Genomic DNA, 57,671 nt, shown 5'->3' with positions numbered 1-57,671 from the left:
TTTAGGAATGTATCCACCAGGTTCAACTTTTAAAGTAGTCACTGCTGTTAGCGCTTTAGAGAATTTACCAGGGATCACAGAAAGAAGATTCGATGATGATGGAGTACTTGTTTTTAATGCAAAAGAATCTCTTAAAAACTATGCTGGACACAGTTATGGAAATATAAACTTAAAACAGGCTTTTTATAAATCAAGTAACGTAGTATTTGGAACCTTAGGTATGGAGCTTGGAAATGAAGCTTTAAAAACTACAGCAGAAAAGTTTTATTTCAATAACACCATACCTAGCAATGATTTTGTTGCCAAAAATAGTAGATTTCCAAGTTTGGAAAGCTATGAAAAGGGGAATATGGCCCAAAGTGCTATAGGACAGGGAGAAGTTCTTGCAACTCCTATGGAAATGGCATTAGTAGCTGCATCTATAGCTAATGATGGTGTCATAATGAAGCCTCTTATTGTTAAAGAGATATTAAAACCTACTGGTCAGAGCATAAAAAAGATAAAAGCTGAAGAACTTCAGCGAGTTACATCGATTGAGAATGCTAAAATCATAAAAGAATATATGAGAGCCACTGTAACTGAAGGAACAGGAGGTGCTGCGGCCTTAGAATCTGTAGAAGTTTGTGGTAAAACAGGAACTGCTGATACAGGAAGAGAAGGTGAAAAACCTCATTCTTGGTTTATAGGCTTTGCACCTTATGATAATCCTAAGATAGCTATTGCGGTAATTGTTGAAAACGGAGGAACAGGTGGAGGAATAGCTGCAGAAATTGCAGGGCAAGTTATAAAAACAGCGCTTCAATAAATACTTTCCTTTATCATCTTATAGGTATGTTTTAAGAAATTATACGAAATTCATAATTTCTTGAAACATAGTGAAGAACGTATGTTTCTTTTCCTATTATAATGATATATAATAAAGTCAAGAGTTTTGTAGAATCTTGACTTTTTTTATGTCATTATAAAATATAAAGGAGAAATTATGAAAGGAAAGACTCATGCGGGAATAGGTGCTGTTACTTTTATATCGATATGTCATAAGGTACCTGGAGGGTTTAATTGTATTGGACTTTTAGTTGTCATACTAGCATCTTTAATGCCAGATATAGATCATCCTAAGAGTATAATAAATAGATATATACTTCCGTTTAAAAATAAGAAAACAAAAGTTATAGTTTATATATGTTTAGCTGTAATTGTATTATATTTTGATTATTTATATGTTGATGCCCCCGCCTTAAAGGCTTTAGGAATTTCCTTAGTTTTTATAGCCTTATCTTCTCATAGAAATGGGTTTACGCATAGTTTGGTAGGTCTAGTAGTATTCACCATGATATTAGGTTATTTGGGAAAAACATATAATATACCTAATGTGCCATATTATTTTATGATGGGATACGGCATGCATTTAGCTTGTGATATGCTGACGAAAATGGGAATTCCTCTGTTCTATCCATTTATAAAAAAGAAATATAGTTTCCCGCTGACTTATAATCCAAGTTCAAAAGGTGGAAGCGGTTTTGAAGATTTGTTGATGATAGCAGGAATTGCATATACCATATACAGACTTCCAGCAATTTTTTAATTGAAAAGAGGTGTATAGAGGAATGTTTGACTTTGAATATCAATTAAAAATGCTTCCTGACAAACCAGGAGTTTATTTGATGAAAAATTCTTTAGGTGAAATTATATATGTAGGGAAAGCAAAGGTGCTTAAAAATAGAGTAAGGCAGTACTTTCAGAACTCTAAAAATCACGGAAGTAAGGTTAAAGCCATGGTTAAGAACATTGCAGAATTTGAGTATATAATTACGGATTCTGAAATGGAAGCCCTTATTCTAGAATGCAATTTAATTAAGAAGCATAGACCAAGGTATAATATTCTCCTTAAAGATGATAAGCATTATCCTTTTATAAAGATAACTATAAATGAAGACTTTCCAAGGGTGTTTGTAACAAGAAACAGGGCAAAGGATGGTGCTAAGTATTTTGGACCTTATCCAGACGCATCGGCTGTATATGAAACTATTGAGCTTATAAAAAAGATATTTCCAATAAGAACTTGCAGATTTGCAATAAAGGAAAATGGAGAGAAGATAAAACCTTGTCTAAATTATCATATAAATTTATGTACAGCACCTTGTGCAGGATATGTAAGCAAAGAGGAGTACGGAAAAACTATAAAAAAGATAATTGATTTGCTGAACGGAAAAGAAAATGAATTTATAGAAGATTTAAAATGTAAAATGAATGAGGCTTCGGAAGCTTTAGAATTTGAAAAAGCAGCTTCTCTAAGAGATAAAGTTTTGGCAGTTGAAAAGATTAGGGAAAGACAGAAGATAATTACAAGTAATTTTGAAAATGAGGATTTCATAAATATATATAATGATGAAGAAGATTGGTGTTCTCAGGTATTTTTTGTAAGAGAGGGTAAAATAATAGGAAGGGAACATTTTATTTTAGACAATGACGTATTTAATGAAAAATCCGAAATGATTTCTACATTTATTAAAGATTTTTATGGAGGAACAGCATTTATTCCTAAGACCATATATGTTCCAGAGGTTTCAGATAGAGAACTTTTAGAAGAATGGCTTTCCTCAAAAAAGGGATCTAGGGTATCTATTAAAATTCCACAAAAGGGAGAAAAGAAAAAGTTGCTGGAGCTTGTGGAAAGCAATGCAAAGAATACCTTAGAGCAGTTTAAGCTAAAGATAAAAATGGATAAAGAATTAAATAACAATATTTTAGAAGAATTAGCAGAAGTGCTGGATATGGAAGAATTACCTCATAGAATTGAGGCTTATGATATTTCTAACATACAAGGAGTAGATTCTGTAGGAACTATGGTGGTTTTTGAAGATGGCAAACCTAAAAATAGTGATTATAGAAGGTTTAAAATAAAGACTGTTAAGGGTGCAGATGATTATGAAAGTATGAGAGAAATTTTAACAAGAAGATTTCAGCACGGTATTAAAGAGATAAAAGATATACAGGAAAGAGAGCTCCTTTTAAGTGGTGCTAAGTTTAGCATATTCCCGGATTTGATTTTAATGGATGGGGGAAAGGGGCAAGTGAATATTGCATTAGAAGTATTAGATAATCTTAATATTAATATACCTGTTTGTGGAATGGTCAAGGATGATAGACACAGAACTCGAGGTTTGATATATAATGGTAAAGAGATAAGTGTTAGTCCTAAGATTATGAATCTAATAACAAGAATACAGGATGAAGTTCACAGATTTGCTATAACTTATCACAGAAGTTTAAGAAATAAGAGAGTTCTTCACTCTATATTAGAAGATATACCTAATATTGGAGATAAGAGAAGAAAAGCACTGTTGCAAAAGTTTGGAAGTATAGATAATATTAAAAAGGCGACTTATGAAGAACTGCTGGAAACAGAATCTATAAATGAAAAGGCAGCTCAGAGCATAATAGATTATTTTAGCAAAAGTAAATAAGGAGGAATGGTACTGATGAAATATGTTTTAGATGTGCATACTCATACAGTAGCAAGTGGGCATGCTTATAGCACTTTACTAGAAAATGCAAAGTATGCATCAGAAATAGGGTTAAAGGTTTTAGGAACTACAGAACACGGCCCTAAAATGCCTGGTGCACCTCACATATGGTATTTTCACAATCTTAAGGTATTGCCAAGAGAAATATATGGTGTTATTATGCTATATGGATGTGAAGCCAATATTATGGATTATGATGGAAATTTAGACTTAACTGAGAAAGATACTAAGTTTTTGGATATAATAATAGCTAGCTTGCATGATCCTTGTATAATTCCAGGAACAAGAGAAGAAAATACAAGAGCTCTTTTAAAAGCTATGGATAACCCTAAAGTTGATATTATAGGGCACTCTGGAAATCCTCAGTTTCCTATATATGAAGAAGAAGTTGTAAAAAAGGCTAAAGAGAAGAATATACTTATTGAAATTAATAATAGTTCTTTTAAGACATCTAGAAAAGGCAGCGAGCCAATTTGTAGAAAAATAGCAGAACTTTGTAAGAAACATGGCACTAAAGTAATATTAGGTACTGATTCTCATGTATGTTTTACAATTGGAAATTTTGATGTAGCTGGAAAATTAGTGGATGAGATAGGTATTCCAGAGGATTTAATAATGAACACAGATTACAAAAAGTTAATAGGTTATTTAAAGTCTAAGGGAAAATTACAAGATATTAATCTTGATTAAATAGTGCTATATATTCTATACTAGTTACATAACAATAATGATCAAGGAGAGACAAATGGTTCAGTGTATAGAATTCAATAATAAATTAAAGAGTATATTAGATGAAGAAGAAATAAAGCTCAATGTTTTAATGAAGGACTGTACTTCATTTAAAGTTGGAGGCCCTGCAGATATATTTGTTACACCAGATAGCTATGAAAAAATAAGACAAATTATAAAGATATGTAAAGAGAATGAAGTTCCATATTTTATTTTAGGAAGAGGTTCAAATCTGCTGGTCAAAGACGGAGGCATTAGAGGTGTTGTTATAAACCTAAGCAAGCTTGATAAAATCAGGGTAGAGGGAGATAGAGTTATTACTCAAAGTGGTGCTCTCTTATCAAAGGTTACTCATGCTGCTCTTGAGGCATCTTTAACTGGTCTAGAGTTTGCAAATGGAATTCCAGGCAGTGTAGGTGGAGCGGTTACTATGAATGCTGGTGCATATAATGGTGAGATTTCTCAGGTAATAGAAAGCGCATTAGTTATAGATGACAAATGTGAAATAAGAACACTGTCAAAAGAAGAATTAGAATTGAGTTACAGAATGAGTGTGATTTTAAAGTATAATTATGTGGTTTTAGAGGCTGCCTTTAAACTTCAAAAGGGAGATTATAATGCTATAAAAGCTAGAATGGATGAATTGATGGGAAGAAGAAGAGAAAAACAACCTTTAGAGTATCCATCAGCAGGAAGTACATTTAAAAGACCAGAAGGGTATTTTGCAGGAAAGCTAATAGAAGACAGCGGACTAAAAGGTACACGAGTTGGCGGTGCTGAAGTTTCTATGAAGCATTCAGGATTTATAATAAACAGAGAAAATGCAACTGCAAAGGATGTTTTGGATTTAATAAGACTAGTTCAAGATAAGGTAAAAGAAAAATTTAACGTGGAATTAAATACAGAGGTTAGAATAATCGGAGAAGACGAAAAAAATTAGTTTAGAGGAGAAAGAACGTCTAACAAACCTAAAGATTTGTTAGATGTTCTTTTTGTATCCTTATCAGCTTAAAGCTGAACTTTTTATAAGTATAATATATAATATTATATATCAGCAATCAATATAAATTAAATAGGCTAATGAACTTAAAAATGTGTTATAATAAAAAAATGATACTGTACCACTATTGGGAGGGGATTAAGATGAGGTTTGTTATTGTAACAGGGTTATCAGGGGCTGGTAAAAGCCAAGCAATTAGAAGCCTAGAAGACTTAGGATATTTTTGCGTAGACAATTTACCTCCAACCTTAATGTCAAAATTTGCGGAAGCTTGTTATCAAACAGATGGTAAGATAGATAAAATAGCATTAGTTATAGATATAAGAGGAGGAGAGTTCTTCGACGATTTATTTGAGAGCTTAAATTATTTAACAGAACAAAATTATAAATATGAGATATTGTTTTTAGATGCAAATGATAGAGTATTAGTAAAAAGATATAAAGAATCTAGAAGAAAACATCCACTAGCTCCGCAAGGAAGAATACTTCAGGGAATAGAGCTAGAAAGAGAAAGATTAAATGAAGTTAAGTACAGAGCTAATAATATAATTGATACTTCTAATATGACTCCTATGCAGCTTAGAGAAAAAATATCAAGGATCTATGGTGGTGACGACCAAAAAGAAAATAATCTTATAATAAATGTACTATCCTTTGGATTTAAGTATGGTATACCAGTAGATGCAGATTTAGTATTTGACGTAAGATTCCTGCCTAATCCTTTTTATATACCAGAGTTAAAGGAATTCTCAGGAGATGACAAAGAAATAAAAGATTATGTTTTAAGTTTTAAAGAGACCAAGGAATTTATTTCTAAGTTAGAAGATATGCTTGAATTCTTAATACCGAACTATATAAAAGAAGGCAAGAGACAGCTTATAATAGCCATAGGATGTACAGGAGGAAGACATCGCTCTGTAGCTATTACAAATACAATATATGAAAGACTAAAAGCAAATGGGCATAATGTCAGCAAAGAGCACAGAGATATAAATGAAGATATAAAAAAGGCTGGGTATAAGTCATGAAAATGGTACAGTGGCTAAAGCCTGGTGTAAAAATAAAAAGATGGATTGCGCTTGGTACCATGGGGATTTTGTTTATAGTATTTGCAGCAGTAGAATTTTTCAATAGAAGCAATGTCTCCAGAGAATATAAACTTTTTTATGTTTTTTTAATCGTATCTGGAATTTTTGTACTGTACATTTCTATAAATCAGGGTATAAGATCAATCATAGTTTTAATAAATAAGGGGTATTTAAATGTATCTATAGATTCTGATAAATTACAGAATCTTATATATGAAAAGAGACTTCTAGTACGAGGACCTAAAATTGTAGCCATAGGGGGAGGCACAGGCCTTTCCACTATGCTTAGGGGAATAAAGTACTATACCTCAAATATAACGGCTATAGTTACTGTAGGAGACGATGGAGGCGGTTCAGGAACTTTAAGAGAGGAGCTTGGAATACTTCCTCCAGGCGATATAAGAAACTGTATATTAGCCTTGGCTGATACAGAACCTTTAATGGAGGAACTGCTTCAGTATAGGTTTAAAGAAGGAAATTTAAAAAATCAAAGTTTTGGGAATCTATTTTTAGCAGCTATGGATGGTATATCGAATAACTTCGAAGAAGCTGTTAAAAAGATGAGTTCTGTACTAGCTGTAACAGGAAGGGTACTTCCTGTTACTTTAGATGATATGATATTAAAGGCAAGATTAGAAAATGGCAATATAGTAGAAGGGGAATCTAATATTCCACAAGAGGCTGCAAGGCAAAAAAGTAAAATAGAAAAAGTATTTATAGAGCCTAAAACAGCAAGAGCCTTAAATGAGGCACTAGAGGCTATAATGGATGCAGATGCTATTATTTTAGGACCTGGAAGCCTTTATACTAGTGTAATTCCTAATCTTTTAGTTAAAGATATACGTAAGGCATTGAAAGATACAAAAGCATTAAAAATATATGTATCAAATATAATGACTCAAGAAGGGGAAACAGACGGATATTCTGTAGCGGATCATATAAAAGCCATTTTTAAGCATGGAGGTAATGGAATTATAGATTATGTTGCAACTAATACTCGAGAGATTAATAATGCAATAAGAGAAAGATATTTAGAAAAGAATGCAGAACCTGTAAAAATAAATGAAAAAGAGATTATGGACTTAAATGTAAAAATTGTGCAGGGAGACTTTGTTACAATTAAAAATGGATTTGTAAGACATGATCCTGATAAACTAGCTAAGTTCTTAATGGAAATAATAATGGATAAAAAGTTGTTATTTGATAGAAAAAAAATAATAGAATATTTTTATTTATCACAAAGGTTAAAGGAAAATAAAAAATGTAAGGAGTAGAAGGGTATGTCATTTTCCTCTAAAGTTAAAAATGAGATATGCAGATACACAGGTTTGACCAGAGAAGAAGCAGTTGCAGAGTTATCTGGACTTATGAAGGTGAGTGGAACCTTAGGGTTTAGTGGAGACATGAAGATGAACTTTAGAATAACAACAGAAAACCCTGCAATTGCAAGATTAGCATTTAAGCTCTTAAAGGAGCATTTTAATATTCATACAAAAATATTCGTAAAAAAAAGCAACTCACTAAAGAAGAATAATATATATTTAGTTATTATAGATCATGATATGGGGGTAAAAGAGCTTTTAAAAGAAGTAGGGGTTTTAAAGGAAGAAGAAGATCTACTATCTTTAGATTACAGTATTCCTGATAGAATCATTAAAACAGATACATGCAAAAGGGTATTTATAAGAGGAGTATTTTTAGGAGGAGGAAGCATTAGCAATCCAGAGAAAACTTATCATTTAGAGTTTGTTACCCATCATGAGGACTATGCAAATGAGCTTAGCAAGCTCATAAATACATATGGATTAAGCTCAAAGGTTATTCAAAGAAAAAGCAGTTTTGTAATCTACTTGAAAGAAGGAGAGCAGATAGTAGACTTGCTGAATGTAATAGGAGCTCATGAATCCCTTTTAGAACTTGAAAATGTAAGAATAATGAAGGAAATGAGAAACAATGTAAATAGGTTAGTTAATTGTGAAACTGCAAATTTAAGTAAAACTGTTAATGCAGCAGTAAGACAGATTGAAAGCATAAGACTCATAGAAAAGGAAATAGGATTAAAAAGACTTCCTAAAAATTTAAGGGAGGTTGCAGAGCTTAGATTGAATTATCCTAATGAATCTTTAAAGGAACTTGGGCAAATGCTGGATCCTCCTGTAGGGAAATCTGGAATAAATCACAGACTTAGAAGAATTGAAAAAATAGCAGATGAGTTAAAAAAAGAAGGAAGGTAGGTTTAGGTAAATGTCTAAACACGAAGACATAATAAATCATATATCATCACTTCAGGTTGGTACAAAAATTTCCGTTAGAAGTATAGCTACAGAGTTGGGAGTTAGTGATGGTACTGCTTATAGAGCTATAAAAGATGCGGAGAACATTGGAATTGTTTCCACTATACCCAGAGTTGGAACTATTAGAATTGAAAAGGTTGAGAAAAAAAGTATAGAATCATTAAGTTATGCAGAAGTAGTAAATATAATTGAAGGAACTCTTTTAGGCGGCAGAGATGGGATACATAAAAAACTAAATAAGTTTATTATAGGGGCTATGAAGGTTAACGATGCAAAAAGGTATATGGTTCCTGGATGTTTGGTTATAGTTGGCAATAGGGAAGATATACAGAAGGTGGCTTTAGAAAATGAATGCTCTGTTTTAATAACAGGTGGATTTGAATGCAGTGATAGAATTAAAAAACTTGGGGATGAAAAATGTCTCCCTATAATATCTACAAGTTATGATACTTTTACAGTGGCTACTATGATTGATAGAGCCTTATCGGAAAGTTTGATAAAGAAAGATATCATACTTGTTGAGGACATAATGGAAACAAGACCAGAATATCTTAAGGAAACTGACAGCATTGATGAGCTAAAGAGATTAATAGAGGAAACTACCCATGAAAGATATCCGGTTGTAGATGATAATATGAATGTAGTTGGAATTGTTACTATAAAGGACTTGCCAAGGGAAGAAAATGATGATACTCATATAAGTAAGATAATGATAAAAAATCCAATAACAGTAACAGAGAAGACTACTGTAGCATATACAGCTCATGTAATGGGATGGGAAGGTATAGAATTATGCCCTGTAGTAGATGGGAAAAAGTTAATAGGAGTTGTAGGAAGACAAGACGTTATAAAAGCTCTTCAATATGTTTCAAGGCAGCCTCAGGTAGGAGAAACTATAGAGGATTTAATACTTAGAAATTTTCAGTATAAGATAGAAGATGATAATGTACATTTTTCGGGAAAGATAATACCAGAAATGTTAGATCAACTAGGTACCGCTTCATGGAGTTCTTTGAACATGTTATTGTCTACTGCGGGAACATTGACTTTAAGGCGTAAAAATGGCATAAACATATCTGTAGATAGTGTATGTACATATTTTATGAAGCCAGTACAAATGGATAGCATAATTGAAATTGTAACTAGAATCATTGATATTGGGAGAAGCTTTTGTAAGGTAGATATAGAGATGTATAAGAAAAAGGACCTTATTGCTAAATCTATGATTTCGGCAAAAATATTAAGATAGAAAATAGAAAAGTTGATAAAATATAGAAGCCTATGTTTAACTATTAGTTTAGTTAAACATAGGCTGATTCTTTTTAATTTTAAAAGCAATTATAAATTTGTTAAACTAGAGATTTTGCAAAATTGATTATTTAAAGCTAAAAGATTAATGATATTTTGACAATATGTTATTAAAAACGCTTATATTATGATAAATTAATAATATATTATAAATTTTATTGAAATTTTATTATGAAAATGCTATAATTTTTATTAAATAAATACAAATGTTGAAATAAGGGGGTCTTAAATATGGAATCATCGAAGTATTTTGTAATACCAGAAGGATATCATTCAAGTTTAGATTTAAGAAGAACAGAAATAGCTATAAAGAAGCTTAAAGATTATTTTGAAAGAGAGCTTGCATATAAACTTAATTTAACGAGAGTATCGGCACCATTATTTGTAAAAGTAAAAACAGGATTAAATGATGATTTAAGTGGGGTTGAAAGACCTGTTTCCTTTGATGCTTTAGATATAAAAGATGATGAGATTCAGGTAGTACATTCTCTTGCTAAGTGGAAGAGAATGGCGCTTGCTAGATATGGATTTATGCCAGGAGAAGGATTATATACAGATATGAATGCTATAAGAAGAGATGAAACTTTAGATAATCTGCATTCTTTATATGTAGACCAATGGGACTGGGAAAAGGTCATTACTAAGGAAGAGAGAAACTTAGATAAGCTAAAGTCTGTAGTAGAGGATATATATGAAGTATTCAAGGCTACAGAAGAATTTGTTAATTCTAAATATCCAGAGATAGATAAAATTTTACCAGACAAAATAACTTTTATAACAACACAGGAGTTAGAAGATATGTATCCAAGTTTAACTCCAAAGGAAAGAGAAAATGCTATAACAAAGGATAAGGGAGCAGTTTTCTTGATGAAGATAGGAGATACTCTAGCTTCAGGAGAAAAGCATGATGGAAGAGCTCCAGACTATGACGATTGGAGTTTAAATGGAGATATCTTATTCTGGTATCCAGTATTGGACTGTGCTCTTGAATTATCTTCTATGGGAATAAGAGTAGACAAAGATGCTTTAATATACCAGTTAGGAAAAGAAAATTGTATGCATAGGTTGAACTATGAGTTCCACAAAATGCTAGTAGAAGAAAAGTTACCATTTACAATAGGTGGTGGAATAGGTCAATCAAGAATATGCATGTTCTTCTTAAGAAAGGCTCACATAGGAGAGGTTCAAGCTTCTGCATGGTCAGATGAATTTATTGAGGAATGCGAAAAATTAGGAGTAAATATCCTATAAAGTCTATTGACAAAGTAATAATAATATATTATTATATAAATAATCAAATACGGAACTTCTTATCAAGAGTGACTGAGGGACTGGCCCTATGACGTCCGGCAACCTGAACAGTAATGTTTAAAGGTGCTAATTCCAGCAGATATTTTTATCTGGAAGATAAGAAACTAGAGAGACAAAGGTCTTTCTGTAGCTTATCTACAGGAAGACCTTTTAGTTTATCTCTTTATTGCAAAAGAGAAGGAAGTTCCACTAAAAATACTAATTTTAAGGGGGCTATAAAATGTCAAAAAAATTATCATTTGAAACAATTCAATTACATGGGGGACAAGAAGTAGATGCTGTAACAAAATCAAGAGCAGTTCCACTATATCAAACTACTTCTTATGTATTTGAGGATGCACAGGAAGCTGCAGACTTATTTGGACTAAAAAAAGGTGGGAATATTTATACTCGTATTACAAATCCAACAACAGCTGTTTTTGAGAATAGAGTTGCTTTATTAGAAGGTGGAGTTGGAGCGGTTGCAACTGCATCAGGTATGGCTGCAGTGACTTATGCTATCTTAAACATAGCTGGAGCTGGAGATGAAATTGTAACAGCAGCTACTATTTATGGGGGAACTCACTCTTTATTTGAAAATACTTTACCTACTTTTGGAATCAAAGTTAATTTTGTAAATCCAGATGATATAGCAAACTTTGAAGAAGCCATAAATGAAAAAACAAAGGCGCTATATATTGAAACTATAGGAAATCCAGGAATCAACATATGTGATATTGAAGCTATTGCAGAATTAGCACATAAAAATGGAATTCCTCTAATTGTAGATAATACTTTTGCTACTCCATACCTTTGCAGACCTTTTGAATTTGGAGCTGATATTGTAGTTCATTCTGCTACAAAATATATTGGAGGACATGGTACTTCAATAGGAGGAATAGTTGTAGATTCAGGAAAGTTTGATTGGAATAATGGTAAGTTTCCAAAACTTGTGGAACCAGATGCAAGCTACAATGGACTTTCTTATTATGAAACTTTTAAGGAAGCCGCGTATATTACAAGATTAAGAACAGCATTATTGAGAGATATAGGTGCTTGTATTTCTCCATTCAATGCATGGCAATTAATAATAGGGCTTGAAACACTATCACTTAGAGTAGAAAGACATGTAGAGAATGCGAAGAAGCTTGCAGAATACTTAAACAATCATCCTAAAGTAGAGTGGGTAAACTATCCAGGACTTGAAGGTAATAAGTATAATGAACTTGCTAAAAAGTATCTTCCTAAGGGTGTAGGATCAATATTTACCTTTGGTGTAAAGGGTGGCTATGAAGCTGGTAAAAGGTTCATAAGCTCCTTAGAACTATTCTCTCATCTTGCTAATGTAGGAGATGCTAAGTCTCTTGTTATTCACCCAGCATCTACAACACACCAGCAATTAGATGAAGAAAGTCAAAGGCAAGCAGGAGTTACACCAGAGCTTATAAGAATTTCGGTTGGAATTGAAGGAATTGAAGATTTAATTAATGATGTTGATAATGCATTAGCACAAATATAATAAAAAGCCCTGTATTCTTTGGAATACAGGGCTTTTTTAGTTATAATGTGCCTGTAGTTTTATGTGATATATTATGCTATATTAATTATAATAAAGTCTTTAAATTATGGGGGGAATTATGAATAAATCAACAGCACAAACGGAACCTGGGGCTCTAAATAAAAGGAGTATAGGCATTACTATAACAATAGTAACAGTTATATTTCTAGCGCTTTTACTATTTATTATCATGCCAGTACTGTCTTTAAGCTTTATTAGTACTTTAATATTAATTGAAGTGGCTGCATTTTTAATTATGATTATTTTAGTTATTTTTGATTTTAAGATTAAGAGAGTAATATGGATACCAATAATTGCTTTATTAATTTTATTATTTCAAGTTTTTTCAAGCTTGAGTGTATTTAATGCTAACAAATATAGGGACATGATAGGTGAGGTAAAGGAGAAGAATTTTTCCTATGAAATGTCTCCTATAGATTTAACTAAGCTTCCTGTTGTAGATAAAGAGCTTGCTCAGAACCTTGGTGAAAAAAAGCTTGGAGAGCAGGTGGCGTTGGGTAGCCAGGTTAGCCTATCAGAATTTACTGAAATAGATGTTAACGGACAACTATACTGGGTAGCACCTCTAGTTCATTCTGGAGTATTTAAGTGGCTATCCAACAGAGAGGGTACTCCGGGGTATATTCAAATAAGTGCGACAAATCCACAGGATATAAAACTAGTTCAAGAAGTTAATGGTAAGAAAATAAAAATTAAATATCAACCTCAAGCCTTCTTAGGAGATGACCTTCACAGGAAGATATATACTTCAGGCTTCACAAAGTTTGGATTAACGGATTTTTCCTTTGAACTAGATGACGAAGGGAAGCCTTATTGGGTAGTTACAGAGTATAATAATTCTATTGGAATAAGCGGTTCTAAAGTTAATGGAGTTATTATTGTTGATGCGCAGACTGGTGAGACAAAAGAATATGACACGAATAGCATTCCAAAATGGGTGGATATAGTTATTCCAGCAGACTTTGCAATCAAAGAGCTAAACGATTGGGGAAAGTTTGTTCACGGCTGGTGGAATCCGTCAGATAAGGATAAACTTCAAGCTACAGAAGGATATAATATGATCTATAACAACGGTAACTGTTATTATTACACAGGGCTAACTTCTTCGGGTGAAGATGAATCCACAGTAGGTTTTATTTTGATTGATTCAAGGACTAAGGAGACAACTTTATATAAAATTTCAGGAAGCCAAGAGACAGCAGCAATGGCTTCGGCAGAAGGAAAGATTCAGAACTTAGGATATACTTCTAACTTCCCTATATTAATTAATGTTGAAAATGAAGCCACTTATTTTATGCCCTTAAAGGATAAGAAAGGGTTAATCAAGCTATATGCTATGGTTAATGTTAAGGATTATAGTATAGTTGGAACTGGAGAGTCTTTAAGTAAAACTAAGTCTAACTACTTAAAGTACCTTAAAGATCGTGGCGATTGGCAGGGGTTAGAAAAAAGTGGTGAAAAGATAATTGAGAAAGGGACAGTTTTAAGAATTGCTTCATCTTTTATTGAAGATACAACTTACTATTATATAATTTTAAAAGAAAAGCAAGATAAGATATTTCTAACTTCTTTAAGTATGTCCAACGAGCTTCCCTTAACTAAAGAAGGGGATTCAGTTGAGATTACTTACAATAAGAATTCAAATTCTAGCATAGACCTTATAAACTTTGATAATCTTCAATTCACTCAAACCAAAGGAATAAGTGAAGAAAAGATTATTGAAGAAAAGGAAGTTCTAGAAGAAATAAATGAATAAAATCAATAGCGGGTACTAAACCTATCCTAGTTTGGTTATTATAGGTAGTAGCGATAATTGAGGAAGGGAGAAAAATGATTGGAAATTAAAGAATTTGTCCACCTTCATACCCATACTGAATATAGCCTTTTGGATGGTTCCGGGAAAATAGGAAATATGATTGCTAGAGCAAAGGAACTTGGAATGAAAAGCCTAGCCATAACGGATCATGGGGCTATGTTTGGATGTGTTGAATTTTATAAAAGAGCAAAGGAAGAAGGAATAAAACCTATAATTGGTTGTGAAATTTATGTAGCTGCAAAATCAATGTATATTAAGAGAAATGATAGTGAAAATAGAACTCACCATTTAGTTCTTTTGGTGAAGAATGAAACCGGATATAAAAATCTTATGAAAATAGTTTCTAAGGCTGCCATAGACGGATTTTATTACAAACCTAGGGTTGATCATGAATATTTAAAAGAGCATAGCGAAGGACTTATAGCTCTTAGTGCTTGTCTTGCTGGAGAAGTTTCTAGTAATTTACTTAATGGTAATATGCAAAAGGCAAGAGAAGCAGCTTTATTTTATAAGGACACATTTAAGGATGGATTTTATTTGGAGCTTCAGTATCATGGTATGGACGAACAGCTAAGAGTTAATGAGATGATAATAAGCTTATCAAAAGAGCTGGATATTCCTTTAGTTGCTACAAATGATGTTCACTATATAAGAAAGGAAGATACCAGATCTCATGATATTTTATTATGCATTCAAACAGGTAAGACTTTAGATGATGAGAATAGAATGAGGTATGAGCCAGAGCAGTTTTACCTAAGGTCTCCAGAAGAAATGTATGAAATATTTTCTTATGTTCCAGAGGCCCTAGAGAATACAGTTAAGATTGCAGAAGAATGCAACTTTGATTATGTATTTCACGAATCAAAATTACCTAACTTTCCATTAGAAGAAGGTGTAGATCATTTTGAATACATGAGAGAGTTGTGTTACAAAGGCCTTGAAGAGAGATACACAGAAATAACAGATGAATTGAAAGAAAGACTTGAGTACGAACTTAAGATCATAAAACAAATGGGATATGTGGATTACTTTCTAATTGTTTGGGATTTCTTTAGATTTTGTTTAGAAAAAGGAATAATGACAGGGCCAGGTAGAGGATCTGCAGCAGGGTCGCTGGTAGCTTATACATTGGGGATTACAAAAATTGACCCAATTAAGTATAGCTTGATATTTGAGAGATTTTTAAATCCGGAGAGGGTGTCTATGCCGGATATAGATTCTGACTTTTGCTACGAAAGAAGACAGGAAGTTATTGATTATGTAGTTGAAAAATACGGTAAAGATAATGTATCTCAAATAATTACCTTCGGAACAATGGCTCCAAGAGCTTGTATTAGAGATGTAGGAAGAGCTATGAACTATTCATATGCTGAAGTTGATAGAATTGCAAAAATGATTCCAACAGTTCTTGGAATAACCATAGATAAAGCACTAGAAATGAATCCTGAGCTAAAAGAAATTTATGAGACTGATGAAAGGGTCAAGGATTTAATAGATGTGGCTCGGGATTTAGAAGGATTGCCAAGGCATACTTCAACCCATGCAGCAGGTGTGGTTATAGCATCTCAGCCTTTGGTAAATTATGTACCGTTAGCTAAAAACGAAGATGCTATAGTAACTCAATTTACCATGGGAACTTTAGAGGAACTAGGATTGTTAAAAATGGATTTCCTCGGATTAAGAACTCTTACAGTAATTAGGGATGCCATAGAGCTTATACGAGAAAATACAGGTACTGTAATTGATTTAGATAAACTAAACTTTAATGATAAAAACGTATATGACATGATTGGAAAGGGTAAGACTGTAGGAGTATTTCAGCTAGAATCTGCTGGGATGACTAGTTTTATGAAGGAGCTTAAACCAGAGAGCTTAGAGGATATCATAGCTGGAATAAGCCTTTATAGACCTGGTCCTATGGCTGAAATTCCAAGATATATCAGAAATAAGAACAATCCAGATGAGATTCAATATGAAACTCCAGAGCTGGAAGAGATATTAAATGTTACTTATGGAGTAATGGTTTATCAGGAACAGGTTATGGAAATAGTTAGAAAGCTAGCAGGATACTCCATGGGTAGAAGTGACCTTGTGCGTCGTGCTATGTCTAAGAAAAAGCACAAGGTTATGGAAGAGGAAAGAAAGAACTTCATTTATGGAATTGTAGATGAAAATGAGAATATAGAAGTACCAGGATGTTTAAGAAACGGAATAAGCGAAGAAACTGCAAATAAGATATTTGATCAGATGATGGATTTTGCAAGCTATGCATTTAACAAATCCCATGCTGCGGCTTATGCAGTAGTAGCTTACTATACAGCTTATTTGGTACATTATTATCCCATAGAATATATGGCAGCCATGTTAAACAGCGTAAGAGGTAATAGTGATAAGGTTGCAGTGTATGTTAGAGCTGCAAAAGATATGCAGATGGAAGTAATGCCGCCAGATATAAATAAAAGTTTTGGAAAATTTACTGTTCAAGGTGGGAAAATACGCTTTGGTCTTGCAGCTATAAAAAATGTTGGGGAAAACCCTATAGAGAGTATAATAAAAGCAAGAGAAGAAAAAGGAGAATTTACTTCTTTTGTAGACTTCTGCAATAAAGTTGATTTTGGTGGAGTAAACAAGAGAATGGTAGAAAGTTTGATTAAGTCTGGGGCTTTTGATTGTTTTGGTGTTTATCGTTCCCAGCTTTTAGCGGTTTACGAAAAAGTTATAGATTCTGTATTAAATCAAAGAAAAAAGAATATAGACGGTCAAATGAGCTTATTTAGCAGTCTTAGCGATGAATTTAAAGAAATAGAAATAAAATATCCTAATATAAATGAGTTTGATAAAAAATATAAGCTTTCTATGGAAAAAGAAATGACAGGGGTTTATCTAACAGGGCATCCACTAGAAGATTATGAAGAACTCATAAAAAATCGAACCAGTACAAGAACTATAGATATTTTAGGTGGAGAAGCCTTAGAAGAAGATATTTTAGATGAAGCCTCAAAGCAGATAGAAAATGAAAATTCCGTAGTTAAAGATGGAGAGAGAGTAATTATAGGTGGCCTTATAACAGAGGTGTCCAGAAAGATAACGAAAAATAATACTATGATGGCTTTTATCCAACTAGAAGATCTATATAGTTCCATAGAAGTTATTGTTTTTCCTAAGATATTATCTAGCTTTAATGCTTTAATACAAGAAGATGAAATAGTGCTTATAAAAGGCAGAGTAAGCAAAAGAGAAGATGAGGAACCAAAGGTACTTTGTGATGCGGTTGAAAAGCTCGTTAAGGTTTCAACTGAAAAATTATATATACAGATTAACAACAATGGAGAAGTTAAAGATGCTATGAATGATTTTAAATCCATATCCAAATCAAATCCTGGAAATATTCCTATATATATATGCACGAGAGAGGAAAAGAAAAAATACTTAGTATCAAGAGAATATTGGATAAAAGAAAATGAAGAAGTAATGGAATTTTTAAAGTCGAAATATGGTAGAGAGAATGTGAAACTCATTTAAGCTATGCCCAAAACATAGCTTTTTCTTTTTTATATTTTTTTATAAATAGTATATTTATTTCGGAGGTAAACAAAAATATTATAGAGGAATAAATTAAATGAGATTTATAACTTTTTTTTAAATTTTAAATGCAAAATTGCGAATAAAATGATATACTATGTTTAGTTGAAAATGATATTAAAATGGTTAGTTCACATGTAGTATGGGATGAAATAAGTCCCGGTGATTTTGGGAGGTATTGAATATGAGAACAATTGCTGTTTTAACAAGTGGTGGAGACGCACCAGGAATGAATGCTGCTATAAGATCAGTTGTAAGAACTGGCCTAGATAAAGGCCTTAAAGTCATGGGGATTCAAAGGGGATACAGTGGTTTAATTAATGGGGAAATTTTTGAAATGGGACGACACAGTGTGTCAGATATAATACATAGAGGCGGGACAATTTTAAGAACTGCTCGTAGTGAAGAGTTTAAAACAGAACAGGGAAGAGCTAAAGCTGCTAATATACTAAAAGCCTTTGGAATAGATGGACTTGTAGTCATAGGTGGGGATGGTTCTTTTCAAGGTGCTAGATTATTATCAAAATTAGGAATATCAACTATAGGAATACCAGGAACTATAGATAATGACTTAGCTTACACAGATTATACAATAGGTTTTGATACAGCAATGAATACAGTTTTAGATGCAATAAATAAATTAAGAGATACATCTTCTTCTCATGAGAGAGTTAGTATAGTTGAAGTAATGGGAAGAAATTGTGGAGACTTAGCTCTTTATTCAGGAGTTGCAGGAGGAGCTGAAAGTGTTATAGTACCAGAAAAGGGATTTGATGAAGATGAGTTATGCAAAATAATATTAGAAGGAAAGTTAAGAGGTAAAATGCATAACCTAGTTATTTTAGCTGAAGGAGTAGGCGGTGCTGAAAAGTTAGCTAAAAAGGTTGAAGAAGTTACTGGTATTGAAACAAGAGCAACTATTTTAGGACATATTCAAAGAGGTGGAAGTCCTTCAGCCTTTGATAGAATCTTAGCATCAAGACTAGGGGCTAAGGCTGTAGAATTATTATTAGAAGGAAAATCATCAAGAGTTGTTGGAATACGCGGAAATAAAATAGTAGATGATGACATAGAAGAAGCTTTGGCTATGGAAAGCAAGTTTGATGATGAATTGTATAATATATCTAAAATATTATCTTACTAAAAATAAACTTATAAAAATTAAAGGGGAGTAAACACATTATGCAAAAAACTAAAATGGTATTTACAATTGGGCCTACAAGCGAAAAGGAAGAAATTTTAACAGAGCTAATAAAAGCTGGAATGAATGCTGCAAGACTTAATTTCTCACATGGAGATCATGAAGAGCATGGTAAAAGAATAGAATTAATAAAAAAATTAAGGACAAAGCTTAATAAACCAATAGCAATAATGTTAGATACTAAAGGACCTGAAATAAGAACTAAGGATTTTGATGGAAAAGTTGAATTAAAAGAAGGTAGCAAGTTTACAATACACTGCGGTGAAGATATAATTGGAGACGAAACAAGATGTGCTGTAACATATGATACATTATATAAAGATGTTAAGCCAGGAGATTCAATCCTAATAGATGATGGATTAGTAGGACTTTTAGTAGAAAAAGTAGATGGAAATAGAATAGAATGTAAGGTTGTAAACAGTGGAGTAGTTTCTAGCAAAAAAGGTGTCAATGTTCCAGGAGTTAAAATAAATTTACCAGCTCTTACTGAAAAGGATAAAGCAGATTTAATATTCGGATGTGAGCAAGGTGTTGATTTGGTTGCTGCTTCATTTATAAGAAAAGCAGCAGACGTTTTAGCTATAAGAAAGGTTTTAGAGCAAAACGGAGGAAATGATATTCAAATATTCTCTAAGATAGAAAACCAAGAGGGTGTTGATAACATAGATGAAATAATTCAATTCTCTGATGGAATAATGGTTGCAAGAGGAGATATGGGAGTTGAAATTCCTATAGAGATGGTGCCAGTAGTTCAAAAGATGATTATAGAGAAGTGTAATAAGGCTGGAAAACCTGTTATAACTGCAACACAAATGCTTGATTCTATGATGAGAAATCCAAGACCCACAAGAGCAGAAGCATCAGATGTAGCTAATGCTATATTTGATGGCACAGACGCAGTAATGTTAAGTGGAGAATCTGCAAATGGTAAATATCCAATAGAGGCTGCTAATACGATGGCAAAAATAGCTAGAGCTGCAGAAGCACAAATTGATTATGAAGCTGCATTAAATAAAAGAAAAGAAAATGCTTTATCAAATATTGCAAATGCTATAAGCCTTGCAACTTGCACAACAGCTATGGAATTAAATGTTTCAGCTATAATTACAGCTACTCAAAGTGGAAGCACAGCAAGAATGGTTTCAAAATATAGACCAGAAGTTCCTATAATAGCAGTTACTCCAAATGAAAAAGTTGCTAGAAGATTAGCTCTTAATTGGGGTGTATTCCCAATCAGTGCTACTGAGTTCCAATCAACTGATGAAATGATAACTGAATCTGTAAACAAAGCAAAAGAAGAAGGATACATTAAAAACGGAGACTTAGTTGTAGTAGCTGCAGGAATACCTGTACATTATTCAGGAACTACTAATATGTTAAAAGTTCATGTAGTAGGGGATGTATTAGTACAAGGAAAAGGAGCAGGATCTGCACCAGGGTTTGGTAATGCTAAGGTAATAAAGAATCCAAAAGATGCTGTAAAGCAAGTTGAAAAAGATGATATTCTAATAGTTAAAACTTTAAGTAAAGAGTATATGGAAGTTTTAGATAGAGTTGCAGGTATCATAGCAGAAGAAGGAGGACTTACTTCTCATATGGCTATTGAATGCCTATCAAGAGGAGTTCCTCTAATTGTTAATGCTGGTGGAGCTACAGAATCAATAAAGACAGGAACATTCATCACAATGGATGTTGCAAGAGGAGTAGTATACAACGGAAGAGCAAATATAGTTTAATGAAATAGATATCAAAATTTTTAGTAAAGTGTATATTTTATAGAAAATATACGTATAATATAAATTAGGTGCTTTAAATATTGAAATTGCTGTAGTATAATTTGAATACTAATGGTTAAAATATTTCAATATATTAAAGGCAACTGATTCCATTCTTAGCATCCTTTTACTAGGATGCTCTTTTTTTATTAACATTAGGTTCCGTATATTCCGTATATTATAAATAATGATTGATTTTACTTAAGAAAAAGCGCTATAATAGCATATTAGGATTAAAGACAAATTTAGAATTATATGGGGTGTGGGGCATGTTAGGAACTATAGTTAATTCTTTAGCAGTTGTTGGAGGAAGTATAATTGGAATGTTAGTAAAAGGCGGGTTAAGTGAAAAGGTAAGTAAAACTGTAATGGATGGGCTCGCCCTTTGCGTGCTGTTTATTGGTGTTTCAAATATCATAGGTGTATCAGGAAAGTTAGATTCAAATGGATTTTTAGTAGTTATAATATCTATTGTAGTCGGCGGTGGACTTGGAGAGAAGATAGATATTGATAAGGCAGTTGAAAATTTGGGAAAAAATATTGAAGTGAAACTGAAAGGAAAAGGGGGACAAGTAGCGCAGGGGTTTGTAACTTCAAGTCTTTTATTTTGCATAGGAGCAATGGCGATTATAGGTTCTCTTGAAAGTGGGCTTTCGGGAAATCATAAAACCCTTTTTGCTAAATCTGTTCTTGATGGTATTTCCTCAATAGTTTTTTCATCATCTCTTGGAATTGGAGTTATGATATCTGCTGTATCAGTATTTTTATATCAGGGATTAATTACTCTTGGGGCTTCATTTTTAAAAGGCATATTAATTGAAGGGGTTATAACAAACATGACAGCAATAGGTGGAATTTTAATAATTGCATTATCCCTTAATATGTTAGGAACTGCAAAAATTAAAGTTGCAAATTTGCTTCCTGCAATATTTTTACCTATTGTATACCAAGTTGTATTATCCTTGATAAGATAGAGAATAATACATATAAATGTAATTTGAAACTATAAAAGTTGAGATATCATGGCGTAAATAAGTTAAGAAAGTTTAGACGCTGTGCTGCTGAGGTTAGGAAAAGCAAAAATGCGGGATATTACCGCTTTTTTGTTTATAGAAATAGAATAAAGAAAGGGTAGAAGAAGGTGGAGAGAATAGTACCAGTTGAAAAAAACAAGGATTATGAAGTAGAAATTTTAGGCTTAGGATCTGAGGGGGAAGGAATAGCTAAAATAGATAACTTTACTGTATTTGTTCCAGGAGCTATCTTAGGAGAAAAGGTAAAAATTAAGATTATTAAGGTAAAAAAGAATTTTGCTTATGGTAAGCTTCTTGATGTATTAGAACAATCAGAGCATAGAACTGAACCAGTCTGTAGTATATATAAACAATGCGGTGGTTGCGGGCTTCAGCATTTAAGTTATGAAGGACAATTAGAATTTAAGAAGAACAGAGTTAAAGATGCTTTGGAGAGAATAGGTAAACTAAAGATCAGCAGCAAAACTGAAATGGGAAGTGCAATAGGAAAAGCTGAGAATGATGATTTAAAAGAAACAAGTGATTATGATGGGGCAATCCTTCACAATACTATTGGAATGAAAGAGCCTTATAGATATAGAAATAAGGTACAGCTTCCTGTTGGAGAGGAAAATGGTGAGATTAAAATAGGCTTTTATGCTCCAAGAAGTCATAATATAATAGATATGAGTACTTGTTATATACAGGATGAAGTAGGGGAAAAAGTAGTAGCCTTAACAAAGAAGTGGATGAATAAGTATAATATTAAAGCTTATGATGAACAACAAGATCACGGAACAGTAAGGCACATAATGATAAGACGGGGCTTTATTACAAAGGAAGTTATGGTTGTAGTGGTAACAAGAACTAGAGAACTTCCATATAAAGAAGAATTTGTAGAGATGATAAAAGAAAATATAGAAGGAATAACTAGCATTATTCAAAACATAAACAACAAAAAGACAAATGTTATTTTAGGAGAAGAAAACATAACTTTGTTTGGCAGTGATCATATAAGCGATTATATAGGAAAATTCAAGTTTAATATATCTCCTCTATCATTTTTCCAGGTTAATCCGGTACAAACAGAAATTCTATATAGCAAGGCTTTAGAGTATGCAGGATTAACAGGAGAAGAGGTGGTTTTTGACGCTTACTGTGGCACTGGAACTATATCCTTATTTTTATCCCAAAAGGCTAAAAAAGTTTATGGTGTCGAAATAGTAGAAGCGGCTATTAAAAACGCTAAAGAAAATGCTAGGATAAATAATGTAGATAATGCAGAGTTTATAGTGGGAAAATCTGAAGAGGTTATTCCAGAATTAATTAACAAGGGAATAAAGGCAGATGTAGTTGTAGTAGATCCACCAAGAAAAGGCTGCGAAAAATCTCTTCTAGAAGCTATAGGAGAAATGAAGCCTGAAAGAATAGTATATGTATCCTGCGATCCAGGAACTCTTGCACGAGATTTAGGAATTTTAGATGAGTTAGGCTACAGAACTCTTGAAGTTCAACCTGTGGATATGTTTCCGCAGACGACACATGTGGAGACGGTGGTATTGATTAAAAGAAAACACAGTTAGGAAATGTTGGGGTTTCAATAATAATAGAGATTTTATAAAAAATGAATATGTTCCCTTGAACGAGGATAGAAAACATTAAGCCCGCAATAAAAATGTGGGTTTTTTATTGTCTAGGAGTTCAAACATTTTTGCAAGAAATTGCATATGTAAAACCTACTAAATTCAATTGATACAAAGAATTACAAACTATTACCAGCTAATTTATGGGAGTCATTTTAAACGCGTCGAAGACGCATTTGTTCTAAAAGTATTAACTTGAAATAACTATATTTTAATGATAAAGTATGAATCAAGGTTCTTGTTTATATAATTTAGATCAAGTGATGGTATAAGTATATAGTAAATTAAATCTATTTAAAAAATATATTATATTACTATATTAGTTAAAAAGAGAGAAAGAGAGGGCGAAGTTTATTTATTCAGCTTAGTATGATATAATGCTTGTTTAGATTATTGCAGTTTAAATAGTTAACTCAGACAATAGGAGGGAATAAAAGTGATAAAAATAAATTATAAAGATTTGGATGAGTTTCTAAATCAGGATAGAAAAATAACAAATCGCTTTAATTTTGAAAATTTTACTTTAAGTGATAAGGAAAGATTAAGTGATCCTATATTTAAGTCAATAGGATATCCAAGTAAAATATTTTATAAAAATATACAACCGTTCATTAATGCTTATACAGAAGAGGGTGGAATAGTAATAGATTCATGTTGTGGTAGTGGCTCAACTGGTATAGCGGCTTTATTAGAAAATAGAAAATGTATATTAATTGATAATAGCCCACATGCTGTAAACATAGCTTATAATATTATCAATTACGTAGATATGAATAAATTAGAAAAGACATATAAAAAAATGCTTTCTGAATTAGAAGATGAGATTAATGGTATATATTATACTAGAACACGAGAGGGTTTTTCAGGATATGCTGATATAATTATTGCAAGCAATGTTTACTCATGTCCTTCTTGTGACAATGAAATTATATTATATAAAAATGAAACTGGAAAAAGGTCAGAATATAAGTGCCCTCATTGTGGCTATGTCATTAATATAAGTAAGAAAGAAATAAAGGATAGACAACTCGACAAAAGAAGACCGGTTGAAGTAACTATAAAGGTAACAGATAAGAACGCTCCGATAAAAAAAGAAGTGAGAGAAGTTACAGAAAAAGATGTTGAATTATGGGAAGTTAAACTGAATGAGTATAATAAAAAATATGAACATTATTGGTCACCAGAAGAAAAAATTATTTATAATCGTTGTTATCCAAGAGTAGGTGGATGGCCAGGATTTGCAATTGATGCTTCAGTAAGTGACTTGTTTCCTGCTAAAAATCTTATGGCATTAAAAATAATAAATAACTATATAGAAAATAGAATAGATGATGAAAGTATTAAATCATTTATGAAATTTATTTTTCTGGAATCACTTTTTAGAACAAGTAGCAGATTATTTGTATCATCTGGAATAAAAAACGTTTATCACATACCGCCGGTTGGAAAAGAGCAAAATGTATTAACTGTTTTTAAAAGAAAGTATAGAGATATTACTAAAGCTAAGAAATATCTACAAAATATAGTAGATGAAGAAAGAATAAATAATAATATTAGGATAATAAAAGGAGATGCACAAAACATAGACATACCTTCAAATTCAGTTGATTATGCGTTTGTTGATCCGCCATATGGCGGTATGGTACCTTATGCAGAGTTGAATTTGTTTTATAGTGCATGGTTAAATGAGAAAGAAGATTTAGAAAATGAAATTATAATTCCGATGGATTTTGAGAAAAAAGATGGTTATGTAGAAATTTGGGGAAAATATATTGAAAATGCTTTTGGTGAAATATATAGAGTTTTAAGACCAGGAGCCTATTTTACAGTGGTTTTCCATAGTAAATTTAATAATATATGGAATGAGCTTAAAGATATAATGATTAATAGATTAGGATTTGAATTTGTAAATATAATAGAAAATGAAAGGGGAACAACTTTTCACACTAATCATATTAATGATACAAATCCAGTAAGTGCATTTATAACCTATAGAAAACCTGAAAATGAATGTATAGTTACAAAAGAAAATATATTAGTGGAATCACAAGAAGTATTTAAATTCTTTGATAAGAATATATTAAAGGAAGGCAGAACTTATAGAGAAATACAATCAAAAATTATCTTTTTATGTCATGAGCATTCAATATCTATTCCTAGCGATAAAGAAATAAAACAATGGTTAGAGAGAATATGCGATAGAAAAGATGGGTACTACTTTCTTAAAAGCAGTTTTTAATTTAGTATAAAATAACCCCACATAGTTTTTTTGTGTGTGGGGTTATTTTAATTAATTAATACATTGGATTGTTTTTAATAAAATATTTGTCCGTCAAAAAGTCTGAACCAAAAAGTGTTCTTAACTGAACTATAGTTTTTGAATCAGGCAATGGTCTTGATGAGTCTTTATAGTAAGTATATACACTCTTTAAATTAGCTGAAGCATTTTTAGGGTTATCCCCAAATAAAAAGTCATAGTAAGGAAGCCTTATAATTTCTATATTTGAACGACTAGTGAATTTAACAACTCCAAATGCTTCAAGAATATTTAATATAAAAGGTAGTCTTCTTTTAGCACCTTCTTCTGAATCTTGTTCAATTCCATTCATATCAAAATATTGTCTTATAAAAGGAGTGTTAAAGTAATTCGAATAAATTTCGCTTCTGACAAATTGTTTTCGATTTTTATTTTCATGGAATAAGTATTTTAGCATATGTTTTACTGCATCCATTTTAAAGAATATTTGCTCTAATTGCTTTTTAACTTCTGATGGTAATCCTTTGATAAAATCATTAAAATATTGAGCATTATGCGCCATTTCCCATGTAATATCTTTAGTATTCTTAAATGCATAGAAATTAGCATCTGTAACATATTTATTTAATACAGAATATAAAAATTTTCCTTCGGGTGTCAAATGCGTAAAAGTGGTAGCATCAACTTTAGATGATGGGTTTCTATCATCAAATACAAATCCAAGTTCCATACAAGCCCAAATTTTGTATCTTGTTTGTCTTCCTAGTTTAGTAACAGGGGTATTTGTTGGTGCATAGATCTCTGGGCTTATTAGATTTGTATTAACACCGTCTCCTAAAGTTTTAACAACGTAAAAAATATGGCCAAGATGAGTACCTTGAGGGTAGTGGTAACTAGCAAGAGTAGCTTCACCTATCTCGGTAATAAATTTACTCCATGAACCGAAATGGCTTCTATAAACAGATACTTTATATTTACTTATATCTTCTAAGTTTATATCATCCTGTGTTGGTTTTCTCTTAATTTTTTCTTTTACTTCATAATAATTATCGATTAGATCTTGTTTTGTAATTTCTCGATTTTCTTCTTCAATTCGTTTGAATAGTTCTTCAACTGACTCATCGAAATGGACTTCACAACCAAGAGGCCATTCAAGGAAATCTTTTGTTGCGAACGATTTCTTTGATGATGAATTGTCATTTGATGAATTTGAATTACATTTATTACCCTTAATATAATCTTTAATTCTTTCAACGTTTTTGAAGTTACCTATAAAATCTAATACAATGACATGTGTTTTATAAGGATTTAATCTTAAGCCTCGGCCTAGTTGTTGGATAAATATAGTCTTAGATTCTGTAGGTCTTAAAAATAAAAGAGCTTCTACGTCTGGAAAGTCTACACCTTCATTAAAAACATCAACAGTGAAAAGTATTTGAATATTACCGTCTCTGAAATCTTTTATATATGCTTGTCTTAATTCAGGTGATAACCTACTAACATCACTGTGAATTGCTTCAGCAGCAATTCCTTTTTTCTTAAAGAAATTAGCCATTGAGATAGCGTGGTTTATGTTCACACAGAAACCAATAGCTTTCTTATTTTGGGCTAGTTCAATATATTTATCGTATATAGCTTGGTTTCGCTCGGGGATGTCAAGTTTACGGCCGAGATCTGCCACATCATATCTAATTCCATTATGCTTTATTTTAGTATAGTCTATATCATCTTTTAAACCGTAATAAATAAAACCAGACAAATAGCCAGATTCAATGGCTTCTCTTTGAGATAGTTCATAATAAATGTTATAGTCAAATAATTCTAATATATCAGCTCGGTCTTGTCTTTCAGGAGTAGCAGTTAAGCCAATCATATATTTTGGAGTAAAATAATCAATTATTTTTCTATAAGTAGTACAAGCAGAGTGATGAACTTCATCAATTATTATTAGTCCAAAATGATCGGGTAAAAACATTTCTATATTTCCGTCTCTATATAATGTATCTTTAGATGCAAAAATTACTTGTGCTGTTGTATTTTTTTTCTTCAGCATTAAAGAATCCTTTTGTAGCTTCAGGCCAAACTTCGTTAAATTTATTGTATGATTCTTGCAGTATATCGTTTCTATGAACGACAAAAAGAGTCTTCACATTTAATCTGTTTGCATCTAATGCTGCTAATATTGTTTTTCCCATACCTGTAGGCATTATAATAACACCTTTATTTATACCTGAATTTCTGTAATATTCTATGTTATCGAGTGCTGTTTGTTGTGGAAATGTTGGTTCGAAATTATCCTTGTTTAAAAAGTAAGGATTTATCTGTGGGTCACCTCTAAAAGCTCTTCTTAATGTATCTATACAAAAAGATGGATTAGTTCTAATTTGATTATAAGAAAATCTAATGAGAATCCAACCATTTAGTATTAGATCATTTTGTTTTACTAGTAAATCGTCAAAATATTCAGGAGATACTCTCATTGCACCTTCAGCATGATAAGTGTATCCATCAATTTCAATAACGTATTTATATCTATTAGTTTTAATTGTAAAGTCGAGTTTACGCTTTTTGAATTGAGAATCTTCTATTGGTGTCTGTACATCTAGATAATCTAGACCATTTTTACCAGCATAAATGTAAAAGATATCTTCAACAAATGTTCTTTCAATTTCATTCATTTTATTACCATATTTTTCTAGGAAATCTTGTAACTCCATAAGATGGAACTCCCCCTTTTTTTTTATTTCAATATTATACCAAATGTGATACAATATAATAATATCATAGTTTAAATAAAAAATGTACTTATTAAAATGTTTTGGGCAGGTGAAAATAAAGTGAATAAACTATTAGATAAAGAAACTACATTTCATGTACCTATGGTAAAAGATGCTCTAGAACTACTACGAGAACTGCCAAATGAATCCATACAATTAGTTATTGCTGATCCACCATACAATATTGATATAGAAAAATGGGACAAATATGAAAATTATTTGGAATGGGCGGAGAAATGGATAAATGAAGTATACAGGATTTTAAAAAAAACAGGGAATTTTATCTTGTTCGGAGGGTTTCAGTTTAAAAGTTCTGAAAGAGGTGATTTGTTAGATCTGTTATATTATATAAGAAAGAATACTAAATTTAAATTAATAAATGTTATAATATGGTATTATAAAAATGGAATTGCAGCTAGGAGATTCTTCTCTAATAGGCATGAAGAAATAATATGGTTTGCAAAAACAAACAAATATATATTTAATTTAGATGATGTGAGAATTAAGTATGATGAAGAAACATTAGAACTATATAAAAAAGATAAAAGATTAAATATTGAGAATCTATATAAAGGCAAAAACCCTACTAATGTCTGGGAAATACCAAGATTAAACAGTAATTCAAAGGAAAGAGTTGGACATCCAACACAAAAGCCCGAAAAAATAATTGAGAGAATAGTGAGAGCCATGAGCAATAAAAGTGATATAGTTTTGGATATTTTTGCAGGTTCAGCTGTTACTACCAAGGTTTGTATAGAAAACAATCGTAATTCAATTTCCTGTGATAACGATGAAAAGTTTAGAAAATATTTAAATTTGCAATTAGAAAAGATTAACTTACAGAATAACTATATTTTACTTAATGATATTAAAGAATACATTGAAAAAAATAAGAATTAAATATAATTAGTTTGATTATATTTAATTGATTTTAGTAGTTATGGAATGCAATAATGGAAATAATAAATGTTTGGACTTAAGTCAATATTCTAGACACAAAAAGTGAGATATTCGAGTAACTAAATTTTCATATTCAATAGGCGTCATAAAATTAATACTTCCATAAATACGATTTCTATTATACCAACCTTTTATGTATTCAAACAAAGCAAGTTTAGCTTGCTGAAAAGTCAAGTAATTTTTTTGATAAACTTAGGATTGCAAGAAATGTTTCCATATGAGGATTATATGGATTGGCTTTTGCACTATAAGAACACTTAACTTTATAATTACTAGATGATTTTAAGAAATCTTTCCCCAACACTTTCAGCCAAAAAAAAAAAAAAACAAATTCATTTTCCTCTTCTAAAATGCTTAAAAATTTTTCTAGGAATAATAAGTAGGTCTTCTGCATATTTCACAAAACCTTGCACTATCAGGGGTTGCATATAAATAAACATCTAAACCACTACTGTAATTTAAAAAATATGTACTCATTGAACAAAAGTTATATTGAGAATTATGACATAAGAGATATTTTTAAATTCCATCTATAAAATGTTATAATCATAAAAAGTCAAAGAAGATTCTATGTTTGCATAAATTAAACCGTCATGGTTAATTATTAAACCATAACGGTTTTCTGATTAAAATGGGATTTCTTCATCAGCAGCTACTGTTTCATCAAAGATATTTCCATCAAATTCATTAAAATCAGGGGAAACACCATCTTCGGAGTTTACTTTTGCATCTTTCTAATCTAAAAGAAGTTTTTCTAAACCCAAATAAGTAGGCCTACTACACATTTCACAGAATCTAGCATTACCAGGGTTAGCATATGTACAATTATCTAAATCGCAACAGTAATTAAAAATATATGTACCGCAAATGCTGCACTTATCAGAATTAAATTTATCCCCAGTACTGTGACAAAAGGGACATTCTAAACCCCTTTTATATCTATCAAGCTTAATAACTTTAGGATAACTAACTTTTAAAATTCCATCTAAGTTATTATAAACTATCTTTTCGATATATTTAAATTCAAAAGAATAAATTAGGTTACAAATTTTTTTCAGCGGTGGACTAATCTACGAAATTAATCTACAGTTTTTGATTTAACAAATCGACAAGACATGGTATAATTTACCTAAAGCCAAATAAAGAATATTTAAAAAATTATTATATATTTATATTTGTCTTTTGGAGGTTTTTTACGAGAACAATTACATCGTTTAAAGATTATATTAAAAAGAGGCAATCTAAAATGAGATATTGTAATACTGCCTATTGAGAAGGAGGATACTATATTGGCAGGTAATTGTTCATTTAAAGATTATGTGGCAAACAGATTTGAAAATGAATTATTTAATGCTTTGAAAAATTATATTGAAGATAACTATGATAATTTGGATTTGAGGTTATATAAAGTTCGAAATATTGGTGACATAGAATTATCCGATATAGAAGTAAAGTTTGTATCTGTAAATGATTTGCCGAGTATGAAAATAGAATTTGATGTTGTTGTAGAAGCTAATCTTGTAGTTCATGAGTCAGATTATCACTATGATGAATCGGAATATTGTAATCTGTGGTTTATGTTAAAGTGTACCGGAGATTTGGATAGCAATTTGGATGATTTTACAATTTCTAGTGTAACTGAGTATATCGGTAAAAATAAGCAGCCAAAACCTATGTCAGATTCTCTTGTTCCAATTATTAGAAAGGACTATTTAGAATCTGTTGCTACAGACTTCCTTAGAAGACATTACCCTGAAGCATTAAAAAACCCAATGGCAATTGAACCACAAGTATTGGCAGAAAAAATGGGTCTTAGAGTTGAAATGAGAGAAATTACAAAAGATTTCTCTGTTTTTGGGCAGATATTCTTTCAAGATTGTGAAGCAGAATTTTACGATAAAGACAGCGGTGAAATGGTAAAAACCAATGTGGATGCCCGAACTATATTCGTTGATCCAAAGGCATATTTTCTTCGTAATTTAGGATTAGTTAACAATACCATTGTGCATGAGTGTGTTCATTGGGATTTACATAGAAAAGCATTTGAATTGGAACGGTTATATAACAGCAGTGCCACACGAATTAAGTGCCAAGTAGTAGGAGGTATAAAAGATAATAATAAAGATGCTACTGACTGGATGGAATGGCAGGCAAATGCACTTGCTCCAAGGATTCAAATGCCAATTTCAACATTTAAGAAAATAGCTTTTGAATTTATTAAACAATATAAAAAAGAAATAGGTACCGATGAACTTATAGATGTAATGGAGCCAGTTATTGATGCCCTTGCTACTTTCTTTGGTGTTTCTCGTTTAGCAGCTAAAATAAGAATGATAGATGTTGGATATGAAGAAGCCATAGGAACTTTTACATACATTGATGGTCGTTATGTTAAGCCGCATAGATTTAAGAAAGGTTCGCTTGAGAGGAATCAAACATTTTCCATAGGTGCGGAAGATGCAGTAATTCAGAGTATAACCAACCCCACTTTAATTTCTCTTACAAAGGACGGCAGTTACCTGTATGTTGATTCCCATTTTGTATTAAACCATCCTAAGTATGTAGAAAGAAATTTATTCGGTGAAACTGTACTAACTGATTATGCTAGAACCCACATGGATGAGTGTTGCTTGATATTCGACCTATCAGTTAGGTCTTGCATCAAGGAAAGATACCATAGCGAGTGCTTCCTAAATAGAGATGAAACTTCCACTATAAGTTTTGACATAGTATATGGGAAAGGCTACGAATACGCTACTCCAGAAAATAAAGCAAAATTATTAGCAGACGTGTTAGCAGAAAATGCCCGTATATATAATGAATTGCCAAATAGCTATACTGCCTGTCTTAAAATGGTACGTGAGTGGAGAAAGGTAACGTATAAAGAATTAGAAGATAGAACAATGCTTAATGAGCGTACTATAAGAAGAATTGTTAATGGTGAAGAACCGGGGTCGCTTAATTCATTGATTTTAATTTGCCTTGGCCTGCACCTTCCACCGGAAATTAGTAATCATATTATTGAAAAATCACCATACTCTCTAAACTATACAAACGAAAGTCATATCTACTACAAGTTTGTGCTCAACCATTTATATGCAAAGACAATGGATGAAATTAGAGCTTTCTTACAAGAGCAGGGCGCTGACCCATTATAAAAAATTTTTAGAAAAGTGGGCACGAGATGTCCGATTTATAATATGAGAGTCATGCATAAACCCTTATAAAGGGCTTATGTATGGCTCTTTTTTTGTGCAAAAAACCCATAAATGGCTACCTTGATAACCGGACATGAGGTGTCCGCCACAAACCCTATTTAATCTTCTAAACTATTAGTAGAAGCAAAGGTAGTGGTACTTCATTAATTCAACAGATGAAATATTTTTTCAAAAATTTATTAAAAAATTTTCTAAATAAGAAATAAACTTTCCTATTTAACTTTTATTCTTAAATCACAGAGCAAAGGAAAGGGGGTGAGAAAGCGATGGGGCCAAATGAAAGGCGAATGGAAATTATAGAAGTTTTATGCAAAAGGCGACAAGATACTATGTCCAACTTAGCCTTTGAGTTTGGTGTTAGTATCAGAACTATTAAAAATGACATTGATATCCTATCGCTTTCTTACCCCATAGAAACCATTAGAGGTCGTTATGGTGGCGGTATAAAAGTAGCAGATGGTTATTATCTTAATCGAAAGTACTTAAAGCCTGAACAACAAGAATTATTAGAACGACTTAGAACAAGCCTATCTGGTAATGACCTCGCTGTGATGAACAGCATCCTCAAGGACTTTGCTCTGAATTACTAATAGGAGAGGAGGTACGAATTATGAATGATATACATCTTGCATTGGCAGAAGAACTAGAAAAGCTAGCAGCTGTATATCGTGCCAAGAGTCAAATTAAAACAGATGAAATAAGTATCCAAGATATAAGTTTTATACTTTCTGAAAAAATGAAAAAAGGCAAGATAACAGCAATTAAAGCACTATTAAAGAAATATGGTGCAGACAAGCTTATAGAAGTTAAACCAGAAGATTATGAAGCTATTTATAATGAAGCAAAACGATTATAGAAGGAGGAGAAATTTATGAAGCAATTAAAAATATTTAAAAATACTGAGTTTGGCGAATTGAATATTTTAGTTATTGACGATAAAGAGTATTTTCCAGCAACATACTGTGCAAGAATGCTTGGATATAGTAATCCACATAAAGCTATTATAAATCACTGTAGGTACCTAATAAAAAGGGAGGTACCACATCCACAAAATATAAATAAAACAATAGAAATGAATTATATTCCAGAGGGAGATCTATATCGCTTAATTGTTGGAGCATCAACTCAAAGCAAAAATAAAGAAGTGAAAGAAAAAGCTGAACGCTTTGAAAAGTGGATATTTGATGAAGTATTACCTTCAATAAGAAAACACGGAATTTATGCAACAGATAAGGTAATAGAAGAAATGCTAAATAACCCTGATACTATGATAAAAACACTTCAGGCACTAAAAGAAGAAAGAAAAAAGATACAAGAACTTACAGAAAAAGTAGAAGAACAGGACAAGAAACTACAACTATTTAGAAATCTTCAGCGTTTGAATGAAATGCTTAGAGCATCTGATATTGGTATGTATTATGGAATAACTGCAAAGGAATTTAACAGAATAATGCAAGATGCAGGAGTTATAAAAAAAGTTGACAGCAATTTCTATGATCGCAATTCATATTACGTTATGACAGCTAAGTATAGCCATACAAGATACTGTCAAGTTATTACAGATACTTTGAAAAATGGAATGAAGATTAAAACCAATGTATGGTTACCTGAATCCCTTGAATTTATTGATACCATAATGCAGAAATATGGATATGAGTTTGATATATAAGCATTCTCAAAATTAGATGGTGAAAAAATATGCAAATCAATCAAGAAATGATTCAAAAAAAGCTAAAGGCAAATGGTTGGACTCAAAACGAACTTTCAAGAAGGATGAATATTTCTAAGGGAACTCTTAGTAATGTTTTATCCGGTAGACGTGGTGCAGGTAGAAAAGTAATCTCTGGTCTACTTAGAGTATTTGCAGAAGAAAAATTAGAGAATCTTATTTTAAGTAAAAGTATAAAAACGAAAAAAGGCAGGTGATAAAAATAATTCTATACCCACATCAAAGACAAGCTCTAAATCATACTCAAAATATAAACCGAGTAGCCTACTATCTGGACCTCGGGCTTGGGAAGACTTTTGTAGGATCGGAGAAAATGAAACAGCTAAATAATCCATATAACTTAGTAGTCTGCCAAAAGTCCAAAATCAAAGACTGGGCCGAGCACTTTAAAACATACTATGACTATGAAGTAATCATTTTCAAGAATCAATCCATAGAAAGTATTCCACCACACAGCGTTATAATTATCAACTATGACTTAGTATGGAGAAGGAAACAATTGCATGAACTAAGGGATTTTACACTGATGTTGGACGAGTCCCAGTATATAAAAAATGAAACATCCAATAGAGCAAAGTTCATCTTAGGTTTAAATCCAACTAATGTAATTTTACTATCAGGAACTCCTACAGGCGGAAAATATGAGGAATTATGGTCCCAGTTAAAGCTCTTAGGTTGGAATATTAGCAAAAAGCTATTTTATAAGCACTATACTATCACAGAAAAACTTGATATAGGTGGATTTCAGATTACAGTTGTAAAGGGCTATAAAAATGTAGATAGGTTAAAAGAGAAATTAAAAGAACATGGAGCAGTGTTTATGAAAAGTGAAGAAGTCTTTGACCTGCCAGAGCAGATTGAAAATATGGTAACAGTGAAAAACACCAAGGAGTACAGAAGGTTTAAAAAAGATAGAGTTATCACAGTTAATGATAAAACTTTAGTAGGAGATACAGCTTTAACCGAACTATTATACCTAAGACAACTAGCATCCATCTATAATCCTAACAAACATCAGGCGCTTAAAGATTTACTTGCATCTACAGAAGATAGAGTCGTAGTTTTCTACAACTTTAAGAAAGAATATGAAACTATAAAATCCATCTGTGAAGCCTTAGAAAAACCAATATCCTACATTAACGGTGATGGTACTGACCTTAAAAACTATGAAGTTAAAAATAACACTGTAACATTAGTTCAATATCAAGCAGGAGCTTCAGGTGTGAATCTTCAAAGAGCCAATAAAATTATTTATCCCAGCTTACCTTTATCCAGTGAACTATGGATGCAGTCAAAGAAAAGGATTCATAGAATAGGTCAGAGCAGGAGCTGCTTTTACTACTACCTTATAACAGAAAAAAGTGTAGAAGAAAAAATATTAGAGGTTCTAAAGGAAAGAAGGGACTTCACGTTAGATTTATTTGAGAAGGTGGATAGATGACAGAGAAACAGCTTCAAAGAAAAGTCATTAAGTATTTAAAATCCTTACCTAACATCTGGTTTTTCAAAGTATGGGGAGGTGGATATCAAAGAGCAGGTATACCAGATTTAATCTGCTGCATTAATGGAGTATTCATTGCCATTGAACTTAAAGGAGATAATGGGAAACCCACTGAGCTACAGAAGATGAATATTAAAAATATTAATGATGCTGGTGGTATAGGAGTGATTTTATATCCGAAAGGATTTAAGGAATTTAAAAAACTCATAAAGGAGGTGAACTCGTGCAATATTCCCACAGTCGAGTGGAGTGCTTTGAAAAATGCAGATATAGGTTCTATCTTAGATATATCAAAGGACTAACCACTATTATTCCTCCAGGTGCAGATAGTCCACTGATTGTAGGAAGTGCTATGCACTTGGGACTAGAAAAAGGCATTGATGAAATGGAGAAATATTATTATTACCAATATCCAGTTATAAACGATAAACACATTAATGAAATGATTAAATTAATAATCCTTGTAGAAAAAGCATTAAAGGTAATGCAGGACTTAATTCAGGATAAACCAGTCACCTTTGAGTACGAGATAGATTTTCCTGAATTTAAAGGATTTGTAGATTTGATTATTCATAATAAGGACAGTACAGTAGACATCTATGATTTTAAATATAGCAACAATATTGACCACTACCTTCAGTCAAAGCAGCTTCATCTATATAAGTACTACCTAGAAAAATTAGGATTTAAAGTAAAGAGGCTAGGTTTTATTTTTATCCCTAAAACATCTATAAGGCAGAAGAAAAATAGAAGATTTGTATCAGTTTAGAAAGAGACTTAAAGAAACTCTATCTAGTATGGAAGTAAAGGTTATAAAAGTAGACTATGATCACCAGAAGGTGGAGGAGTTTTTAATAGCTGCAGTGATATTGAAAATGAAAAAATCTATGAAAAATCGCCAAGCAGATTATGTAATTGGTGTGAATTTCAAAAATACTGTGAGGAGGAGATTTCTTATATGCTACTACCTAAAAATGAAAGAAGAGAGAAAAAGATTGATGTAAACCCGGATATGTGGCTATATGCCGATAGTTATGTGGGAAAATCAACCTTTGTAGATAAATTTGATGACTTACTGTTTTTAAATACCGATGGAAATACAGACAATACAACATCTCCAGTTATAAAAATTGCCGATGAAGTAATCTATGAAGGAAGGCTAAAAAAAGTAAAAATGGCCTGGGAAGTGTTTCTAGACGCAGTGACAGAGCTTGAAAAAAAGGAGAATACTTTCAAAAGGGTATGTATTGATTTAGTAGAGGATTTATATGAACACTGTAGACTTTATAACTATAAAAAATTAGGAATAGACCATGAACAAGATGCTGGCTTTGGCAAAGGCTGGGATATGGTAAGGACCGAATTTCTATCAGCAATGAAAAGGCTTAAAAACCTAGGATATCAAATCATCTATGTTTCAAAGGAATTAAACATCTGAGATAACTCTTAAAAATGGTAATAAAATTACTACTATCAAACCTAACATTAATGACAAAGTGGCAAATGTGCTGGCAGGAACAGTAGATTTAACTGTAAGGGCTTATATAGATGGTAAAGAAAGATTTCTACAGCTTGAAAAGAAAGAAAATATATTTGGTGGTGGAAGATTCGAGTTTAAAGAGGCCTAGAGTAAAACTAGATAAAGAAGAATTTATAAAGGCATTGAAAGCAGCACAAGAAGGTATTAAAACCTATTCAAAGGTAGAAACATCAGATGAAACTGAAGAAGATGAAACAAAGGAAACTACAGATGAGGATAAACCTGAACCAAAAAAGCCAGTAAAAAAGAGCAGACGCTCTAGAAAATAAAAATAGGAGGAATTAATTATGGCAACAAAAAATTTATTTGCAAAGTTTGATAAGGAATTTGATGTTAAGGGTTTAAAGGAAGACTTAAAAAATGTAGGACAGGAGAAGGTCAATACAAAGATGTACCCCTTGGAACATATGAGGTAAAAATTGAAAAAATGGAACTTGTAGAATCAAAGACAGGTAAACCTATGTTATCCTGCTGGATGAAAATCTTATCTGGTGAATATCAAAATTCCATATTGTTTATGAACCAAGTTATAAACACAGCTTTTGGGCTTCATAACGCTAATGAATTTTTAAGATCTCTTGAAGCTGGAATAGAAGTAGAGTTTGAAAGTTTTTCACAATACTACGATTTAATACTTGATATTCATGAAGCAATTGACGGCAATTTAGAATATGCAGTAGAGTATGGGGAAACCAACAAAGGATTTAAGACCTTTAAAATAACTGAGGTTTTTGAGGTTGAATAGGTATGATTTTATTCTTTGACGCAGAGGTTTTCCTGCAAGATTGGCTCTTCGTCGTAATAGACCCTATTAATCATCAAAAATATGTCTTTATAAATGATGCTAAGAAATTAGCATCATTTTATGAAGAACATAAAGAACATATCTGGATTGGCTATAACAGCCATCATTATGACCAGTATATTTTAAAAGGTATCCTTTGCGGTTTTGACCCATATAGTATCTCCAGTTTCATTATAGCAGAAAAAAATCAAGGCTGGCAGTACAGCTCTCTATTTCAAAAAATTCAACTTTATGAATTTGATATTATGACAACAACTCACGGTTTAAAAGAACTAGAAGGATTTATGGGAAATGACATAAGAGAAAGCACTGTAAGCTTTTCATATAGATAGAAAGTTAACAGAAGAAGAATTAGAGGAAGTAGTAAAATACTGTACCCATGATGTTGAGCAGACTATAGAAATATTTTTACATCGTAAAGAGGAATTTGACTCTCATGTGGCCCTACTAAAGGCCTTTAATCTACCACTAAAATATATCAGCAAAACTAAAGCACAACTGGCAGCAGTAATTTTAAAGGCTAATAAGGTAAATCGTTCTGATGAATTTGATTTAATATTACTAGATACTTTAAAAATAGAAAAATATAAATATGTAGTTGACTGGTACAAGGACTCAAATAATCATAGTTATGATAAATCCCTAGAAACAACTATAAGTGGAGTGCCCCATGTATTTGCATGGGGAGGACTCCACGGAGCAAGGGATCAGTATCAGGATGAAGGTATTCTTGTAAATGTTGATGTAGCTTCTTTTTATCCATCACTAATGCTTGAGTATAACTTTTTATCTAGAAACGTGGAAGATTCCAATTTATACAAGAAAATCTATGAAGAACGGTTAAGGTTAAAAGCGGAAAAAAATCCTATGCAGCTTCCTTATAAAATCGTTCTTAACAGTACCTATGGGGCCATGAAATATAAATATAATAACCTCTATGATCCAAGACAGGCCAACAATGTCTGCGTAGGTGGACAACTGTTATTACTAGATTTAATAGAGAAATTAGAACCACATTGGACCCTTATCCAATCTAATACCGATGGATTAATAGGAAAAATTAGACGAAAAAGAAATTTTAACACTATTAAAGACATCTGCAAAGAGTGGGAAGAAAGAACTCATATGAAGCTAGAATTTGAACTCTATAAAAAAATTTATCAAAAAGATGTCAATAACTATATCATCATTAAAGACGATGGTAGCTATAAGTCTAAAGGAGCTTATGTAAAAAATTAAGTAGTATTGATAACGATTTGCCTATTGTGAATTTGGCATTAAAAGAATATTTCATTAAAGGAGTACCAGTAGAAGAAACAATAAACAATTGTAAAGACCTTATGATGTTTCAAAAGGTAGTAAAGATAAGCTATAAATATTCCCACGCCCTTTATGGTAATAAAAAGTTATCAGAAAAGTGCCTTAGGGTATTTGCTTCAAAGAAAGAAGATGATAAGGGAGTTTATAAAGTAAAGGAAAACGGTAGAGTAGAAAAAATAGCTGGTACGCCAGAGAAGTGTTTTATTAAAAACGATAATGTTATAGGTAAAAGAATTCCTAGAAGACTTGATAGAGAATGGTATATTCAGGTGACAAGGAAGCGACTTTTAGATTTTTTAGGGGAAGAAAACATGGGTGTTTTATAAAAATATATATTCTAATTTGGGAAGTTGGTAGCCAAAACAGCATTAAAATCATTGAAATATATGAAAGAATAAAAGAATTTGATTCAATATTGTTATTTAGTTGGGAGATTATTATCTGTTTTATAAAAAAATATGGTGAGAAAAGAGGTCATAATGGTTATAAAATTTCCCAACTATCCTATGATTTTGGAATAAGAACTAACCAGAAATAATGGGTTTATTGGAAAAAAGGCGGTGAAAAAGTGGACATTTTAAAAGGCTACATAAGAACGGTAGGGAAAAAACCGATAGAAGCATATAAAAAGAAAAAGAAATTTTATACCTATGATTACATTCGAAAAACTGGAGGAGATTTTGCTGGGATTTTAGCAGATGGAATGGTGCAGATTGATGTAGATGATGAAAAAGAAGCGGAGATTGTAAAAAATATAGTTACTGATCAGAAACTATCTTGTGCCATTTTAAAGACTACTAGAGGGTTGCACTTTTACTTTAGAAATAAGGATTTGAATAAAAGACAGACAAAAATGAAAACACCAATAGGTGTATCTATTGACATAGGCATTGGTGAGCAGAATGCTCTTGTGCCAATAAAAGTAAATGGTAAAACGAGAAGATGGTTAAATCGTATTAAAAATATTGAAGATATTGATTTTCTACCGGACTGGTTAAGACCGCTAAAAAAGAAAAGAAATGTTCCAGACTTTAAAGAATTGGAAGAAGGAGATGGAAGGAATCAGACACTTTTTAATTATATTCTCACTCTCCAATCGGAAGGATTCAGTAAAGACTCTATTAAAAATACCATAGGTATTATAAATAAATATATATTAAAAACACCTCTTGGAGAAAAAGAAATAAATAGCATCCTTCGGGATGAAGCATTTTTAAAGGAGTCCTTTTATATTAAATCCAAGTTCCTACACGATTAAGTTTGCTAAATTTCTAAAAGCAGAGGAGCACATTATAAAGATTAATAGCCAGCTTCATATCTACAGAGATGGTATATATAAAAGCGACCCACTGGAAATTGAATCAGCTATGATTAAACATCTACCGGAGCTTACAAAGTCCAAACGAAATGAGATATATAGCTATTTACAGCTTATAGCAGAAGATGTAGAGCCATCAGATGCAAAATATATAGCCCTTGCAAGTGGAGTACTAGATATAGATACTATGACAATTACTGACTTTTCACCGGATTTAATATTACAAAATAAAATTGAATATGATTATCTTCCAAGTGCCTATGACTTAGTAGTAGATAAGACCCTTGATAAAATATGCTGTAATGATAAGGATTTACGAAATCTCCTAGAAGAGTTAGTAGGATACTTACTCTTTAGAAGAAATGAAATGGGTAAGTGTTTTATCCTCACTGGAAGTGGGAGTAATGGGAAGTCCACATTCCTTGATATGACTAAAAATCTGTTGGGTAGCGATAATTATTCATGCCTTGGAATAGATGAACTTGGTGAGAGATTTAAAACTGCAGAGCTTTTCCACAAATTAGCCAACATTGGTGATGATATTAGTAAAAGTATATTGACGATAATGCTATTTTTAAAAAATTAGTTACAGGAGAAACGGTAAATGTAGAGAGAAAAGGAAAGGACCCCTTTGAATTTAATAACTATGCAAAGCTTCTTTTTAGTGCAAATAAACTACCGAGGATAAATGATACCTCAGATGGTTTAATGAGAAGACTTGTAATTATTCCCTTTAATGCAGTTTTTAGTGAAAAGGATGCAGATTTTGATGCCTTTATAAAAGATAAGCTTTTAACTAAGTCGGCTATGGAATATTTACTAAAACTTGGAATAGAAGGATTAAAAAGAGTACTAACCACAGGATTTACAGAGCCTTCAGTAGTAACAAAAGAGAAGAAGGAATATGAAATGGTTAATAATCCAGTTTTAACTTTCATAAATGAAGGAATAAAAATAGAAAATGAACCATCTAAAGATGTATACAGAAAATATAGTACTTGGTGTTATGAGAATGGGTTAAAGCCCCTTAGTCATGTGGAGTTTGGACGAGAAATTAATAAGCATGGTTTTGAATCAAAGGTAAAGAGAGTTAATGGGAAAACTATAAGGGTTTATATTAAGGATGTTACAGAAGTTACAGATAAGTGAAAACATCTGTAACTTCTAAAGACTAGAAAAATGAATGAATTAGGCAGGTGTTATAGATGTTACAGATATTTCTTTATTCCTTTATATAAAGAGAAAAAGAGAGTAGATAAAAAATTATTATATATAAAATAAATATATATATATATTATATATAATCTGTAACAATGTTAGAAAATTATCAACCTGCCGTGAAAATCGGAGGTGTAAGATTATGAATATAACAAAAACAAATGAAACTAATATAGAGCAAAAGAAATTTGAGGAGAAAAAAATCGTATTTATATGCAGTCCCTTTGCAGGAGATATTGAGGGAAACACAGAGAGAGCTAGAAGATATGGAAGATTTGCTGTAATTAAAAATGCTATACCAATAATACCTCATCTTATGTACCCACAGTTTTTATGTGAGGATGATCCTGAAGAAAGAAAACTAGGACTAGCTATGGGATTAGTACTTTTATCAAAATGCCAGGAACTGTGGGTGTTTGGTGGTAAAGTAACATCAGGAATGGCTGTAGAAATAGATAAAGCAAAAAGTGTTAATATGCCTATTAGATATTTTGATATTCATTGCAAACCAGTGGGAGGGATGAGGGGATGAATGATATGAATGTTAAAGATGTTAAAAATTGCTTTGCTTATAAAAATAAAAGATGCATCATTTTAAAATCAAACAGATGTGAAGGAACTGATTGTGGATTTTATAAAACTAAAGAAGAATTTAAGCTAGGACAAAAGAAGGCACTTGAGAGAATACTTTCTTTAAATAAAGACAAAAGGGATTATATAATTGAAACCTACTATGGTGGAAAAATAGAGGTGATATAGCCATGAAAGCTAAGGAATATTTATCGCAGGCTATTTGGCTTGATAAAAAGATTAACAATAAACTTGAAGAGAAACAAAGGCTAGAAAGTTTGGCCCAAAAAGTCACAGTGGATGTTACACAAGAAAAAGTAAGTGGCGGAAAAATAACAAGTCCTATGGAAAATGCTATTGTTAAGCTTATAGATTTAAGTCATGAAATAAATGATGATATTGATAAATTAGTTGATTTAAAAAGAGAAATACTAGAAACTATTAACAAGGTAAATGATATTACTTGCCAAGTTCTTTTAGAAATGAGATATATATGCGGTAAAAGCTGGGAAGATGTAGCAAGTGCTATGGGTTATGAAAGGAGTACAATATTTAGAATTCATGGAAAAGCATTAAAAGAAGTTCAAAAAATAAAAAGTTGCGACTAAATGAGATTGAATGCGACTATGAAAGTGTAGTAAAATATAAAATGTAAAGGTATAGAAAAATCAAGAGTACCATATGCTGTTTGAATAGGCCGAGGTTATATCGATTCGATTCCAAGGAAACGCAGCATTCTTGATAAAATGGGCCCTCAATTAAAGAGAAGAGGGTCTTTTCTATGCCAGGAAAATTAGAAAGTTAAAGCAAAGTACAAATCATAGGTTTTTATGCAAAATAAAACAATATAAAGAATTTAGCAAAATATGTTATACTGATTTTGTGGAAATGTATTTGAGTTGGTGGAAATCCCACTATTTATGGTAAATATTTTTTAGATAAAGGGGAGAAGATATGGCAAGAAGTATTGATTTATCAAAGACACAACAATACCTAGAGTGGTTAAAGACAAAATTATACCTTGATTCAAATGCTAGTAGGGCAAATAGAAGAGTTGTTAAAAGAGGTGAGGTTTATAGATGTAATCTAGGTCTAGGAATTGGTAGTGAAGAGTGTAAGGAGAGACCATGTGTTATTCTTCAAAGCGATGCTGGTAATGTTACATCACCCAATACAATAGTTGCACCAATAACTCATACGGGATCTACATTACCCGTAGTGGTACCAATTGCTAATAAATATAACGAATCTGGTGAAATTATTTTAGATGGTAATGTGCTATTAGGTAATATAGTATGTGTAAGTAAGGCAAGATTAGGAGACTTTGTAACAAAACTAGATTCATCTGAGATGGAGGCTGTAGATGAAGCTATAGCAATTTCTGTTGATATAAAGCGTCATTACGATAAATTAAAAAATATTTTGGATGATAAATTAGTGTATATAGGGAAACTTAAAGACAAAATTAGTGTTTTGGAAGATGAGTTATCTAAGAAGGAAGATGAATTAAATCGCTTTATTTCAATTAAAGAAGAGTTTGGGTTGAGGATATGCAGGAATTTGAAAAACAAATAAGAGAGGCCTTTTTGAAATAATTACTAGACAAAAAGGAATAAAAATGTTATTATAGTTATACAAAGATGCTATTCACGAGCGGGATAGTGGTAATACTAATTCAAAATGGGGACTACGAGCGAGTCCCTATGTATCTTTTTTGAAATTTATTTAACATAATTTCTTTTTATGAATATAATATTAACAAATGGATATAAATATAATATACAAAGATGCTTTGGGATGAATGCTCAAAGTGGTATTAAAGTCAAAGATGGGGAGTCACGAGTGGGCTCCCTGGTATTATTTTTTGAAAAGGGCCAGCTAACCATAAGTTGGTCTTTTTTTATGCCTAAATTTTGGAGATGACAAGATGAAAAAATGTAAAAAATGTCTATGGGGAACATGACTTACACCAAAGAAGGTGTATTGCATGTTCCCTATTTGTTTTAAAGAAAAAGTCAAAAAGGAGAATAGTTATGCCAAGAAAACCAAAGCGTATGTGCAGCTTCCCAGGCTGCCCAGAACTGACGGAAGGAAGGTATTGTGAGAAACATCAGAAGGAAGATACGAAGAAATATAACAGAAATAGAAAATACAAAAAGTTTTATAGCAGTAGTAGATGGCAAAAGGTTAAGGAAAAAGGTATTAACAAAACATCCTCTTTGTGTGGAATGTGAAAAAAAAGGAAGACTTACTTCAGCAACTGTAGTGGACCATATTGTACCCCATCAAGGTAATGAAGCTTTGTTTTGGGATGAAGATAATCTTCAGGCCTTGTGTAAGTCTTGTCATGATAAAAAGACAGCAAAAGAAGATGGACGCTGGGGAAGGAAAAATAAAGTGTATACTTATTAAAAAATTATTTACTCTTAGTAGGTTTGTAATTATTAAGAATCTCAATATTGAATCCAAATTCATTAGCTAATTCCGTACTAATTTCTTTGTCTACTTCATAAATGACATATTTTATTAGATTACCATTTGTTTCATATTCAATTTGTCTTGCATTGGTTGCTATTCTAAAATCAATGAAAGACCATAGATGGGATCTACCATATTTTGGAGAAATTTTTATATACATAAAATCACCTCGAGATTATTTTACCATTAAATACAAATATATGTAATATGGTTAGTACATGAAAAAAATATATTAAATTTTGAAACTACAGGGGTAGGGGGGATACTATCTCTATACCTTATAAAACAGGAACGGGGCGGCCCCCAAACGCATTAATTCGCAAAATTCAGACCCCCGGGTATCATAGGTTTAATTATATATAAAAACTTGATTTTTCAAGGCATAGAGCAATATCAGCATCTACGAAAACCCATTGAAAAACGTAGGTTTTAAGGTGTTTTTTTAATGCGAGCAGTTGGAGGTGGAAAGATTGAAAAGAACAGAGGAGTTAAAATTAGTTCCCATAGATGAACTTATTCCATATGCAAATAATGCCAGAACCCATAGCAAAGAGCAGATAAAAAAATTAAGAAGTAGCCTTAGAGAATTTGGCTTTGTAAATCCAATACTAATTGATAAAGATAAAAATATAATTGCAGGTCATGGCAGAGTAAAAGCTGCAAAAGAAGAGGGAATAAAAGAAGTACCCTGCGTATTAGTAGAGCATTTATCAGAGGCCCAAAAGAAAGCATATATTCTAGCTGATAACAGATTAGCATTAGATGCTGGATGGGATAAAGAATTATTGGCATTAGAACTAGAGAATTTAAAAGAACTGGATTTTGATATAAACCTTACTGGATTTGATGCTGCAGAGATAGAAGATTTATTTTCTAGCATTCATGATAAGGAAGTAAAAGATGATGATTTTGATGTAGATGCAGCATTAAAGGAAGAGCCAATATCAAAGCAGGGTGACATATGGCTATTAGGAAAACATAGACTTATCTGTGGTGATAGCACAAAAGAAGAAACTTATGAGAAGCTTATGGAAGGGAAGAAAGCAAACTTAGTGGTTACCGATCCCCCTTACGGCGTATCATATGAAGGAGCAGCAGGGACTATACAAAACGATAATCTTAAAGATGAAGAATTTTATCAATTTCTTTTAAGTGCATTAAAAAATATGCATAAACACATGGCAGATGATGCGTCAATATATGTATTTCATGCAGATACCAAAGGACTAATATTTAGAAGAGCTTTTGAAGATGCTGACTTTTATTTATCAGGGGTTTGTCAATGGGTTAAAAATTCATTAGTTTTAGGAAGAAGTCCTTATCAATGGAAACATGAACCCTGCCTCTTTGGTTGGAAAAAGAAAGGTAAGCACAAATGGTATGCAGGAAGACAAGAAACTACTGTTTGGAATTTTGATAGACCAACAAAATCAAAATTACATCCAACTACAAAACCAGTACCCTTAATAGCATATCCTATAAAAAACAGTTCTGTTAGTAACTGCATAGTTCTAGAACCTTTCGCAGGAAGTGGATCAACAATTATTGCCTGTGAACAGCTCGACAGAATATGTTACGGGATAGAGCTGGACGAAAAGTATGTGGATGTTATTGTTAAAAGATATATTGAGTATGTTGGGACTGATGAAGAAGTTTTTCTAATAAGGGATGGAGAAAAAATAGCTTACAGAAATATCAATATAACAAAATAAAGAGTTGATATTACCTGTGTTTAGAGTGATATATATACTACACTAAAACGCAGGGGGCTGGTAAGATGAAAACTTTCACAACTTATTCAATAAGATTAGTTAAAGAAAATGCAGCAAGGTATAATATCGACAAGAAGATAGACTCACCATCAGAAGTTTGGAAGATAGCAACGGAAATTTTACATTTACACGAGATGCCAGAGGAAGTATTTTCGATAATAACCTTAAGTTCTAAAAATGAAGTAACAGGACTATTTGAAGTAAGTAGGGGAACAGTAGACTCAAGCCTTGTTCATCCAAGGGAAGTATTCAAAAGAGCACTACTTAGCAATGCTACATCAATTCTACTACTTCATAACCATCCTTCAGGAGACCCGAAACCTAGTCCAGAGGATATCAGGGTTACAAAAAGATTAAAGGACGCAGGTGAGCTTTTAGGAATACAGGTTGTAGACCACGTAATTATAGGAGATGGATATTTTAGTTTTAAAGAGAAAGATATGATATAAAAATCTCCTTTTAGGACTTTTTTTACTTGACTTATCTGTGTTTTAGAGTGATGTATAGAATAACAAAAACACAGAAAGGGGATTTAAAGATGAAAGCATTATTTGGAAGAAAAATAGCAGATTTAAAAGAATTAAAGGAACTAACTGTGGTGGCATTAAAATCAGGAAGAGAAGGAACGGATTACGAAGTAACAAAAGAAATTGAACTCAACGATAAGGAATTTAAACTATTCAGCGAAGATTTCTTTAAAGATCAGCCTTGGATTACAGAGCAAGACGGAGGACCAAATGAAAGAGGACAGTTAAGATGTATTCGAGTTAAAAATAAGGAAACGGGAGAAAGGATTTTAGTAAATTCTGAAGGTTATACATATCCAAGGTATACTGCTTTGGAACTGGATTAAGGCCATTAGGCCTTTTTTCAGTTATTTAGATAAATCCCTTGACTTTACCTGTGTTTAGAGTGATGTATAGAGTAACAAAAACACAGGGAGGTATTTTAGATGAATAGAAAGGAATTAGTAAAAAGATTAGAGGGACATTTTAGAGTGAAGGCAAATTACTTAGGAGCACCAAGCTTTGCATACCAACTGGAAACTGAAGATGAAACCTATACTATTGATAGGGAAGGAAAAATCATAACAGCATTGGGAGAAGAAGTGAGGCTTGAAAAGTTGCTAACAGAATATGAAAAAGCAGAGCCTAAGGAAATAGAAACTGAAGAAATAGAAACTGGGACAGCCAATGAAATTGTAGCTACAGACTTTGAAGCAACCTTTCCAATGGAGGGTCACAACGGCAGAACCTTAAGGAATCTAGTTAACATGATTTACAGAAAACAAGGCCTTATTAAAAAAGCCTTAGAGATTGAAAAAGATTTAATAGGAGAAGATTTTATCATAGGTATTAACGAAGTTAAAATTGAAACCTTAGAAGATTTTAAAACTGCTCTAGAAGATATAAGTGAAAAAAGTTGCCCGGGAATTGAATTTGATTTTTATAACAAAACAATAACCTTTAAATTTTCACAAGGAGAAGAAAATACTAAAAAGATTAAAGTTTATAAACAATTTGTATCTATCCTAAATGAAAACGCTAAAAAATTAAAATATGCTTCAGCAAAGGTTAAGCCAACAGATAATGAAAAATATACTTTCAGAACATGGCTTTTAAGACTTGGAATGATTGGAGAAGAGTATAAATTAGCAAGGAAAGAGTTACTTAAAAACTTATCAGGTAATGGAGCATTTAGAAAAGTAAAACCTAAAGATAAAGATAAAGAACAAACTGGAGAATAAAAATTGACAAGAGTAATAAAAAATCCTTGCAATAACCTGTGTTTAGAGTGATATATAGTAGTACCAAAAACACAGGGAGGTTATAAAAATGACAAGATTGAAAATGAAAATAATGATGGAAGGCTTAATTGCTACCGCAGTAGAAAAAATCAATGCACTTGGATGGGAAGATGCGAAGGAAGATGTAGAGAAAATTGTAGATATGATAGAAGATTTAGAGATGTTCTGGGACCCCGATGGGAAACTTACAAAAACCGACTGGAGTTTTGAAATTCAATTAGCGGTGGAAAGGGCAAGAGAAAGCTAAAAAGGGCCACAAAGGCTCTTTCTCTTGTTATAGGCAATCCATTGAAATAAAGATAAAAACCCCTTACGGGGCGAATGTAGGGAAAATGGAGGTGATACCATGGCGACACGAGGAAGAAAACCAAAACCTACAGCTTTAAAGGTTCTAGAAGGCAATCCAGGAAAAAGGCCCCTTAATAATAATGAACCCAAGCCAGAGAAGAAGGCACCCAGATGTCCGTCGTGGCTTGAACCTGAAGCGAAAAAAGAATGGAAACGAATGGCTAAAACTTTAGAAGCAATTGGAGTTTTAACACAAGTAGACGCAGCAGCTTTTGCAGGATATTGTCAAGCTTATGCAAGGTGGAAGGAAGCAGAGGAGTTTTTATCAAAGCATGGCACCATCTTTAAAACACCATCAGGATATATCCAGCAAGTACCACAGGTATCCATAGCCCAGACGTATCTTAAGGTGATGAAGGATTTCTGCTCTGAGTTTGGGCTTACTCCAGCAGCACGAACTAGAATTAGAGTAAACACAGAAAAGACGGATACTGATGATCCTATGGAAAGCTTACTGAGGGTGAAATAATGTTTGATGAAAATAAAGCTATGAGAGCAGTAACCTTTATCAATAATCTAAAACATACAAAGGGAATATGGCATGGAGTACCTTTTGATCTGCTACCTTGGCAGGATAAAATAATAAGAGAAATATTTGGTACTGTTAAAGAAGATGGATATAGACAGTATAACACAGCATATATTGAAATTCCAAAGAAAAATGGTAAAAGTGAACTTGCAGCAGCTGTAGCACTTTATCTTACATGTGCTGATATGGAGTGGGGAGCAGAAGTTTATGGATGTGCAGCTGATAGACAGCAAGCATCAATTGTATTTGATGTAGCTGTTGAAATGGTTGAACAATGTCCAGCACTTAAAAAGAGAATTAAACCTATTATTTCACAAAAAAGACTGGTATATATGCCAACGGCTAGTTTTTATCAGGTTTTATCAGCGGAGGCCTATACAAAACATGGTCTGAATGTTCATGGTGTAATCTTCGATGAGCTACATGCTCAGCCTAACAGACAACTTTATGACGTTATGACAAAGGGAAGTGGTGATGCAAGAAAGCAGCCACTCTTCTTTCTAATCACAACCGCAGGTAATGATAGAAATTCCATTTGTTGGGAAGTTCATCAAAAAGCAGAAGATATATTAAGAGGAAAAAAGATAGACCCTACCTTTTACCCTGTGATTTATGGAATAGATGATAATGACGATTGGACCGATGAAAAGAACTGGTATAAGGCTAATCCATCACTAGGCCATACCATTGATATAGAAAAAGTAAAGGCAGCTTATATTAGCGCAAAAGAAAATCCAGCAGAAGAAAATATCTTCAGACAGCTAAGACTTAACCAGTGGGTGAAGCAATCAGTAAGATGGATGCCTATGGATGTATGGGATAAGTGCTCCTTCGAAGTCAATCCTGAAAAATTAAAAGGAAGAATGTGTTATGGTGGACTTGACCTTTCAAGTAGTATTGATATAACAGCTTTTGTATTAGTTTTTCCACCAATATCAGGAGATGATAAATACTATGTACTGCCTTACTTTTGGATACCTGAAGAAAACTTAAAGCTTAGAGTTAGAAGGGACCATGTCCCCTATGATATATGGGAGCAGCAAGGCTTTCTAAAAACTACTGAAGGTAATGTAATACACTATGGATTTATTGAAAAGTTTATAGAAGAGTTAGGTACTATGTACAATATTAAAGAAATTGCCTTTGACCGTTGGGGAGCAGTACAGATGGTACAAAATTTAGAAGGATTAGGATTTACAGTAGTTCCTTTCGGACAAGGTTATAAAGATATGTCACCACCAACTAAAGAACTTATGAAACTAACCTTAGAAAAAAAGATATCCCATGGCGGACATCCTGTTTTGAGGTGGATGATGGATAATATACATGTTAGAACTGATCCAGCTGGAAATATAAAGCCTGATAAAGAAAAAAGCACAGAGAAAATAGACGGTGCTGTTGCAATGATTATGGCACTTGATAGGGCTATAAGAAATGAAAATAAGGAATCTGTGTATGATGAGAGAGGGATTATTCTAATATAGGATAACAGACTGTATAGATTGATCTAAAAATATATTATATACTATAATAGTAGTTAATTTAATAGTGAATTATTTTAAAGGAGATAGTTTAAATGGATTATAACTTAGATATTGATTTTAGTCATTATGACATTGGAAAAACGTACTACCGACAGAATAACAAATGCATTTTTGATCCGATAAGGGAGATTTTAATAATAGAAACCCCAGAAGAAATTGTTAGACAAAAATTTATAAGATATTTAATTGAAGAGTTAAAAGTACCTAAAAATAAAATTGGGGTTGAAGTGCCCATGACTTATTTTAAAAAAGGAGCAAGAGGAAGAGCAGATATATTAGTTTATGGAGAAGATGAAGAAGGATATAATGTTCCTATAATCATTGTTGAATGTAAAGCTCCAGGGATACCATTAGTTGATGAAGTATGGTTTCAGGCATATAAATACGATAATATATTAGGGGCTGGCTTTATTATAATTACAAATGGTGATTATACATATGCAGCTGTATGGGATGAAGTAGATAAAGAATATCATTATATTGAAGAGCTACCAAAATATGAAGATTTCATAAGTGATAAATCATTTAAATTTATATTTGACGATTCAGAAGGCTGGAAAAGGCCAGATTTTAAAGAATTACTTTCAAAGAAGAACATAGAGGAATTTCTAGATTTTGGATGGATTGGAGAGGATACAAGTGAAAATTTATATCCTTTAATAATGAATTTAGCTGGATTTTTACATGATCCTAAAATAAAGTGCTCACCTTTTAAAGTGAATGGATTAAATATTATAGAGGATGGACATAGATACACTTGGTTTGGTAATGCAGCAGGAGGGATTTGGGAAGGAGATTATAGATATTTTATTATAGAAGATGAGACTGGAAACAATCAAATTGTAAGTATTTCTATATTTGGCAAAGCTAAATGTTTTAATGATCCTAAATGGGGGAATAGTAAAGGAACTACAACTTTAGTAGTTGCTATAGATGATTTTGATAAAAGACACAATTCTTTACAATTAAATATTGATAAGTATACTAAAATCAAAGGGAATAATTATTTAGTTTGGCATGATGGAACACTAACTATTGGTAAAAAAGGATCAGCAAAACGAAAAGAAGTAATTGAATTTGTACAAAAACAGGATCCTAGTTTAGTAGATTCTAGTGGTAAAATTATTATTGGCACTCTAGATTGTAGCGAGGAAATTAATTGGAAACAGAAAAGTACTAAAGAATTTATAAAAAATCTTATTAAATATGCTCTTGTAAGAGATGAATTTAGAAGAATGAAATCTGGAGGTTAAAATTTATTATTTAATTTATACAAGTAAATAGACAAGTAAAATTGATAAATCGAGTACAAAAAGAGGTGAAAATCATTATTAAAATACCCTTTATATCCAAATTAATAGAAAAAAGAAACTTAAGTCTTGATGATAAAATCAAGGCTTTTTTAATGTCTGAAGATATTGGATTAGAGTCTAATGCTGGGAAAAATATATCTGAATATAACGCTATAACATCAACAGCAGTTTATGCTTGTGTAAGAGTAATTGCAGAAACAGTAGCAAGCTTACCTCTTCCTCTATATATTAGAAAAACTAAAGGAAAGGAAAAGGCCATAAATCATCCACTGTATTATATTCTTCACGATTTACCTAATGAAGAAATGACCAGTTTTTCCTTTAGAGAAACAATGATGGCCCATCTTCTCTTATGGGGAAATGCTTATGCTGAAATAGTTAGGGATGGAGCAGGTAATATTGTAGAGCTTTATCCACTTCACCCCGATAAAATGGTAGTAGAAAGGGATAAGGAAACTAAAAGAATTAGATATAAATACTTTATTGATAATAAACAGATTATTTATGCTAAAGAGAAAATATTTCATATACCAGGACTTTCTTTTAATGGACTAACAGGCATATCTCCAATATCCGCAGCTAGGGAAGCAGTAGGATTAGCCCTTGCAGTAGAGGAGTTTGGTGCCAGATTCTTTGGAAATGGTGCAAGACCAGGAGGAATACTTGAACACCCAGGAATTTTAAAAGATCCAGAAAAACTTCGAAAACAATGGGAAGAAGTATATAGGGGAGTAGGCAATTCACATAAGGTAGCTGTACTAGAAGAAGGAATGAAATACCATGAAATAGGTATACCACCAGAGGATGCACAGTTTTTACAGACAAGAAAATTTCAAATAAACGAAATATGCCGAATTTATAGAGTGCCTCCTCATCTTATTGGAGACTTAGAACATGCAACCTTTTCAAATATAGAGCACCAATCCATAGAATTTGCAGTTCATACCATAAGACCTTGGCTTGTAAGGTGGGAACAGGCTATTAATAAATGTTTACTTACCCCTAGTGAGAGAAAAAAGTACTTTGCAAAGTTTACTATAGATGGACTTTTAAGAGGAGATTTCAAAACAAGGATGGAAGGATACGCTATAGGTAGGCAAAATGGCTGGTATAGTGCTAATGACATAAGAGAACTTGAGGATATGAACCCTATTAGTGAAGAAAAAGGTGGAGATTTGTACCTTATTAACGGAAATATGCTTCCCCTTAACATGGCTGGTGCCTTTGCTAAGACAAATAATGATGCTAAGAAAGGTGGTGAAACTGATGGAAATGGAGAGAAGGACCATAAATATGACGGAGCTGAGAGTCAAAAGTAAACCAAATAATGAGGAAGGAGATAAAATAGTAAGAACTATTGAAGGACATGCAGCAGTATTTAATGAGTGGAGTGAAACACTAGGTGGATTTTTCCCATATAAAGAAAGGGTACTACCAGGAGCATTTAAAGACTCAATAGAAAAGGATGATATAAGAGCCCTATTTAACCATAATCCCGATTATGTCCTTGGCAGAAATAAATCAGGAACATTAGAGCTTAAGGAAGATGAAAAAGGACTTAAAGTTATCATTCATCCACCTGATACCCAGTGGGCTAGAGACCTTCTCGTGTCTATTGATAGAGGAGATATTACCCAAATGTCCTTTGGATTTATTGTAGAATCGGACCGCTGGGGACTTGAAGAGGGTATGGATGTAAGAGAACTTCAGAAAGTAAAGCTTTTTGATGTATCACCAGTAACTTATCCTGCATATCCTCAAACAGATGTAGGGGTCAGAAGCATGGATGAGGTCTTTAAAAATCATAAAGAGGAAGAAAGACAGAAAAAAGCTATAAAAGCTAAGGGAAAGTTAGATTTATATAAAAGAAAAATTGAAATTTTAAGTAAAGTTTAAAGCACTTATCTGAAAAAAATCAGTAAGTGCTATTTTTATACCCAAAATAAAGGAAATGGAGTGATTTAGTAATGAAAAATATAGCTGAGATGAAACAAAAAAGAGCAGAGCTTATAAAAGAGGCAAGAAGTATTTTAGAAACAGTAGAAAAAGAAAATAGAACTTTAACCGATGAAGAAGAACAAAAGCTTAAAGACCTAAACTCAGAAATTGACAAAAGACAAACAGAAATTGAATTTGAAGAAAGGCAGCAAAGATTAGAAGCAGAGCTTAATACTAGAGATTCAGAACCAGTAAGAAATGAGCCACAAAATTCAAACTTACCGCAAAATGAAGAAAGATTTAAAAGTTTTGGTGAGCAGATGATGGCAGTTTACAGGGCTGCATGTCCTAATGGAAGAGTAGACTCAAGGCTTACAACCAGAGCTGCTTCTGGACTTTCTGAAAGTGTTCCAAGTGATGGTGGATTTCTAGTTCAGCAGGATTTTGTATCTAAGCTTTTAAAAAGAGCCTATAATACGGGGGTTATTGCTTCAAAATGTAGAAAAATCCCCCTTAGTACTAACTCTAATGGCCTTAAGATTAATGCTATTAATGAAACAAGTAGGGCCAATGGCTCAAGATGGGGTGGTATACAGACTTACTGGGAAAATGAAGCTGATCAGTTTGTAGGTTCTAGACCTAAATTTAGGGTAATGGATTTAAGTCTTAAAAAACTTACTGGCCTTTGCTATGTAACCGATGAACTCTTAACTGATGCAGCTGCCCTTGAATCAGTACTTATGCAAGGATTTGCTGAAGAGTTTGGATTTAAAATTGATGATGCAATCATAAGAGGAAATGGTGCAGGTCAGCCCCTTGGTATTTTAAATTCAGATGCCCTTGTAAAGGTGGCTAAAGAGTCGGGTCAAGCTGCAGGAACAATTACTGTAGAAAACATAGTGAAAATGTGGTCTAGAATGTGGGGAAGAAGTAGACAAAATGCAGTATGGCTTATAAATCAGGATGTAGAGCCACAGCTTTATACAATGTCTCTTGCAATAGGGGATGGAGGGGTTCCAGTATATATGCCAGCAAATGGTCTAGCTGATAAGCCTTACAGCACACTGTTTGGAAGGCCTGTAATTCCAATAGAGCAGTGTAGTAGTTTAGGAACTCTTGGAGATATTATACTTGCTGACTTTAGTCAGTATCTTCTTATTGATAAAGGCGGCATTAATGCAGCTTCATCTATCCATGTAAGATTTTTATATGATGAAAGTGTATTTAGATTTATATATAGAGTAGATGGCCAGCCAATTTGGGATAAACCACTTATTCCTTACAAAGGAAGTAGTAAATTATCACCATTTGTTGCTCTTGCAGATAGGTAATAACTATTTTAAACTTTTTAGTTTTTCATCAATTATAGTTTCAAGAATATCCATTGGTATATCCATAAACGGTTTCTTTGTAACAAATTCAAACTCAAAAACAGAAAAACGAATTATTGGTAGCAAATGGGAGTTGTATTTAGATAAGTGGGCTACATCTTTTTAAAGTGTCATAAAAGCTCTTTGATAGGTACGTCCACATTTAAATCGGAAACCAGGTGTAGGGTTTGTAAAACCTGATCTACCTGAAACTACTTTTTTAAAAGTTGAACTTACAATTGAATCCTTCAACAAATTAATATATTCTTGAAAGAAATGAAGTTGAGTAGTTGTTTGAAGTAATTTTATAGTTAAATAACGTTGTTCGGAAAAATGTTGCGCCTCATCGAATTCAACAATACGTGACTTAAGGGTAGGGTGATTTACAATGCAACAATCAACAGGTAGTTGTCTATTGCTAAAGTCAAAAGTCGAGTTGAACTTATATAAAATAAGATTTAGTACTTCCATTATATTTGAATCAATATATTCATTTTTTCTAAAGTCAGATTTTATATGTAGTTTTGGTTCAAGTCTAAATAGGAATTACTAAAATCTTGTTTTTTAATACATTATCTAAAGCTTTAATAAATTTAGTTTGTGCTTTTGGCATAGTGAATCATCTCCTTATTATAAATTATATCAAATAAAAATGGAGGAGATATAATGAATAATACTTTTCATATAAATACGATTTTACCACCAAAGGTTGATGCCTTTGCAGGTACGGTTACTACAAGCCCTATTGATTTATCAAACTATAACCATGTAACCTTTGTAATTGCAACAGGTACTGGAGATACAGGAACCCAGACTATAACAGTTGAAGTATGTAGTGATGAAATAGGGGCAGAAACTTCAGCAATTGAATTTAGATATAAAGAAGCACTATCGGGAGATGATTTTTCAGACTACATTTTAGCTAATACAACAGGGTTTACAACAACTGCAGGGGAAAATAAAACCTATGTTATTGAAGTAGATTCACAAGCCCTTGCAAAACTTGAATATAAGTATCTTAGAATTAAAGCTGTAGAAGTAGTAGATGCACCGGTAGAAGGAAGTATAGTTGCTATTTTAACCGGTGCAAGGTACAGTGATTAGTTATGAATATTAAAGTTATAGAAGAAATAGGACCTGATATAGTAACCCTTGAGGAAGTAAAGGGGCATCTTAGAGTAGAGCATAATGATGAAGATGCCTATATTACTTCCCTTATAAAAGTAGCTACTGAATACTGTGAAAATTTTACAGGTAGAGTTATAAAGCAAAAGACTGTAGAAGTTATACTTGATACCTTTCCAGTAAAGTCTTAAAACTACCAATTACACCAATACTTGAAGTTAATAAAGTATACTATACTAATTTAAATGGTAGAGATGTTTATATAGACTCTTCAGATTACATGATAATACTTGAAACGGAGCCACCGATTGTAATTCATAAAGACAGATGGCCAAAGGATGTAATAGATATACCGGGAAAAGTAAGGGTAGAAGCTAAAGTAGGTTATG

Annotated in this window: 59 protein-coding genes, 3 pseudogenes and 1 riboswitch (1 of these 63 running past the window's edge); of the genes and pseudogenes, 57 read left to right on the top strand and 5 right to left on the bottom strand. The window is 32.3% G+C overall.

All coding sequences use genetic code 11. The features are described from left to right. The 18 genes from ACFWTK_RS03450 to ACFWTK_RS03365 form a co-directional block, all read left to right on the top strand. A protein-coding gene (locus ACFWTK_RS03450; RefSeq protein ID WP_415874740.1) for a peptidoglycan D,D-transpeptidase FtsI family protein crosses the window boundary here: on the top strand, positions 1-805 show its 3' portion. It extends 611 nt beyond the left edge of the window; only the last 805 of its 1,416 coding nucleotides appear in the window; its start codon lies beyond the left edge, outside the window; its stop codon occupies positions 803-805. Positions 806-982: 177 nt separating this feature from the next. After that, positions 983-1,585 (top strand): metal-dependent hydrolase, encoded by a 603-nt coding sequence (locus ACFWTK_RS03445; protein ID WP_415874739.1) that lies wholly within the window; start codon positions 983-985, stop codon positions 1,583-1,585. 22 nt (positions 1,586-1,607) lie between these two features. Then, positions 1,608-3,467: an excinuclease ABC subunit UvrC gene (gene uvrC, locus ACFWTK_RS03440; RefSeq protein WP_415874738.1), complete on the top strand. Its 1,860-nt coding sequence runs from the start codon at positions 1,608-1,610 to the stop codon at positions 3,465-3,467. Positions 3,468-3,482: 15 nt separating this feature from the next. Then, positions 3,483-4,217 carry a phosphatase gene (locus ACFWTK_RS03435; RefSeq protein WP_415874737.1) on the top strand — a complete coding sequence of 245 codons (735 nt, stop codon included), beginning with the start codon at positions 3,483-3,485 and terminating at the stop codon, positions 4,215-4,217. A 55-nt stretch (positions 4,218-4,272) separates the two neighbouring features. After that, the gene (gene murB, locus ACFWTK_RS03430) at positions 4,273-5,196 is read left to right on the top strand and encodes a UDP-N-acetylmuramate dehydrogenase (RefSeq protein ID WP_415874736.1); all 924 of its coding nucleotides are present in this window, start codon (positions 4,273-4,275) and stop codon (positions 5,194-5,196) included. Between the two features lie 203 nt (positions 5,197-5,399). Beyond that, on the top strand, positions 5,400-6,284 hold the full coding sequence (rapZ, locus tag ACFWTK_RS03425) for an RNase adapter RapZ (RefSeq protein WP_415874735.1): 885 nt from the start codon (positions 5,400-5,402) through the stop codon (positions 6,282-6,284). Then, a complete protein-coding gene (locus tag ACFWTK_RS03420) occupies positions 6,281-7,618 on the top strand; it encodes a gluconeogenesis factor YvcK family protein (protein ID WP_415874734.1) in 1,338 nt (445 codons plus the stop codon). Before rapZ ends, ACFWTK_RS03420 begins: the two co-directional genes overlap by 4 nt. Positions 7,619-7,624: 6 nt before the next feature. Beyond that, positions 7,625-8,578, top strand: coding sequence for a DNA-binding protein WhiA (whiA, locus tag ACFWTK_RS03415; RefSeq protein WP_415874733.1), 954 nt, complete (start codon positions 7,625-7,627; stop codon positions 8,576-8,578). A 10-nt stretch (positions 8,579-8,588) separates the two neighbouring features. Then, complete coding sequence (locus ACFWTK_RS03410) at positions 8,589-9,887, top strand: DRTGG domain-containing protein (protein ID WP_415874732.1); 1,299 nt, start codon at positions 8,589-8,591, stop codon at positions 9,885-9,887. Positions 9,888-10,177: 290 nt separating this feature from the next. Continuing rightward, the gene (gene asnA, locus ACFWTK_RS03405; RefSeq protein WP_415874731.1) at positions 10,178-11,197 is read left to right on the top strand and encodes an aspartate--ammonia ligase; all 1,020 of its coding nucleotides are present in this window, start codon (positions 10,178-10,180) and stop codon (positions 11,195-11,197) included. A gap of 56 nt (positions 11,198-11,253) precedes the next feature. Continuing rightward, positions 11,254-11,360, top strand: a riboswitch (SAM riboswitch). Positions 11,361-11,477: 117 nt separating this feature from the next. After that, positions 11,478-12,755 (top strand): O-acetylhomoserine aminocarboxypropyltransferase/cysteine synthase family protein, encoded by a 1,278-nt coding sequence (locus tag ACFWTK_RS03400; RefSeq protein ID WP_106024791.1) that lies wholly within the window; start codon positions 11,478-11,480, stop codon positions 12,753-12,755. A gap of 118 nt (positions 12,756-12,873) precedes the next feature. Beyond that, positions 12,874-14,571, top strand: a complete 1,698-nt coding sequence (locus ACFWTK_RS03395; RefSeq protein WP_106024792.1) for a cell shape-determining protein — start codon at positions 12,874-12,876, stop codon at positions 14,569-14,571. A 78-nt stretch (positions 14,572-14,649) separates the two neighbouring features. Continuing rightward, the gene (locus ACFWTK_RS03390) at positions 14,650-18,153 is read left to right on the top strand and encodes a DNA polymerase III subunit alpha (protein ID WP_415874730.1); all 3,504 of its coding nucleotides are present in this window, start codon (positions 14,650-14,652) and stop codon (positions 18,151-18,153) included. 244 nt (positions 18,154-18,397) lie between these two features. Continuing rightward, a complete protein-coding gene (pfkA, locus tag ACFWTK_RS03385) occupies positions 18,398-19,357 on the top strand; it encodes a 6-phosphofructokinase (protein ID WP_061858807.1) in 960 nt (319 codons plus the stop codon). Positions 19,358-19,395: 38 nt separating this feature from the next. Next, positions 19,396-21,150 carry a pyruvate kinase gene (gene pyk / locus ACFWTK_RS03380; protein WP_415874729.1) on the top strand — a complete coding sequence of 585 codons (1,755 nt, stop codon included), beginning with the start codon at positions 19,396-19,398 and terminating at the stop codon, positions 21,148-21,150. Positions 21,151-21,458: 308 nt separating this feature from the next. After that, entirely contained in the window at positions 21,459-22,163 is a 705-nt protein-coding gene (locus ACFWTK_RS03375; protein WP_415874728.1) for a DUF554 domain-containing protein, read from the top strand. Between the two features lie 167 nt (positions 22,164-22,330). Beyond that, positions 22,331-23,785 carry a 23S rRNA (uracil(1939)-C(5))-methyltransferase RlmD gene (gene rlmD, locus ACFWTK_RS03370; RefSeq protein WP_415874727.1) on the top strand — a complete coding sequence of 485 codons (1,455 nt, stop codon included), beginning with the start codon at positions 22,331-22,333 and terminating at the stop codon, positions 23,783-23,785. Positions 23,786-24,281: 496 nt separating this feature from the next. Beyond that, positions 24,282-26,084, top strand: coding sequence for a DNA methyltransferase (locus ACFWTK_RS03365; protein WP_415874726.1), 1,803 nt, complete (start codon positions 24,282-24,284; stop codon positions 26,082-26,084). Between the two features lie 55 nt (positions 26,085-26,139). On the opposite strand, the gene ACFWTK_RS03360 is transcribed toward ACFWTK_RS03365, so the two are convergent. Together ACFWTK_RS03360 and ACFWTK_RS03355 are read right to left on the bottom strand one after the other, a co-directional pair. Further along, complete coding sequence (locus tag ACFWTK_RS03360; RefSeq protein ID WP_415875153.1) at positions 26,140-27,975, bottom strand: DEAD/DEAH box helicase; 1,836 nt, start codon at positions 27,973-27,975, stop codon at positions 26,140-26,142. Positions 27,976-28,005: 30 nt separating this feature from the next. Next, positions 28,006-28,582, bottom strand: a pseudogene (locus ACFWTK_RS03355) (DEAD/DEAH box helicase family protein); the annotation flags it as partial. Positions 28,583-28,939: 357 nt separating this feature from the next. Between ACFWTK_RS03355 and ACFWTK_RS03350 the strand changes: the two are divergent. Next, positions 28,940-29,779 (top strand): DNA-methyltransferase, encoded by an 840-nt coding sequence (locus ACFWTK_RS03350; protein WP_415874725.1) that lies wholly within the window; start codon positions 28,940-28,942, stop codon positions 29,777-29,779. Positions 29,780-29,860: 81 nt separating this feature from the next. Here the strand turns inward: ACFWTK_RS03350 and ACFWTK_RS03345 are convergent. Further along, positions 29,861-30,019, bottom strand: a pseudogene (locus ACFWTK_RS03345) (IS3 family transposase); the annotation flags it as partial. 1,109 nt (positions 30,020-31,128) lie between these two features. On the opposite strand from ACFWTK_RS03345, the gene ACFWTK_RS03340 reads away from it, so the two are divergent. The 25 genes and pseudogenes from ACFWTK_RS03340 to ACFWTK_RS03220 all read left to right on the top strand — a co-directional run bounded on the left by ACFWTK_RS03340 (position 31,129) and on the right by ACFWTK_RS03220 (position 45,470). Beyond that, on the top strand, positions 31,129-32,997 hold the full coding sequence (locus tag ACFWTK_RS03340; RefSeq protein WP_415874724.1) for a transcriptional regulator: 1,869 nt from the start codon (positions 31,129-31,131) through the stop codon (positions 32,995-32,997). A 326-nt stretch (positions 32,998-33,323) separates the two neighbouring features. Further along, complete coding sequence (locus tag ACFWTK_RS03335; RefSeq protein WP_415874723.1) at positions 33,324-33,647, top strand: HTH domain-containing protein; 324 nt, start codon at positions 33,324-33,326, stop codon at positions 33,645-33,647. Positions 33,648-33,667: 20 nt separating this feature from the next. After that, positions 33,668-33,913 carry a hypothetical protein gene (locus ACFWTK_RS03330; protein ID WP_415874722.1) on the top strand — a complete coding sequence of 82 codons (246 nt, stop codon included), beginning with the start codon at positions 33,668-33,670 and terminating at the stop codon, positions 33,911-33,913. A 15-nt stretch (positions 33,914-33,928) separates the two neighbouring features. Further along, positions 33,929-34,726, top strand: a complete 798-nt coding sequence (locus ACFWTK_RS03325; RefSeq protein WP_415874721.1) for a BRO-N domain-containing protein — start codon at positions 33,929-33,931, stop codon at positions 34,724-34,726. A gap of 29 nt (positions 34,727-34,755) precedes the next feature. Continuing rightward, positions 34,756-34,983: a helix-turn-helix domain-containing protein gene (locus ACFWTK_RS03320; protein WP_415874720.1), complete on the top strand. Its 228-nt coding sequence runs from the start codon at positions 34,756-34,758 to the stop codon at positions 34,981-34,983. 116 nt (positions 34,984-35,099) lie between these two features. Beyond that, positions 35,100-36,227 carry an SNF2-related protein gene (locus tag ACFWTK_RS03315; RefSeq protein ID WP_415874719.1) on the top strand — a complete coding sequence of 376 codons (1,128 nt, stop codon included), beginning with the start codon at positions 35,100-35,102 and terminating at the stop codon, positions 36,225-36,227. Then, positions 36,224-36,589, top strand: a complete 366-nt coding sequence (locus tag ACFWTK_RS03310) for a VRR-NUC domain-containing protein (protein ID WP_415874718.1) — start codon at positions 36,224-36,226, stop codon at positions 36,587-36,589. The genes ACFWTK_RS03315 and ACFWTK_RS03310 overlap by 4 nt, the downstream gene beginning before the upstream one ends. Next, positions 36,532-37,056, top strand: coding sequence for a PD-(D/E)XK nuclease family protein (locus ACFWTK_RS03305; protein WP_415874717.1), 525 nt, complete (start codon positions 36,532-36,534; stop codon positions 37,054-37,056). Before ACFWTK_RS03310 ends, ACFWTK_RS03305 begins: the two co-directional genes overlap by 58 nt. 28 nt (positions 37,057-37,084) lie before the next feature. Further along, positions 37,085-37,291, top strand: coding sequence for a hypothetical protein (locus ACFWTK_RS03300; protein WP_415874716.1), 207 nt, complete (start codon positions 37,085-37,087; stop codon positions 37,289-37,291). Continuing rightward, a complete protein-coding gene (locus tag ACFWTK_RS03295; RefSeq protein ID WP_415874715.1) occupies positions 37,246-37,725 on the top strand; it encodes an ATP-binding protein in 480 nt (159 codons plus the stop codon). The genes ACFWTK_RS03300 and ACFWTK_RS03295 overlap by 46 nt, the downstream gene beginning before the upstream one ends. A 58-nt stretch (positions 37,726-37,783) precedes the next feature. Then, positions 37,784-37,915 carry a hypothetical protein gene (locus tag ACFWTK_RS03290; protein ID WP_415874714.1) on the top strand — a complete coding sequence of 44 codons (132 nt, stop codon included), beginning with the start codon at positions 37,784-37,786 and terminating at the stop codon, positions 37,913-37,915. Continuing rightward, complete coding sequence (locus ACFWTK_RS03285; RefSeq protein WP_415874713.1) at positions 37,887-38,096, top strand: hypothetical protein; 210 nt, start codon at positions 37,887-37,889, stop codon at positions 38,094-38,096. Before ACFWTK_RS03290 ends, ACFWTK_RS03285 begins: the two co-directional genes overlap by 29 nt. Positions 38,097-38,114: 18 nt before the next feature. Further along, positions 38,115-38,243: a hypothetical protein gene (locus ACFWTK_RS03280; protein WP_415874712.1), complete on the top strand. Its 129-nt coding sequence runs from the start codon at positions 38,115-38,117 to the stop codon at positions 38,241-38,243. Between the two features lie 11 nt (positions 38,244-38,254). After that, positions 38,255-38,572, top strand: coding sequence for a hypothetical protein (locus ACFWTK_RS03275; protein ID WP_415874711.1), 318 nt, complete (start codon positions 38,255-38,257; stop codon positions 38,570-38,572). 2 nt (positions 38,573-38,574) lie between these two features. Then, positions 38,575-38,964, top strand: a complete 390-nt coding sequence (locus tag ACFWTK_RS03270) for a hypothetical protein (RefSeq protein ID WP_415874710.1) — start codon at positions 38,575-38,577, stop codon at positions 38,962-38,964. A gap of 106 nt (positions 38,965-39,070) precedes the next feature. After that, complete coding sequence (locus tag ACFWTK_RS03265) at positions 39,071-39,871, top strand: hypothetical protein (protein ID WP_415874709.1); 801 nt, start codon at positions 39,071-39,073, stop codon at positions 39,869-39,871. A 26-nt stretch (positions 39,872-39,897) separates the two neighbouring features. After that, a complete protein-coding gene (locus ACFWTK_RS03260) occupies positions 39,898-40,278 on the top strand; it encodes a hypothetical protein (RefSeq protein WP_415874708.1) in 381 nt (126 codons plus the stop codon). 242 nt (positions 40,279-40,520) lie between these two features. After that, on the top strand, positions 40,521-41,210 hold the full coding sequence (locus ACFWTK_RS03255; protein WP_415874707.1) for a bifunctional DNA primase/polymerase: 690 nt from the start codon (positions 40,521-40,523) through the stop codon (positions 41,208-41,210). A 109-nt stretch (positions 41,211-41,319) separates the two neighbouring features. Further along, positions 41,320-41,856: a DUF5906 domain-containing protein gene (locus ACFWTK_RS03250; protein ID WP_415874706.1), complete on the top strand. Its 537-nt coding sequence runs from the start codon at positions 41,320-41,322 to the stop codon at positions 41,854-41,856. Then, positions 41,826-42,419 carry a phage/plasmid primase, P4 family gene (locus ACFWTK_RS03245; protein ID WP_415875152.1) on the top strand — a complete coding sequence of 198 codons (594 nt, stop codon included), beginning with the start codon at positions 41,826-41,828 and terminating at the stop codon, positions 42,417-42,419. The genes ACFWTK_RS03250 and ACFWTK_RS03245 overlap by 31 nt, the downstream gene beginning before the upstream one ends. 211 nt (positions 42,420-42,630) lie before the next feature. Further along, positions 42,631-43,020 (top strand): DUF7768 domain-containing protein, encoded by a 390-nt coding sequence (locus ACFWTK_RS03240; RefSeq protein WP_415874705.1) that lies wholly within the window; start codon positions 42,631-42,633, stop codon positions 43,018-43,020. Beyond that, positions 43,017-43,247 carry a hypothetical protein gene (locus ACFWTK_RS03235; protein ID WP_415874704.1) on the top strand — a complete coding sequence of 77 codons (231 nt, stop codon included), beginning with the start codon at positions 43,017-43,019 and terminating at the stop codon, positions 43,245-43,247. The genes ACFWTK_RS03240 and ACFWTK_RS03235 overlap by 4 nt, the downstream gene beginning before the upstream one ends. Positions 43,248-43,249: 2 nt before the next feature. Beyond that, complete coding sequence (locus tag ACFWTK_RS03230; protein ID WP_415874703.1) at positions 43,250-43,666, top strand: DUF1492 domain-containing protein; 417 nt, start codon at positions 43,250-43,252, stop codon at positions 43,664-43,666. A 346-nt stretch (positions 43,667-44,012) separates the two neighbouring features. Continuing rightward, positions 44,013-44,633, top strand: a complete 621-nt coding sequence (locus ACFWTK_RS03225) for a type II toxin-antitoxin system PemK/MazF family toxin (protein ID WP_415874702.1) — start codon at positions 44,013-44,015, stop codon at positions 44,631-44,633. 458 nt (positions 44,634-45,091) lie between these two features. Continuing rightward, positions 45,092-45,470 (top strand): annotated as a pseudogene (locus tag ACFWTK_RS03220) (HNH endonuclease). Positions 45,471-45,474: 4 nt separating this feature from the next. Here the strand turns inward: ACFWTK_RS03220 and ACFWTK_RS03215 are convergent. Further along, positions 45,475-45,696: a hypothetical protein gene (locus tag ACFWTK_RS03215; RefSeq protein WP_415874701.1), complete on the bottom strand. Its 222-nt coding sequence runs from the start codon at positions 45,694-45,696 to the stop codon at positions 45,475-45,477. A 310-nt stretch (positions 45,697-46,006) separates the two neighbouring features. On the opposite strand from ACFWTK_RS03215, the gene ACFWTK_RS03210 reads away from it, so the two are divergent. From ACFWTK_RS03210 to ACFWTK_RS03160, 11 genes are all read left to right on the top strand, one after another. Further along, the gene (locus tag ACFWTK_RS03210) at positions 46,007-47,248 is read left to right on the top strand and encodes a site-specific DNA-methyltransferase (RefSeq protein ID WP_415874700.1); all 1,242 of its coding nucleotides are present in this window, start codon (positions 46,007-46,009) and stop codon (positions 47,246-47,248) included. Between the two features lie 65 nt (positions 47,249-47,313). Next, the gene (locus ACFWTK_RS03205) at positions 47,314-47,757 is read left to right on the top strand and encodes a JAB domain-containing protein (protein ID WP_415874699.1); all 444 of its coding nucleotides are present in this window, start codon (positions 47,314-47,316) and stop codon (positions 47,755-47,757) included. Between the two features lie 89 nt (positions 47,758-47,846). Next, complete coding sequence (locus ACFWTK_RS03200) at positions 47,847-48,161, top strand: DUF6329 domain-containing protein (protein ID WP_415874698.1); 315 nt, start codon at positions 47,847-47,849, stop codon at positions 48,159-48,161. Between the two features lie 99 nt (positions 48,162-48,260). After that, positions 48,261-49,055, top strand: coding sequence for a virulence-related protein (locus ACFWTK_RS03195; RefSeq protein WP_415874697.1), 795 nt, complete (start codon positions 48,261-48,263; stop codon positions 49,053-49,055). Positions 49,056-49,143: 88 nt separating this feature from the next. Then, entirely contained in the window at positions 49,144-49,362 is a 219-nt protein-coding gene (locus tag ACFWTK_RS03190) for a hypothetical protein (RefSeq protein ID WP_415874696.1), read from the top strand. A gap of 99 nt (positions 49,363-49,461) precedes the next feature. After that, positions 49,462-49,932 (top strand): phage terminase small subunit P27 family, encoded by a 471-nt coding sequence (locus tag ACFWTK_RS03185; protein ID WP_415874695.1) that lies wholly within the window; start codon positions 49,462-49,464, stop codon positions 49,930-49,932. Further along, a complete protein-coding gene (locus ACFWTK_RS03180) occupies positions 49,932-51,476 on the top strand; it encodes a terminase large subunit (RefSeq protein WP_415874694.1) in 1,545 nt (514 codons plus the stop codon). Before ACFWTK_RS03185 ends, ACFWTK_RS03180 begins: the two co-directional genes overlap by 1 nt. 92 nt (positions 51,477-51,568) lie before the next feature. Next, positions 51,569-52,789 carry a type I restriction enzyme HsdR N-terminal domain-containing protein gene (locus tag ACFWTK_RS03175; protein WP_415874693.1) on the top strand — a complete coding sequence of 407 codons (1,221 nt, stop codon included), beginning with the start codon at positions 51,569-51,571 and terminating at the stop codon, positions 52,787-52,789. Positions 52,790-52,941: 152 nt separating this feature from the next. Further along, positions 52,942-54,168 carry a phage portal protein gene (locus ACFWTK_RS03170; RefSeq protein WP_415874692.1) on the top strand — a complete coding sequence of 409 codons (1,227 nt, stop codon included), beginning with the start codon at positions 52,942-52,944 and terminating at the stop codon, positions 54,166-54,168. After that, complete coding sequence (locus ACFWTK_RS03165) at positions 54,116-54,745, top strand: HK97 family phage prohead protease (RefSeq protein ID WP_415874691.1); 630 nt, start codon at positions 54,116-54,118, stop codon at positions 54,743-54,745. Before ACFWTK_RS03170 ends, ACFWTK_RS03165 begins: the two co-directional genes overlap by 53 nt. A gap of 71 nt (positions 54,746-54,816) precedes the next feature. Next, positions 54,817-56,118, top strand: coding sequence for a phage major capsid protein (locus tag ACFWTK_RS03160; protein WP_415874690.1), 1,302 nt, complete (start codon positions 54,817-54,819; stop codon positions 56,116-56,118). Between the two features lie 3 nt (positions 56,119-56,121). On the opposite strand, the gene ACFWTK_RS03155 is transcribed toward ACFWTK_RS03160, so the two are convergent. Further along, on the bottom strand, positions 56,122-56,244 hold the full coding sequence (locus ACFWTK_RS03155; RefSeq protein ID WP_415874689.1) for a hypothetical protein: 123 nt from the start codon (positions 56,242-56,244) through the stop codon (positions 56,122-56,124). A gap of 579 nt (positions 56,245-56,823) precedes the next feature. Between ACFWTK_RS03155 and ACFWTK_RS03150 the strand changes: the two genes are divergently transcribed. Both ACFWTK_RS03150 and ACFWTK_RS03145 read left to right on the top strand, forming a co-directional pair. Continuing rightward, a complete protein-coding gene (locus ACFWTK_RS03150) occupies positions 56,824-57,261 on the top strand; it encodes a hypothetical protein (RefSeq protein WP_415874688.1) in 438 nt (145 codons plus the stop codon). A 2-nt stretch (positions 57,262-57,263) separates the two neighbouring features. Beyond that, positions 57,264-57,473 carry a head-tail connector protein gene (locus ACFWTK_RS03145; protein WP_415874687.1) on the top strand — a complete coding sequence of 70 codons (210 nt, stop codon included), beginning with the start codon at positions 57,264-57,266 and terminating at the stop codon, positions 57,471-57,473. Positions 57,474-57,671 lie beyond the last annotated feature (198 nt).

This window comes from Clostridium sp. (genome assembly GCF_047777555.1).
GTDB lineage: Bacteria > Bacillota > Clostridia > Clostridiales > Clostridiaceae > Clostridium_H.
This window is presented reverse-complemented; position numbering and strand designations above follow the sequence as displayed.

Bases quoted from the DNA above. Each gene is read 5' to 3' on its own strand.
- ACFWTK_RS03190 (WP_415874696.1), top strand. From the start codon at position 49,144: ATGACAAGATTGAAAATGAAAATAATGATGGAAGGCTTAATTGCTACC.
- uvrC (WP_415874738.1), top strand. From the start codon at position 1,608: ATGTTTGACTTTGAATATCAATTAAAAATGCTTCCTGACAAACCAGGA.
- ACFWTK_RS03175 (WP_415874693.1), top strand. From the start codon at position 51,569: ATGGATTATAACTTAGATATTGATTTTAGTCATTATGACATTGGAAAA.
- ACFWTK_RS03300 (WP_415874716.1), top strand. From the start codon at position 37,085: ATGGAAGTAAAGGTTATAAAAGTAGACTATGATCACCAGAAGGTGGAG.
- ACFWTK_RS03205 (WP_415874699.1), top strand. From the start codon at position 47,314: ATGAAAACTTTCACAACTTATTCAATAAGATTAGTTAAAGAAAATGCA.
- ACFWTK_RS03295 (WP_415874715.1), top strand. From the start codon at position 37,246: ATGCTACTACCTAAAAATGAAAGAAGAGAGAAAAAGATTGATGTAAAC.
- ACFWTK_RS03315 (WP_415874719.1), top strand. From the start codon at position 35,100: ATGAAACAGCTAAATAATCCATATAACTTAGTAGTCTGCCAAAAGTCC.
- ACFWTK_RS03410 (WP_415874732.1), top strand. From the start codon at position 8,589: ATGTCTAAACACGAAGACATAATAAATCATATATCATCACTTCAGGTT.
- ACFWTK_RS03145 (WP_415874687.1), top strand. From the start codon at position 57,264: ATGAATATTAAAGTTATAGAAGAAATAGGACCTGATATAGTAACCCTT.
- ACFWTK_RS03225 (WP_415874702.1), top strand. From the start codon at position 44,013: ATGGCAAGAAGTATTGATTTATCAAAGACACAACAATACCTAGAGTGG.
- ACFWTK_RS03160 (WP_415874690.1), top strand. From the start codon at position 54,817: ATGAAAAATATAGCTGAGATGAAACAAAAAAGAGCAGAGCTTATAAAA.
- ACFWTK_RS03320 (WP_415874720.1), top strand. From the start codon at position 34,756: ATGCAAATCAATCAAGAAATGATTCAAAAAAAGCTAAAGGCAAATGGT.
- whiA (WP_415874733.1), top strand. From the start codon at position 7,625: ATGTCATTTTCCTCTAAAGTTAAAAATGAGATATGCAGATACACAGGT.
- ACFWTK_RS03310 (WP_415874718.1), top strand. From the start codon at position 36,224: ATGACAGAGAAACAGCTTCAAAGAAAAGTCATTAAGTATTTAAAATCC.
- ACFWTK_RS03375 (WP_415874728.1), top strand. From the start codon at position 21,459: ATGTTAGGAACTATAGTTAATTCTTTAGCAGTTGTTGGAGGAAGTATA.
- ACFWTK_RS03235 (WP_415874704.1), top strand. From the start codon at position 43,017: ATGAATGATATGAATGTTAAAGATGTTAAAAATTGCTTTGCTTATAAA.
- ACFWTK_RS03240 (WP_415874705.1), top strand. From the start codon at position 42,631: ATGAATATAACAAAAACAAATGAAACTAATATAGAGCAAAAGAAATTT.
- ACFWTK_RS03195 (WP_415874697.1), top strand. From the start codon at position 48,261: ATGAATAGAAAGGAATTAGTAAAAAGATTAGAGGGACATTTTAGAGTG.
- pyk (WP_415874729.1), top strand. From the start codon at position 19,396: ATGCAAAAAACTAAAATGGTATTTACAATTGGGCCTACAAGCGAAAAG.
- ACFWTK_RS03170 (WP_415874692.1), top strand. From the start codon at position 52,942: ATGTCTGAAGATATTGGATTAGAGTCTAATGCTGGGAAAAATATATCT.
- ACFWTK_RS03275 (WP_415874711.1), top strand. From the start codon at position 38,255: ATGGAACTTGTAGAATCAAAGACAGGTAAACCTATGTTATCCTGCTGG.
- ACFWTK_RS03330 (WP_415874722.1), top strand. From the start codon at position 33,668: ATGAATGATATACATCTTGCATTGGCAGAAGAACTAGAAAAGCTAGCA.
- ACFWTK_RS03180 (WP_415874694.1), top strand. From the start codon at position 49,932: ATGTTTGATGAAAATAAAGCTATGAGAGCAGTAACCTTTATCAATAAT.
- murB (WP_415874736.1), top strand. From the start codon at position 4,273: ATGGTTCAGTGTATAGAATTCAATAATAAATTAAAGAGTATATTAGAT.
- ACFWTK_RS03445 (WP_415874739.1), top strand. From the start codon at position 983: ATGAAAGGAAAGACTCATGCGGGAATAGGTGCTGTTACTTTTATATCG.
- ACFWTK_RS03200 (WP_415874698.1), top strand. From the start codon at position 47,847: ATGAAAGCATTATTTGGAAGAAAAATAGCAGATTTAAAAGAATTAAAG.
- rapZ (WP_415874735.1), top strand. From the start codon at position 5,400: ATGAGGTTTGTTATTGTAACAGGGTTATCAGGGGCTGGTAAAAGCCAA.
- ACFWTK_RS03400 (WP_106024791.1), top strand. From the start codon at position 11,478: ATGTCAAAAAAATTATCATTTGAAACAATTCAATTACATGGGGGACAA.
- ACFWTK_RS03435 (WP_415874737.1), top strand. From the start codon at position 3,483: ATGAAATATGTTTTAGATGTGCATACTCATACAGTAGCAAGTGGGCAT.
- ACFWTK_RS03185 (WP_415874695.1), top strand. From the start codon at position 49,462: ATGGCGACACGAGGAAGAAAACCAAAACCTACAGCTTTAAAGGTTCTA.
- ACFWTK_RS03150 (WP_415874688.1), top strand. From the start codon at position 56,824: ATGAATAATACTTTTCATATAAATACGATTTTACCACCAAAGGTTGAT.
- ACFWTK_RS03360 (WP_415875153.1), bottom strand. From the start codon at position 27,975: ATGATTGGCTTAACTGCTACTCCTGAAAGACAAGACCGAGCTGATATA.
- ACFWTK_RS03165 (WP_415874691.1), top strand. From the start codon at position 54,116: ATGGAAATGGAGAGAAGGACCATAAATATGACGGAGCTGAGAGTCAAA.
- ACFWTK_RS03280 (WP_415874712.1), top strand. From the start codon at position 38,115: ATGGCAACAAAAAATTTATTTGCAAAGTTTGATAAGGAATTTGATGTT.
- ACFWTK_RS03335 (WP_415874723.1), top strand. From the start codon at position 33,324: ATGGGGCCAAATGAAAGGCGAATGGAAATTATAGAAGTTTTATGCAAA.
- asnA (WP_415874731.1), top strand. From the start codon at position 10,178: ATGGAATCATCGAAGTATTTTGTAATACCAGAAGGATATCATTCAAGT.
- ACFWTK_RS03250 (WP_415874706.1), top strand. From the start codon at position 41,320: ATGATTAAACATCTACCGGAGCTTACAAAGTCCAAACGAAATGAGATA.
- ACFWTK_RS03395 (WP_106024792.1), top strand. From the start codon at position 12,874: ATGAATAAATCAACAGCACAAACGGAACCTGGGGCTCTAAATAAAAGG.
- pfkA (WP_061858807.1), top strand. From the start codon at position 18,398: ATGAGAACAATTGCTGTTTTAACAAGTGGTGGAGACGCACCAGGAATG.
- ACFWTK_RS03215 (WP_415874701.1), bottom strand. From the start codon at position 45,696: ATGTATATAAAAATTTCTCCAAAATATGGTAGATCCCATCTATGGTCT.
- ACFWTK_RS03270 (WP_415874710.1), top strand. From the start codon at position 38,575: ATGATTTTATTCTTTGACGCAGAGGTTTTCCTGCAAGATTGGCTCTTC.
- ACFWTK_RS03325 (WP_415874721.1), top strand. From the start codon at position 33,929: ATGAAGCAATTAAAAATATTTAAAAATACTGAGTTTGGCGAATTGAAT.
- ACFWTK_RS03230 (WP_415874703.1), top strand. From the start codon at position 43,250: ATGAAAGCTAAGGAATATTTATCGCAGGCTATTTGGCTTGATAAAAAG.
- ACFWTK_RS03420 (WP_415874734.1), top strand. From the start codon at position 6,281: ATGAAAATGGTACAGTGGCTAAAGCCTGGTGTAAAAATAAAAAGATGG.